Raw genomic sequence first — 57671 nt, 5'->3', positions numbered from 1 at the left:
TTTTGCCTTGATGACTCCTGACGGCCGGATGGTGTCGCCGGGGCGCACCGGCTTCAACCAGCGCGTCTCCAGCCGCCTGTGGATCGCCCCAGCCGGATAGGCCCAGTCGGTGAGCATGCGCGAGATCAGGCCGAAATTGTTCATGCCATGCATGATGACGCCGCCGAACTGCGTCTTGCCGAAACTGCCCTTCATATACTCGTCGTCGAGATGCAGCGGGTTGTAATCGAGCGAGGCATCGCAGAACAGGCGGATAGACTCGCGCGTCACCGCGAAGTTCGGCCCTTCGATCGTGTCGCCGGCCTCGAGGCCTTCGAACGTGACGGTCATGGCGCCCTCCCCTCAAGCCGGCCGGATGGTCCAGCCGCGGCCGGAACAGATGACGTCGCCGCTCTGGTTGAAGAAGACGTTGTCGTGCACCACGAACAGCCGCTCGCGCTTGATGAATTTGTCGAGAGCACGCGCCTGCAAAGTGATGACGTCGCCGGGGCGGGCCGGGATGTTGTAGCTCCAGGACTGTCCGGCATTGACCGTGCCGGGCGAGCGCATCCAGTCGTCGGCCGGCGTGCACGCGAACATCAGCATGATGTGGATCGAAGGGGGCGCGATCAGCCCGCCATAGCGCGTCGTCTTGGCATAGGCCTCGTCGAAATAGAGCGGATGGGTCTCGCCGACCGATTTGCAGTAGAGCTCGATCGCCTCGCGCGTCAGCGTGCAGGGGAGGGTCTTGCGGGGCTCGCCGGGGACGATCTCGTCCCACACCTTGCGCGATCTGGCGTCCTTCCAGAAATCGGTCTCAAAGGCCTGCACCTCCACCATTTTCCGCCTCCCGGTACCTCTTAGTTGCCAGGACATTAGCGCAGGGACGCTCATTCGCGAAAGCTGCCGATGAGCGCTTGCCAAACTCGTTATATCATATAATCAATTTGGCAACCCCTCGGGAGGACACCCATGCCGAAGCTGAAGCTGCCTGATATCGACAACGTCGTCGCCATCGACATCCACACCCACGCCGAGGAGCCCTGCGGCACCCATCCCGACGACGGCTATGACGATTTCCAGGCGCAGATGGCGGAATATTTCAAGTCGCCGCACAAGCATCCGCCGACGGTGCCGGAGACCGCGGCCTATTACCGCTCGAAAAACATCGCTGCGGTGATCTTCCCGGTCGACGCCGAGCGCGAGACCGGCTTCCGCCGTTACAAGAACGAGGAGATGCTGGAGATCGCCTCCGACCATCTCGACGTCCTCATCCCCTTCGTCTCGATCGACCCGCACAAGGGCAAGCTGGGCGTGCGAGAGGCGCGCAAGCTGATCGAGGAGTACGGTGTGCGCGGCTTCAAATTCCATCCGACCATGCAGGGCTTCTACGCCAACGACCGCATGGCCTATCCGCTCTATGAAGAGATCAACAATGGCGGCGCGATCGCGCTGTTCCACACCGGCCAGACCGGCGTCGGCTCCGGCATGCCCGGCGGCATGGGGATGCGGCTGAAATATTCCAACCCGATGTACATGGACGACGTCGCGGCCGATTTCCCCGACCTCAAGATTATCCTCGCCCACCCCTCCTTCCCCTGGCAGGAGGAGGCCCTGTCGGTCGCGACCCACAAGCCGAACGTTTACATCGATCTCTCCGGCTGGTCGCCGAAATACTTCCCGCCGATCCTGGTGCGCTACATCAACTCGATCCTGCAGGACAAGATGCTGTTCGGCTCGGACTGGCCGGTGATCACGCCGGACCGCTGGCTGTCGGATTTCGCCAAGATCGACATCCGCGACGAGATCCGGCCGAAGGTGTTGAAGGCGAACGCGCGGAAGATTCTGGGGATTTAGGCGCGTCCACATGGACTAGCGGAGTCTGCTTGGTCCTTATGGCGCCTAGAGCGCAGCGACCCCATCAACCGTCTTGCCGTTGTCCGGGAGATGATGGGCTTCGCTCGTCCGACCAAATCTTCCTGGCTACCCGTTGCGTTCAAGATGCCACCAAGAGGCTCTGCCCCTTCGATGGCGAATAATCCGTCGGCGTCAGCAAACGGTCCTCGATCTGGCCTACCATCAGGCCGTGCTCGGAATGTGTAACCCGCTTTATCTCTGACCATTCGGCGTCGGCCATGAAGGCTGACCATGCCGCGGTCTTCACCGCCTCGTCCGGCCATTCCAAAAGGTAGGCGAATTCGGTTCTGTCGCCGAACCTTGTTTCCCACATCGCGACGATTTGAAAACCGTATCTCGTTCGCATGATACGTGCGGCATGTTCGCGAAAGCGCGCGTGGAACGCTGCCTTGTTGTTTTCGAAGATTTCATAGATGCGCAGTTGCTGGATCATCGCCCATCTCCACTTCGATCCGAAGATGTAATCGGAACAAATTGCTGTCAACGGCGCGGTACGTAGGATGATTGAAGGGCCGCTCTGGACATGGTCCGCCGCGCTGGAGTGGCCCCAAGCAAGATGTCTTTTCAATGCCTCCGAAAGGCTTTCATCGCCCGCGGGACAATGTCCGATGTCTGCAATGGGCCAAAACCGCCGGTTGAGGACTACGGCAGACGAAGCCGATTTACCTGCTAACGGATCGCTCCAAGGGTGCGCGCGATAGCAGCAATAGCATTCGCGGTTTCGGCAGGACGGAGGGTTGGATCGAGATGGGTCCCTGCCCAGTCGATAACTGGCCAGCCGCGGCGGCGCGCTTCCACTGTTGCGTGGTCGTAGAGCCTTGAAGTTTGGATGAATCCGGCTGGAACATGATCCCATCTGGCGAGGTCGATAGTCTCGTCGAACCAACTGATGTGCATCTTTGGCAGACCATTTTCGAACTGAGCGAACGCGCTGCGATCACTTTTCAAGATGTCGATGCCCACCAAAGAGGCGCGGTGTCCGTCACCGTCGAACCATTTTGACCACACCGGAAGGGATCCATCTGCTCCTGCAAGATTTCGAATGAAGGCGTGCAGAGCTGGCCTGACCGGGTACGCCGCGCCTTCTATCGGCGGGATGTCGCCATCGACAATGATCACGCCTTCGCGGGCAACTTGGTCGCCAGATCGGCGGCTAGAGCGCTGGCGGAGCTGTGGCCAATCAACACCAGTTCATTTGCAGGAGCAATGTGATTGACAAGACTGCGGCTCCACGCACTCCATGCCGGCGGGGAGATTAGATGCGCTAAAATGTCCGGCACTTGTACGTGCCATCCCGAGTCGCGCAGCTTTTCGGCTGTAGGCTCCCAGCTTGAGGCCCGAACTAAGGGTCCCGCTATGAGGACGGCATCTGTATTCATGGATGTATTCATGGGCCCTCATGCGACCAAACGTGCAGATTTATAGCGCCCGAGTTTCCTTTTGGGTCAATCTCGCGCGCCGGGTATAGTACTGACGCCCGCAACGAGCCTGCAGGAGCGCCAATTGCCCATCAAAGCCGTCGTGTTCGACGCCTACGGAACGCTCTACGACATCCAGTCGGTCGCCGACATCACCGAGGATGCGTTTCCGGGCTATGGCGAGATCATCACGCAGGTCTGGCGGATCAAGCAGCTCGAATATTCCTGGCTGCGCTCGCTGATGCGGCGCTACCAGGATTTTAGCGCCGTCACGCGCGACTCGCTTGCCTATACGCTGCGCCTGCTCGGGCTCGCCTACGAGAACGACGCGTTCGAGCGGGTGATCGAGAAATATCTGCATCTCGATCTCTATCCGGATGCGGCGGCGGCGCTCACAGCATTGAAGCCGCGCAAGCTCGCCATCCTCTCCAATGGCAGTCCGGACATGCTCAATGCGCTGGTGCGCAATTCCGGGCTCGATCGCCTGCTCGATGCCACCATCAGCGTCGATGCGAAGAAGGTCTTCAAGCCGAGCCCGCAGGCCTATGAGCTGATCGGCGAGGTGCTCGGCACCGCACCGGACGAGGTGCTGTTCGTCTCCTCAAATCCCTGGGACGTCGCCGGCGCCAAGTCGTTTGGATTGAACGTCGCCTGGATCGAGCGCGTCACGCCCGAGGCGATGGCGCTGGCTTGCGTCGAGAACGAATTCGTGGCACCGCTGACGATGTTTAGGGCGATCCGCACCCAAATGGACGAGCTTGGCTTCGCGCCGGACCACCGCGTCCGCTCGCTATCTGAACTCCCCGGAATCGTCTAGAGATCGCCGGCCGCCCGTGAGTTGTGAATGAGCCTGGAATCCGTTCGCGCCTTCTTCGCCGAGAATGCCTCCGATATCACCGTCATCGAATCCCCGATCAGCTCGGCCACGGTGCCGCTCGCTGCGGAGGCCTATGGCGTCGAGCCCGGCCGGATCGCCAAGACGCTGTCCTTGCGGATCGGCGAGCGCGTCATCCTGATCGTCGCGAGCGGTACCTCGCGGATGGACAACAAGAAGGTCAAGGCGCAGTTCGGCGGCAAGCCGAAGATGCTTGGGCTGAAAGAGGTCGCCGAGATCACCGGCCACGAGGTCGGCGGCGTCTGCCCGTTCGGGCTGAAGTCGCCGCTGCCGATTTATTGCGACGTGTCGCTGAAAGCGTTCGACATCGTCGTTCCTGCCGCGGGCTCGACCCACAGCGGGGTGCGCATTGCGCCGGAACGGATGGCTGAACTCGTCGGCGCCGAATGGATCGACGTCTGCGAAGTCAGGCCCTAGGGACTAATCGTCATCATCATAGGGCCGGGGTGCCGGTGCGGCCGCCGGCGGAGGCGGCGCGGCATTGTAACGTGGCGCGGGCGCGGCGCGTCCCCGCGGCCCCTGCTGCTGCGGCTGCACCTGGTTGTTGGACCGGAACACCGCGCGGCAGCCGCTGGAGAGCTGCGGCGTGTTCTGTTGCAGGCAGGCCACGATACGGTTCACGTCCGGAATCTGATCGCTGCACAGCCGCCACACATCCGGCGTGCACGCCATCTGCTGCTCCATGGTTCCGCGATACTCTTCGGCGGATGCAGCGCCTTGCGCCACCATGCCGCCGATCGCGAGCACGACACCCAGCGCAATCCGCTCTGTTCGCATATCCCGATCCTTCTCGAATCCCTCGAATTCTCACCAATCAATGAGGCCGGAGCCGGTTCTGGACCAACAACAAAATGTGAAAGTGCGGCCGGAACTTACTCCACCTTGCCGATCTTCTTCACCGCCGCGATCAGCCGCGCGCTGTCGACTGCCACGAATTCGGAGAAGGCCGGCGCGTCCTGATAGGCGACGAGGCTGCCCGAAGCCTCGAAGGATTTGAGCACGTCGGGGCTCCTCATCACCTGCGCCATCGCCTCGCGCAGGCGCATCGCAATCGGCGCGGGCAACGTGCTTTGCGCGAACAAGCCGGCCCAGATGTACATCTCGACGTCCTTGTAGCCGAGTTCCTGGAACGTCGGCACGTCAGGGAAGCTCGCGATGCGCTGCGCGCCGCAATTGCCGAGCACGCGCAGCTTGCCGTCGTCGACCTGCGGCTTCAGCGTCCCCGGCGCCGCGGCGATCGCCTGCACGGTGCCGCTGAGCAGCGCGGTCAGCGCCGGGCCTGCGCCGCGGAACGGCACGTGCAGCAATTTGATATCGGCGCTGCTTGCGAACATCTCCATCGCGACGTGCAGCGTGCCGTACGGGCCGGACGAGCCATAAGTGATCTGGCCGGGCCGCTTCCTGGCGTCCTCGACGAATTCCTGCGCCGTCTTCCACGGTGCCGAGGCCGGCACCGCAAGCAGAGTGGGATCGGCGAGCACGCGCGCGATCGGCATGAATTGCGAGACCTCGTAGGCGACCGGGCGCTCGAACAGCCGGTCGGCCTCGGGCAGCACCGCGAGCGAGGACAGCGTCATCAGCAGCGTGTAGCCGTCGGGCTCGGCGCGCGCTGCTGCGGCATTGCCGACCGATCCGCCCCCGCCGCCGGCGCGGTTGTCGACGATCACAGCCTTGCCGAGAATGCGCTCCAGCGCCATAGCCACGGGGCGCGCCGCAAGATCGGCCTGCCCGCCGGCGGGAAACGGCACGATCAGGGTGATGTTGCGCACCGGATAGGCTTGCGCGAAAGCTTCGTCCGGTGCTGCGAGCCGCAATAGCGGCAATGCGGCAACCGCGCGCAAGAGATCGCGTCGATCCATGACAGGTCCCCTCCCCCGATTTTTCTTGTTTCCACCGTAACCTAGCGCGGCAATCGGCAAGAACAAGACGTTTACGAAGCGTTAGCCATGTTCAGCCCGGTCAGGAACGCATCCCGGAGGCCATTGTTGCCCTCGCAGGGAGTGGTGCCATGGGAAGACTCGCGACCATCGACGTTGCGCTGGACGAAATGCTGGTGAATCTCGCCGCGATCGTCCTGCGACTTTCGAAGCCCGACGTGACGCGAACGCCGGAAGCGCGGCGCGCTTTGGCGCAATCGGTCCATCAATACGCGGTTTGCGCGGCCCGCTCGAGCGACCCACGTGTGCACGAATTGAAGTCGCAGCTGGAAGAGACGCTGAAGCCGAGCTTGCGCATTGCCGTGATCGACGGGGTGAAGGTGTCGTAATAAGAACACCGTCATTGCGAGGAGCTCTTGCGACGAAGCAATCCAGAGTGGCTCCGCGGAGGGATTCTGGATTGCTTCGCTGCGCTCGCAATGACGAGATCGTTGAGAGCGCTCGCTACAATGTCTTCACCTTCCCGCGCGGCCGGCGCTTGCACGTGCCCGGCAGCTTCGCCGCGAGGAAATCGCCGAGCGCCTCGACGCGGGCGGGGCGCGGGCCGCCGGGCGGGGTCACGAGGTGCACGGCGCCTTCGGCCTGTTTCCAGTCTTTCAGGATCACTTCGATGGCGCCGGAGGAGATGGCGTCGCCGACGATGAATTCAGGCAAGTCGGCGATGCCGAGGCCCGCGATCAGCGCCGGCATCACGGCTTCGCCATTGTTGACGCGAAGCTGTCCGCCCGGCCGCACGCTGGCCTGCTCGCCGGCCGAATTGGTGTAGTGCCAGATATTGGGCGTGGAGAGATAGGCGTAGCTGAAGCATTTGTGCTCGGCCAGATGCATCGGATGCGTCGGCCGGCCATGCTTCCTAAGATAGGACGGCGCGGCCACGGTGAAGCGCGGCATGGTGAAGAGCCGCCGTGCGATCAGCGAAGAGTCCGGCAGCCGTGCAATCCGCACCGCCATGTCAAAACCCTCGCCGATCAGGTCGACGGTCGCATCGCTCAAGTGAAGATCGACGGAGACCTCGGGATAGGTCGCGAAGAATTCCGGCAGCAGCGGAGCCACCGCCTTGACGCCGAAGGTCATGGGCACGGCGAGCCGCACCAGGCCACGCGGCGCGACCGATTGTGCCAGCGCCTCGTTCTCAGCCGCCTCGCCGTCGACGAGCAAACGTGTCGCCCGCTCCGCAAGCTTGTGGCCGGCGTCGGTCAGCGCCAGCCGGCGCGAGGTGCGGTTGAACAGACGGGCGCCGAGCCGCTCTTCCAGCCGCGTCACCGCCTTGGACACCGTCGCCTTGGACATTGCGAGTTCGCTCGCGGCCCCCGCAAACGAACGTAATTCCACGACTTTTGCGAAAATCGCGAGCGCCTCGAAATCGGGAAGCTTGGCCATGTGAGCGCCCTCGACAGGTCTAATTGAGAAACAATGCGTTTCAACAGTTTCTATTTCTATACCACAAACGGAAGCTTATCCAAGGGTCATCGGAAATTCAGGACTGGAGCGGCGCCTGATCAAGGCGCCTCCCACTCAAACGAGGATCAAGCAAATGATCGAACTCAGACCTTTCGCAAAGCTCGGTGGCGCCGATCACGGCTGGCTCAAGGCCAAGCATCACTTCTCCTTCGCTGGCCACTACGATCCGAACAACATGGGTCACGGCGCATTGCGGGTGTGGAATGATGACGAGATCGCGCCGAATACCGGCTTTCCAGCCCATCCCCACGCCAACATGGAAATCATCACCTATGTGCGCGAGGGCGCGATCACCCATCAGGACAGTCTCGGCAACGAGGGCCGCACCGAAGCGGGCGACGTGCAGGTGATGAGCGCCGGCAGCGGCATCCGTCACTCCGAATACAATCTGGAGCCGACCAAAACGCGGATTTTCCAGATCTGGATCGAGCCTGCGACACGCGGCGGACAGCCGACCTGGGGCTCAAAGCCGTTCCCGAAGGCTGATCGCTCCGGCAAGCTCGTCACCATCGCGAGCGGCGACGGCAACGACACCGACGCGCTGCCGATCCGCGCCGATGCGCGGGTGCTCGCCACCACGCTGAAAGCCGGCGAGAGCGCGGAGTACACCCCGCAGAAGTCGCGGCACCTCTATCTCGTGCCGGCGGCAGGTTCAGTCGAGATCAACGGTATCCGCGTCAACGCCCGCGACGGCGCCGCAATCCGCGACGAGGACAGGCTGAAGATCACGGCCCTCGAAGATGCCGAGCTTGTGCTCGTCGACGCGGCGTAAGTCCGACGAACGACATCATCGGCCGTCATTCCGGGATGGCGCGAAGCGCCAGACCGGAATCTCGAGGTTCTCCGGTGCGCAATCGCGCCGTAGTTCCTTGCTTCGCATCGCCCCGGAACGACGGAATCACGAACACCAACTGCCCTACCACCCAACGGAGACCACCATGACCAAAGTTCTCGTCCTCTATTATTCCGCCTATGGCCACATCGAAGCGATGGCCAACGCCGTCGCCGAAGGCGCGCGCGAAGCCGGCGCCACCGTCGACATCAAGCGCGTGCCCGAGCTGGTGCCGGCCGAAGTCGCCAAGGCGTCCTATTACAAGGTCGACCAGGCCGCGCCGGTCGCCAAGATCGAGGACCTCGCCAATTACGACGCGATCATCGTCGGCACCGGCACCCGCTTCGGCCGGATGGCCTCGCAGATGGCGAACTTTTTGGACCAAGCCGGCGGGCTCTGGGCCAAGGGCGCGCTGCACGGCAAGGTCGGCGGCGCCTTCACCGCGAGCGCGACCCAGCATGGCGGCCAGGAGACCACGCTGTTCTCGATCATCACCAACCTCCTGCATTTCGGGATGACCATCGTCGGGTTGAACTACGGCTTCGCGGGCCAGATGAAGCTCGACGAGGTCACCGGCGGCGCGCCGTATGGCGCCACCACGATCACCGGCGGCGACGGCAGCCGCCAGCCCAGCGCTAACGAGCTCGCCGGCGCGCGCTATCAGGGCCGCCAGATCGCGGAGACCGCCAAGAAGCTGCTCGGCTGAGCTTCTCGCCTTAAGCTTCACGACCGGTTGCATGGCTGATGCAAGGCGGACGGCATTCTCTTCGTAGAATGCCGCCCGTCACACGGAACACTACGCTTGCGTGAGGTCCGCACGCGGTGGAATGCCGACCACCGGCGCAGGTGCCGGCGCAGTCGACAGCCACCAGCCGTTGCCGGCGAACCAGCAGGTTGCGTCGGGTGTCGCGCCTCTGCGCAGCGACTGCACGCTGTCCCAACCTTTTGCGAACGCCTCGGCCAGCCGGCGGCCGGCATCGGCATCCTGGAGTCCCGCACAGCCGATGAACTGGGCGCGGCTCAGGAATTTGGCGGGCCAGATTGCGCCCTGCGCCGGGCGCGTGATCATCAACATGCCGCCGTGCACCCCCTCGGGCGCCAATGGGAACACCAGCCGGCCGCCGGGCCGCAGCGCCTCCAGCCATTCCGTGGCCGGCTGCGCGGCTCCCGCGCAGACATAGATCACGTCCGCGTCCGGCAAGTCCGACGCTATGCCCGAGTGCCCGCGCAGCTCGACTGTGGCGATATCCTTCAAGTTCTCGCGCGCGCGTGCGGCAAGGCCTTCGTCGATCTCATAGGCATAGACGCGGCCGGAGGGCCCTGCGAGTTCGGCGAGAATTGCGGTGTAGTAGCCGGTGCCCGCGCCGATCTGGAGCACGGTCTCGCCTTCCTTCACTGCGCAGCCGTTCAGCCAATAAGCGTGTCCGCCGGGCATGCCGATGTTGAGACCGCGTGCCGGATCGAGCGCCAGCAGCGTGTTTTGATAGAGGAAGGCCGGGTCATCGTCGGGTGTCACGACATAGGGGTGACCGCCGCATGCGATCGACCACGGCCCGGGGCCGGCGAAGGACTCGCGCCTGACGGTCCGGAATGCTTGTTCGATTCGAGGGTCTGTAACCTTGGCCGCGGCGCACATCAACTGTGCATAGAACGCGCGATATTTCTCTGAACGGTCTTCCATGTCGCCTCCCTGGAGCGGATGCGACCGTACCACAACGACTGCGATATGCGAGTGGCCACCGCAACCGGCGGCACCGCACACTCAGCGTGCGGTCCTTCCCATGGCGCGCGCGGCAAAGGCGGCAAGCCTGGGATAACGGCGCAGGCCCTGCGCGGCATGGTCGCGCAAGGCGTAAGGCACGCCGCGCCAGGACAGCGCGACGCTGACGTCGGTCAGCGGCACCCTCTCGGCGCCGAAGCGGCGCTTGTAGTCGTGATTGCCGATGCTGAGATCGAAGCGGCGCACGCCCTCTCCATGCAGCGCCGCCATGGTGCGCTCGGTGACGAGCAGACCCGGCGAGCAGTTCGCCCATGAATCGCCGGCGTGGCTGATGCGCAGGAGGAAATAGGTCGCGCCATGCCTGAGGCCGAGCGTGGTGGCGACGATGGCCTCGTCGCAGACCAGCGCCGAGACGACGGCATAACCGTCCGCAACGCCGTGGCGGGCGACTTCGCGATAGAACCGTGCATGAGCGTCGTCGTTGAGGACGAAGCGCGAGCCGAGCTTCTTCATGCGCGCCTGCTGCTGGAGATCCATCACGTCCAGCAGCTCATGCGCGCGCGTGACATCTGTGGCGATCTCGAACCGCGCGCCTTGGTGCCGGCTGAACACGCGCCAGCAGCGCGGCATCTGCATGCGCTTGATCGAGGCCTGGTAGGCGTCATAGTCGTCGCCGGTCAGCACGAGATTGCCGTTGAGCGAGCTCGACCCGATGCGGCCGAGCGACACCAGCGGGTTCGGCTTGCCGCCGATCTGGGCCGGCATCTTCTTCAGGCGCAGCAGATCGAAGCCGTCGGGCAGCGCGCACAATGCGCCGACCAGCGCCTGCCCGATCGCGTCCATCGCCGCCGCATCCAGCGCGGCATCGGACGCCAGGATCGGCGCGTTGTTATCGGAGACGCCAAAATCGGCGAACTCGAGGATGCGGATGCCGCGCCTCACATGGCTGACCAGCGGCACCACCGCGATATCCCTACCGGTCGCGGCATCGGAGATCAATGCAATCAGCGGCGCCACGCCGCCGAAGGCCCGGTACCAGGCGCCGAGCCAGTAACCATGCTGGAACGCGGTGCGGTGGCCCGCGTTCAGGCGCGAGGCGGCCAGCCGCCAGTCGCGCACGAAATCGACCGCGAGTCCCGATGCGCTGGACACCTGATCGCTGAGCTGCTCGACGCTGAGAAACGTCATCCGCGGGACACATGATTACTGAATCTTTCCAGATAGATTATGTTTTGCCGCGGACCACAAGCAACGTCGCTGCTTATCGTTAAGCCGGTCCCACCAAAACCGCACCGGCTGCGACAGACTGTCAGCGTCCGGATTTCATCGGCGCGACGCATTGGAACCTGGCCAGGAAATGCAGGCCGGCCGCCGCGAGCGCGAACATGAACCAGACCGGATTCTGTCGCTCGAGCAGGAAGGTCTCGGTGGTTCCGTAGTAGAGGCCGAACAGCCATACCGCCAGAAACAGCTTGGCCAGCGCGCCACTGCGGCTGTGGGCCTGGGCGGACTGGAAATTGACCAGCGGCGCCAGCACGAACACGAGAATGACGAGCAGCAGGCCCGGCAGGCCGATGGTGACCGCGAGGTCGAGATAGCTGTTGTGGCTGTGCGCGGCCGAGGTCGCCCATTCGGCGCCCTGAGCGGTCTGCCGTTCGGTCACGTCGTCCCAGAAGGCCGCGTAGCCGTGGCCAATGACCGGCTTCTCGGCCACGGCAGCAAGCGCGAACTGCCAGATATCGGAACGGCCGGTGAAGGTGGGATCGAGCGGAAGCAGCCGCGTCATGGTCCCGAGCGCCGGGCTGAGGACACTGCCGACCGTGAGCAGGTTCATCGCGATCAATGGCACGAAGCAGATGATCCGCTTTACCCATAGGCTCCGCGTCACGTAGACCAGCGATGCCAGCGCGTAGATCGCAAGGCACAGCACCGAGGAGGTCTTGCCGCCGGTGAAGATCAGAAAGATGCCGGCGAGCGCCGCGATTGCCGGCCCCATGACAAATGAGCCAGCGGAAGCCAGGTAGATGCCGACATAGACCAGGATGGTCATCACGGGCGAAGCGACGTTCTTGTGGCCAAAACTGCCGCGCCAGTCGCCGGCGAGCTGCGGCTCGGTGATATCGAGCGCGGTATGCATCGAATACTCCGGCGCCAGGAAGACGCCGAGATAGCAGAGCGTGAGCAGCACGAGCGCGGCGGCACCGAGGCACAGATTGAAACTGCGCTGCGTCGGCGGCAACAGCGGCAAGAGCACGGCGAGCGAAGTCGCGCTGGCGGCGAGCACGAAGCGCTGGGCCGACACGCCGCGGCTCTCGGAGAAAACGATGTTGATCAGCAGCCAGCCGACCAGGCAGAGATGCAGCGGCTTCACCAGCGTCTTCAGCGCGGGTGCATCCGTCACCGCGACGAACAGTACCGCGACCGCGGCGAGCAGGCCGAAACAGATGTAGGCTACCGCCATTCGTCCGCCGACGACGGTGGTCACGTCGGGATTGCGCAGGTCGGGGAACGGATCGAGCGTTACCAGCGCGAGAAGCAAGGCGGCAATCGCGACGAGGCAGCGCGCTGTCTGCACGGCACTCAGCCCCGCAAGCCCTTCGCGAAGGGCGCGGCCGAACGATCGGGCCTCAAGGTCGGTCATGTCGGCGGCGTTGCGGCTCATGGCTTGAATCGTGTGATGAAGCCGGGAGAGCTTCAGGTTTTAAGCCATCCCCGTTAACCTTCCGTCAACCAGCACTCTCTGCGGCTGGCCGCGTTCGTGCAGATTGGTGCACGCTCGATCCGGCGGCTTAACGCTAATCTGCGAAACCGGCAGCGCCGCAGGCATTCGCGGCAACGCTTTGGCACTAATGCGGATATCTTCCGCCGCGGTCGAGACTGCACTCGCCGGCATCTCCGGCTGCGCCCTGGTTAACAGATCCTTGAAAGACGAGCCGTAGCTTGATCACCGCCGAAGACGTTCTCGATTTGCCGGCCACCACACGCATCGTTCCGGCCGTGCGTCTGCCGCTGCCGGCGAGCTCGACCACGCCGGTGTCGGTCGTTATTCCCGCCAAGAACGCTGCGGCCTATGTCGGCGAAACCCTCGCCAGTGCGCTGGCGCAGAGCGAGGTGGGCGAGGTGATCGTCGTGGACGACGGCTCGTCCGACAACACGATTGCGATCGTTCGCGCCATTCGCGACCCGCGGCTGCGCCTGATGACCAACGATTCCGCCGGCGTGTCGGCCGCCCGCAATCTTGGCGCGCGCCATGCGCGCGGCGAGTGGCTTCTCTTTCTCGACGCCGACGACCGCCTGCGTCCCGGCGCCGCGGCGGCGCTGCTGGCGGCGGCGCGCGGCGCTCCGCGCGCGGTTCTCGTTTACGGCGACTACAACACGATCGACAGCGAGGGACGGCAGATCGGCCGGCGCGGGCTGCTGAAAGGCCGCCGCAAGCCTTCCGGCGACGTGCTGGCGCGGCTCGCGAGCGGCAACTTTATCGTCAACGGTGGCATCGCGCTCGCGCGTGCGGAAGCCTTCCGCGCCATCGGCGGCTTCGACGTCTCGCTCCGATATTGCGAGGACTGGCATTGCTGGTGCCGTCTCGCCGCGATCGGCGAGTTCGAGTTCGCGCCAAAGCTGCTGCTCGACTATCGCCTGCACACCGCCAACACCATGAACGCGGCGGTGCGGACGCCGCAGGATTTCTTTCCCGCGATCGCGCGGGTGTTCGACGACGGCCTGATCCTGGCGCGGCTGCCCGAGAGCACCGCAGCCGGACTGCGCCAGGCCGCCGAGATCCATCTCGTCACCTATGCGGCGATGCAGGCGGTCCGCTTCGGCCGCTATCGCCAGGCCCTCGGCTATCTGGGGATGATCGGCCGGCGCTCGCTCAGGGCGCTGCCGCGCGCGGTGGCCAGGACGGCCCTCGCCCGCTTCGGCATCTAACCTGACACAGTGGTGTCAGGATACGATCTTCGAGGCCTCATAGGGCTTCGGCTCGCTGCCGAACGCCGCGAGCACGGCACCGAGCGCGACCATGACCGGGTGTATCGCGATGATCGCTTTCGACGACGTCAGCAGGCTGGCCGCGCGAACCAACGACAGCGGCAGCCGTCCCAGCATCTGCGCAAACACCCACGCCCGCGCGCCGGCGCTTTGCGCGGCCTTGGACTGCACGCGGTAATTGATCGCACCGATGCGCAGGCCGCGCCTGGCGATCCAGCCGAAGCTGGAGCGGTTCTGCGGCACGGTCTCGGTGATAACCGCCTCCGCAGTCCAGTGGAACGTCATGCCGGCATCGCGGCAGCGCACGAAGAAATCGCAATCGCCGCCACCGAGGAAATTGAAGCGCAGGTCGAACGCGGGACGCTCGAACCGCTCGAACGCGGCCCGCGTGATCAGACAATTGCCGCAGCCATAGATCAGCGGCACCGCGCCGGTGTAGTCGTAGGCGGGACAGAAGGCGGGATGATGCGCAAGCCACGGCTTACTGTCATCGTCGAAGTCAGGCAGCACCGGTCCGCCGACCACATCGGCGCCGGTCGCCTCCGCGGTGCGGACCATGAGTTCGAGCCAATCGGGCGAGGCGATCTCGTCGTCGTCGATCATCAGGAAGCGGGTCGCGGCGGGAAACAGCGCCTGCGCCGTCTCGAACGCGGCGTTGATCGCCTGGCAATTGCCCTGCCGCTTCTCCACGAGACAAACGCCCTGCAGCCTGCCGTCGGCGAGATACTCGGCGGCAACGGGCGCGCTTTCGCGCCGTGCGGCATCGTTCTCGACCATGACGACGGCAAAGGCGCGTGGGGTGCGCTGGCTCACGAGCGAGTCCAGCGTCAGCCGCAGATGCTGCGGTCGGCGGAAGCAAGGAATGCAGACCACGATGCCGACCGACAGGTCGATGACGCGCGAACTCGCCGCGATCTCCCGGTTGGGATCGCACACGGCATCATGGATACGCGCGGCGGACAGGTCTGTCGGGATCAATGTCATGACGTTCTAGATGTCCGAGATAGATTGAAAAAGCCCTGCTTCGATCGCGCTGGATGGGGCATCGTCCCGCGATGACACATTGTCGCGGCACGGATGGGTCCCAAAATGAACGGCCGCCGCGGAGCGCAACAGTGCAGATCTCTCCCCACCAATGCACTTAACCGCTTTCGCCTGTTTCTGCCGCGAAATCCTATGCGCGTGGTACTGCAATTCGCGGTCCATGGCGGCGAGGATGGCCTGACATGAGCAATGCCGTAGTTAACGGCAGTGCGCATTAACCCGACCGTAAGCACCGCGACCGGTGAAGCGATGCGGCATCGGATTTGCACTTCGGGCACGCGAGCTTTTTCCTGTAAATTTGAATAGAACAAGCGCGGTCCAAAAAAATGAACAAGCCAGCGACGATCGACTTCACGACAGTCACCCACCTCCCCATCGCCGCCGCACAGGCCCCGGCGCTGCACGACCTCGTGCCCGGCGAAGCCCGTGACAGCCTGCTTGCCGTGCAGGACGCGCTACGCCGCGAGCTGCCGCTGGGCCCGCTCGCCATTTATGAAGCCGGCGGCGGCTCGTGCAGCGTCGTGCCGCCGGATTTGCTGAGCCGCAGCAAGATTACCGTCGTCGACATCGACGAGGACCAGGTCCGCAACAACACCTACGCCCACGAGGCGATTCTCGGCGACGTGCAGGCCTACCGCTTCGGCCAGGAGACCTTCGATCTCGTGATCTGCTACAACGTGATCGAGCATTTGCCCCATGTGGACGCGGCGCTGTTGAATTTCCGCGACGCGCTCAAGCGCGGCGGCATGATCCTGATCGGGGCGCCCAATCCGCGCTCGCTGTCCGGCGTCGTCACCAAATATTCGCCGCACTGGTTTCACGTCTGGTTCTATCGAAACATCCGCGGCATCAAGGAAGCCGGGCTGCCCGGCGAGCCGCCGTTTCCGACCTTCTTCCATCCCCTGGTCACGCTGCCGCGGCTCGAAGCGTTCGCCGCCGCCAGCGGCCTCGAGATGATCTACCGCCGCGAGGTCGAGAGCCCGCGCTATCCCGAGATGCGCCGGCGCAAGCCGCTGCTCGCCGCTCTGGTCGATGCCGGTGCCGCCGTGCTGAATGCCGTGTTCCCCCGCGGGACCGACGTCCGCCGCGGCGACTATCACGTCATCCTGCGGAAGCGCTGACGGCCATGCGCGCGCCGGCCATCGCAGGAGAAGCGAAGCTTCGCGGCGATATTGCGCGCGGTAACGAAGCGTTAATGTCCGAGGGACTGCGGCGCGGTCACGCGTCGACCGGCAGCGTGCGCTTAAACGCTTTGTTTGCCATTTCGGTGAATAGTCCCTCAATGCGTATGGTTAATTTTCCCTGTTGCGTAGATTGGGCACCTATATCCCGGGTGCGTGGCGTAAAGCGAAGAGTGGCCCCTCAGCCCGCGGCCGTTGGAATGAAAGCTGGGGATCATGCTTGACTATAACCAGCCGATAGATCGCGCCAGATCGGAGGCCGCACAGCAGAAGCCTGAGGCCAGCTTCAACGTGCTGGAGCTCGCCAATCTGCTCTGGCGCCGCAAGGTCGCGATTGCCGCCGCCGCCCTGCTCGGCGCCACGCTTGCCGTCGCCGTCGGCAAGGGCCTGGCGCCGCGCTACACCGCCACCGCCCAGCTCTATGTCGATCCGCGTGAGCTTCAGCTCGTCGATCGCGAGCTCACGCCGCGCGCGCAGGATGTCTCCGGCATGTCCATGGTGGTGGAGAGCCAGGCGCGCCTGATCACATCCAACAGTGTGCTGCTCCAGGTGATCCAGCAAGCCGGTCTCGACAAGGATCCGGAATTCGGCGGCAGTGACGGCAGGGGCCTGATGTCGTCGTTGGTTGGCCTGATCGGCCTCCAGTCTCGCGCGCCCTCGGCCGCGGACAGCAGGGAAGTGCAGCTCGGCGCGCTCGAGGCACTGAACAAGCACATCACCATCCGCAAGACCGAGAAGAGTTTCATCGTCGACATCGAGGTCTGGTCGTCCGATCCGGCGAAGGCGGCGATGCTCGCCAACACGCTGACAAACGCCTACCTCGCCGAATCCCGCAACTCGCAGGCTTCGGCCGCGCGTCGCGCCACCGCCGACCTCTCCGGCCGCCTGAAGGAATTGCGTGAGCGCCTGCGTAATGCCGAGACCGCGCTGGCGACCTACAAGGCCCAGAATAATTTCGTCGGCACCCAGGACGCGTTGATCAGCGACCAGCAGCTCTCCGCCAGCAACCAGCGGCTTTCCGCGGCCCGCGCGGCGACGATGGATGCGCAGGCGCGGCTCGACCAGATCGAGGCGAGCCGGCGCACGGCGGCGGACGCGGGTGCAATCCCCGAGGCGCTGCAATCGCCGACCATCGCGAATTTGCGCGCCCAATACGCCGACGCGCGCAAGAAATATGCGGAGCAGGCCGGTGAACTCGGCCCGCGCCATCCGGCGCTGCGCCAGACCGAGAAGCAGGTCGAAGACCTCAAGCGCACCATCAGCGAAGAGATCGACCGCTTCGCCCAGTCCGCCAAGAACGATCTCACGCGCGCCCGCGACTACGAAGCCTCGCTAAATCGGGCGCTGGAGGCGCAGAAGCGGCAGAGCGTCCAGCTCAGCCAGGCCGCCGTGCGCCTGCGCGAGCTCGAGCGCGAGGCCGATGCCAGCCGCGACGTCTATCAATCCTTCCTCAAGCGCTCGCGCGAGACCGAGGAGCAGGAGACCCTGAATACCTCGGCGGCCCGCATCATCGGCGAAGCGACGGTCCCGCAGCGGCGCTCGTTCCCGCCGGGGATGACGCTGTTTGCGATGATCGGCTTCATCTTCGGCGCGATCGCCGCGTCAGGCTGGTTCGCCGCCGCCGAATTTCTGCGCACGGGCGCGGCCGCACCGGCGCCCACTCCCGCCCGCCCCCAGCGCACGCCGGCGCCGGACACCGCGCGCACACCGCAGGTCGCACCAACACCGGAACCCGCTCCGCCGCAGCAGGTCCCGCGGGCTCCGGAAGTCGCGCACGTCCTGCCGGAACTTGCCGCGCCACCGCTGCAGCCTGCGATGGCCGAAAAGCCGCCGATCGAAAAGCCCTGGATCGAAAAGCCGCTGATCGCGCGGCTCCGGGAAGCCGACGTCATCCATACGCTCGGCGCCATCCTCGCCACGGGCGGCGGCGTGGACCTGACCCGGCTGGGCTGGCCGACGCTGCGGCCCGGCTTTCCGCTGACGAGCCTGCTCAACGCCTGGCGCGACATGCGCGCGGCCGCGGCCCGTCGCGCCGACGGCAAGGCGATGCCGGTCATCGCGCTGGTCGGCGCCGGTGAGACCACCGGACGCAGCGTGACCGCGCTGAATTTCGCTCTCGCGGCTGCGCGCGACGGTGCCCGCGTGCTGATGATCGATGCCGACCATCTGGCACATTCGCTCTCGAACAAGGTCAACCGCACCGGCAAGAGCGAGCCGAGCAGGCTCGGCTGGCTCTCGAACGGCAGCAAGGCCGCGCGCGAGATCAAGACTGTCAACGGCATCTCGGTGCTGCCGGCCGCCGAAGGCGATGCCGACAAGGCGGCTGAGGCCATCCGCAAGGCGATTGCGCAGGCGCGCTCGGCCGGCGGCTATGACCTCGTGATCCTCGACGGCCCCGTGACGCCGCTCACCGCCGGCAGCCGCAAGCTGCTCGACGACACCGATGCGCTGGTCGCGGTGCTGCCGACCAGCCTCGACATCAACGACGGCCTGGAGGAGATTTTGAGCACGCTCGGCCGCGCCGAGCGCAAGCTGGTCGGCGTCGTGCTCGACGAGCTCACCCCCATGGCCCAAGCACGCCAGCGAGGCAGACAATATGCTTGAGCGCCGCGTCAATCTGGATGGCCGGGCCGCGACCGCCGACGTGCCGCGGATCACCGTCGGCGGCCTGCGCATGGCCGCACTCGATCTGGAAGCGACCGCCGATTTCATGATCGAGGCCACCGATCCCGACAATCGCATCGGCCGTCCGCTGTTCCTGACCTCGGCCAACGGCGAAGTGCTGGCGCGCTGCTCAACCGAGCCGCAGACCGAGCGCCTGTTCCGCGCCGCCGACCTGATCAATGCCGACGGCCAGCCGCTGGTGGCCGCCTCGAAGCTGCAATCCTGGTTTCCGCTGCCCGAGCGCGTCGCGACCACAGACCTATTCCATGTCGTCGCGCGCAAGGCCGAAGCGGCGGGCCGCACCTTCTATATGTTCGGCGCCAGCGAGGACGAGAACCTCGCCGCCGTCGAGAACGTCCAGAAGATGTATCCGGATCTCAAGATCGTCGGCCGTAGCCACGGCTACCTGCGAGGCGAGGCGCTCCGCGCCAAAGTCGACGAGATCAACGCGCTCGCGCCGGATTATCTGTGGGTTGCGCTCGGCGTGCCCAACGAGCAGGCATTCGTCGAGGAATTCTCGTCGCACCTCACCAATGTTGGCGTTATCAAGACATCCGGCGGCCTGTTCAACTTTTTGTCGGGCAGCCGGGCACGCGCGCCGCTCTGGATGCAGAAGATCGGGCTCGAATGGGCCTGGCGGACCTTGCTCGAGCCACGCCGGCTGTTCTGGCGCTATTTGACCACCAACCCCCGCGCACTCTATCTTCTCTTCAGCCGCAACCGGCCGTTCAATCGCTGAGAGAAGAGTAGAAGACGACATGACCGACCGACCGACCGTCCTCGTCACAGGCGGCGCGGGCTATATTGGCTCGCACGCCTGCCGCGCTCTGGCCGCCGCCGGCTATCAGCCCGTCGTTTATGACAATCTCTCGACAGGTCATCGCAATTTCGTGGCCGGGCCCCTGGTGACGGGGGATCTGCTCGACGGCGCGGCACTGGCGCGCGCCTTTGCCGATCACAAGGTCACGGCGGTGATGCATTTCGCGGCCGCCAGCCTCGTCGGCGAGTCCATGACCGATCCGCAGAAATATTACATCAACAACGTCCAGGGCACGCTATCGCTGCTCCAGGCGATGCGCAACGCGGGCTGCCATCGCATCGTGTTCTCCTCCACCGGCGCCGTCTACGGCAACGCCGATTCCAAGGAATTGCCGGAAGACTTTCCCTGCGCACCGATCAATCCCTACGGCGCATCGAAATGGATGATCGAGCGCATGCTCGCCGATTATCGCGCCGCCTACGGTTTCGGCGCGTTCTGCCTGCGCTATTTCAACGCCAGCGGCGCCGATCCGGCCGGCGGCATCGGCGAATTGCGTGACAACGAGACGCACCTCATCCCGCGCGCCATGATGGCGCTGCAGGGCCATGTCGAATTCGCCGTATTCGGCGACGATTACGAGACGCCCGACGGCACCGCTATCCGCGACTACATCCATGTCACGGACCTTGCGGCAGCGCATGTCGCCGCGCTGAAACTGCTTGAACAGGGACACGCCGGCGGCAGCTTCAATCTCGGCACCGGCTCAGGCTTTTCGGTGCGCGAGATCCTCAACGCCATCAGGCAAGAGACCGGCCGCGAGGTGCCGCACACCGTCAAGCCGCGCCGCGCCGGCGATCCCACCTACTTGGTCGCCGACCCCTCCGCGGCGCGAAAGGTGCTGAACTTCGTGCCGCGTCACTCCGACCTTGCCACGGTGATCCGCACCGCCTGGGCCTGGCACCAGACGGCGCATCCGCTCAGGTCGCGTTAAGCGCGGCGGCTTCGTCCGAAGCCGGCTCCGGCTGGAGCGGCGGCGCGACAGGCAGGAGCGTCGGCCGCAGCAGTTCGGCCATCTGCTGCGCCGGTACCGGCTTCGAAATCAGAAAGCCCTGCATCTCGTCGCAGCCATGCGTGCGCAGGAACGCCTCCTGCCCGGCGTTCTCGACGCCTTCGGCAACCACGGTCATGCCGAGCGCCTTGCCCATGCTGATGATCGCCTGCGCGATCGCCTGGTCTTCCGAATCCTGCGGCAGGTCGCGCACGAAAGAGCGGTCGATCTTGATGGTGTCGATCGGGAAATGCTTCATCAGCGACATCGACGAATAGCCGGTGCCGAAATCGTCGATGGCAAGGCGAATGCCGCGGCTCTGGATGGCGTCGAGCACCTTGAGCGCGCGCCCGACATTGCGCATCATCATGCTCTCGGTGACCTCGAGCTGGAGCAACACCGGCGACATCCCGCTCGCCGCCAACGCCTCGTCGACGTCCTGCAACAGATGCTCGTCGGCGAACTGCCGCGGCGACAAGTTGACGGCCATCGACACCGGCAGCAAGCCCTGGCGCTGCCAGGCCATGGCCTGCGCGCAGGCCTCGTTCAGCACCCAGCGGCCGATCGGCACGATCAGGCCGGTCTCCTCCGCAAGCGGAATGAACTGTGCCGGCGAAACGTTGCCGAGCTCGGGATGGGTCCATCGCAGCAGCGCTTCGACGCCGGTGATCTGGCCGGTTTCAATATCCACCTTGGGTTGGTAGTTCAGCGAGAACTGTGCGCGCTCCAGCGCCCGGCGCAGCGCGCTCTCCAGCGACAGCCGCTCGATCGACTGCGTCTTCACTTCCTTCGAGAAGAAGCGATAGCCGTTCTTGCCGTCCTCCTTGGCGAGATACATCGCCATGTCGGCATTCTTGGTCAGCATCTGCGCGTCGGAGCCGTTGGCCGGGTACATCGCGATGCCGATCGAGGCCGTGGTGTGGCACTCGTGGCCGGCGAGCTCCATGGGCTCTGCGAGCGCCGTGAGCAGCCCGGTCGCAATGCGCTGGACGTCGTCGATCTCGCCGCACTGGTCGAGGATCACCACGAACTCGTCGCCGCCGAGGCGCGCCACCACGTCGCTCTCCCGCAGCGCGCCGCGCAGGCGGCTCGCGACCTCGAGCAGGAGAAGGTCACCGGCTTCGTGACCCAGCGAATCGTTGATGACCTTGAAGCGGTCGAGATCGATGAACAGCACCGCGAAGCGGTGATCGTGGCGCTGCGCTTGATCGATCGCCTTGCGCAGCAGCCCGTTGAAGGTCTCGCGGTTCGGCAGATCGGTCAGGCTATCATGCGAGGCAAGATACTCGATCCGCTCGTCCGCCTCGTTCTTCTCGTCGGCGCGGTCGAAATTTTCCATCGCGAAGGAGACGTTGTCGGCAAGACGCTGCAGCAGCTCGACGAACTCGGCCGTGAACGTCTCCTGCTCGGTCGACATGTAGATCATGACGCCGACGGGCTTGTCGTGCGTGATCAGCGGGAAGGCCGCACCGGAACGCGCGCCATCGCCGCGGACGACGGGGTGGAAGACGCGGACGCGATCGTCGTTGAGATAGTCGTTGCTGATGCACGGCTGGCGCGTGCGGAACGCCGTGCCGCTCATCCCGCGCCCCTCGGGACGCTCGGGATCGATGGAGAGGCGGACGCTGCGTGTGGTGCCGGCGGACGGCCCGGCCGCAGCCACGATCTCGAGCTGGTCGCTGCCGGCCTTCGCCAGCGCAATCGTCGTGGAGGTGAACTTGGCACCGTTCGATGCGGCGAGGCAGACGAGGTCGAACAGCTCGGCGCGCGATTTCGCCCGCATGATGGCCTCGTTGGTGGCGCTCAGTGCCGCGAACATGCGCGCCAAGCGTTCTTTCTGCGCCTCGGTGCGTGCCTTCTCCTCGGCGCGGTCGAAATTGTCGAGCGCGAAGGAGACGTTTTCCGCAAGCCGAGCAAGCAGCTCGACCAGGTCGGGCGTGAACGTGTCTTTCTCCGGTGCCAGGAACAGCAGGATGCCGATGGATTCGCGCCCGGCGCGCAGCAGCGGGAAGCTTGCCGCGGCATGTGTGCCATCCTCGGTCGCCTTCGTGCGCCAATATTCGGATCGCGGGTCGTTCAGATAGTCGTTCATCACACACGGCCGCCGCGTGCGCAACGACGTCCCAATCAGGCTCTGGCTTTCGGGGTGGTCGGCGGAGACGACGCAGGTCCGGCCCACCATCCGCTCCTGCATGCGTCCTTTCGCGGCCACGACCCGGACGAGTTCGCGGCCCGGATCCATGATCCCAATGGTCGCGGAAGTGAACATTCCGCCCAGCACGGCCGCCTGGCAGGCGACCTCAAACAGCTCGTCGCGGGTCTTGGCGCGCATGATGGCTTCGTTGGTGGCGCTGAGCGCCTGGAACATGCCGCTCAGCCGATCCTTCTGCTTCTCGGCCCGGGCTTTCTGCTCGGCCCGATCAAGGCTCTCCAGCGCGAAGGACACATTCTTGGCCAGTCGCTCCAGCAGTTCGAGAAGTTCGGGCGTGAATGTATCCACTTCAAGCGAGTTGAAAATGAACACGCCCTCCGCCCGGTCGCCATTGACCAGCGGCAACACTGCCGAGGACTTGATGCCCGTGCGAAGGGTGCGCTCCTGCCAGGGCTTGCTCCGCTCCTCGACCCAGAGGTCGTTGCTGACGCAAGGCTGCCTGGTTCGGAATGCCGTGCCCGTCAGGCCCCTCCCCTCGGCGGCCTCCTCCATGGTCGGGAATACAAGGCTGCGCATTTCCTCGGCGTTCGGACCGGCACAGGCGGCCACCCGGAGCAGTTCGTTCCCGTCGTCGGCGAGCGCAATCGTGGTCGAGCCGAACTTGGCGCCGTGCACCGAAGCCTCGCAGACCAGGTCGAACAGCTCGGCGCGCGACCGCGCGCGCATGATGGCCTCGTTGGTCTCGCTGAGCGCGGCATACATCCGCGCCAAGCGCTCCTCTTCCGCGGCGATTAACGCCTTCTCCTCGTCGCGGTCGAAGTTCTCGGCCGCGACCGAAACGTTCTCCGTGATGCGCAGCAGCAGCGCGACGACCTCTTCGTCCTTCGCCCACGACTTGCTGACAAAGAAGAAGATCACTCCGACACTGGCTCCGCGCTTGACCAGTGGTGTCGCCACGCAAGCGACGGCCCCGGCGTTGACGTTGGCCTTCTCCCACCGCGTTCCCTTGATGCGACCGGCGAGATCGTCCTCGACCATCGGCCTTTGCGTTCGGAAGACCTGACCGGAAATGCCCTTGCCATAGGGGTTATCCGGATCGATCGAATAGCGCCCTTGTCTTATCAGATCGAGGTTTTTCCCGGTTGCGGCGGCCGGCGTCAACCAATGGGAATTCGGCTCACGCAGCAGAACGAAAGTGGCAAGCGACTTGCCGCTATGGACGGCCGCATCGCAGACGCGCTGGTACAAGTCCAGTTCAGTTTTTGCGTGCAGGATCGCTTCGTTGGTGGCGCTGAGCGCGCCGAACATGCGGTTGAGACGTCGCGTCGCCCGGTCGCTGGTCTGCCGCGCGGTCTCGCGTGCGAAATTGTCCAGCGCATAGGAAATGTTGGCCGACATGCGCTCGAACAGCGACACCATCTGCTCGTTGAGCGAGTAGGCTTCACGGCGGGTCACATAGAGCACGCCGGCGCTCTTGCCGTTGCAGAGCAGCGGCAGCGCCGCCGCGGCGCCGATGTGAGCTTTCGCGGCCCCATCGCGCCACGCCAGCGAGCGCGGATCGTTTAGATAGTCGTTGCTGATGCACAGCTTCTGTTCGCGAAAAGCCTCGCCGCCGACGCCCGATCCTTCGGGCGTGTCGGCCTCCGTGGTGATCACCAGCGAGCGCAGCCGCGGAATGTCGTCGCCGCAACCGGCCGCGAAACGCAGCTGCTGCCCGTCCGGGTCCACCAGGAACACTGCGACAGCCAAAAAGTCCCCGCTCGAAAACCCGGCGTCGCAGACCTTCTGGTACAGCTCGTCCGGCGATTTCGCGTAGAGAATCGCTTCATTGATGGCGCTCAACGCTGCAAAGGTGCGCGCGAGGGTCGTCTGCACGATCTTAGCTCCCGGGCATTTCTGCCTATTTCTCCCGGTGCCTTTATGAACGGCCATCGCTAAGTGGTCGTTATTTCGCGCCGCAATCCCTCCATCAAAGTGAACGAGCTGCGAACGCGCAGCGCAAAACCGAGGAAAATACCGCCGCACGGGACGATCTTCGACCAAAGGCGCGTTCTCTTTACGAATTTGCAGCCCTGTATTGGTTTATGGGACATTGATATCGCTCCCGCGCTTTGAGACGATGGCGGCCAACAAGCAGCCCGTTAAGGGCACAATGCCGAGGGAACGCCATGCCGATCGTCAAGGCCGACCGCCTCACGCGCGTCAGCGCCGCGCTGCTCCGCGCCGCCGGAGCGTCCGAGGAAGAGGCCGACGCGGTCGCCACCGGCTGCGTCAACGCCAATCTCGCCGGCCACGATTCCCACGGCGTGATTGCCGTTCCCACCTATATCGATCGGATCAAGGCCGGCCATATCGTGCCCGGCGCGCCATGGACCATCGTCCAGGAATCGCCGACCACGACCGTGATCGACGGCCATTGGGGATTTGGCTTCCATGTCAACGCCAAGGCCATGGCGCTGACGATCGAGAAGGCAAGGACGGCGAATGTCGCCGCCTGCACCGTGTTTCGCCAGAGCCATGTCGGCCGCCTCGCCGCCTATCCGCTGATGGCGATGCGCGAGGGCATGATCGGGATCGCCACGGCAGATTCCGGCCGCTCGCCGAAACACGTGGCGCCGTTCGGGGGCAAGGAGGCGCGGCTCGGCACCAACCCGATCTCGATCGCGGTGCCGTCTGATCTCGATGCGCCGTTCTATCTGGACATGGCGACCTCGGCGGTCGCGGCCGGAAAAATCCAGCTCGCCGTCGCGCGCGGCGAGGAGATTCCGACGGGATGGATCATCGATGCGGAGGGACGGCACACCACCGATCCCAGGCAATATCGCAAGGGCGGCGCGCTGCTGCCGCTGGGCGGCACCGAGGGCTATAAGGGCAGCGGCCTTGCCGCCATGGTCGAGGTGCTCTGCGGCCTCCTCACCGGCCTCGGCTTCGGCGTCGAGCCGACGGGACGGCACAATGACGGATGCTTCATGGCAGTGTTCAATGTCGCCGCGTTTCGCCCGCTGAAGGAGTTCAAGCGCGAGGTGGCTGAATTCGCGCGCTACCTGAAATCGACCCCGCCCTCCGAAGGCAGCAAGGGCGTCTACTATCCCGGCGAGATCGAGGGAATCCGCGAGCGGCAGCGCCTGCGCGACGGCATCGAGGTCGAGGATGCCACCTGGGAGAAGATGCGCGCGCTGGCGCGCGAGTACCGGCTCGACACATTGCTCGATCTGGCCTGAGCGAATTTGGAGAACAGCAGCATGAATCGGCAGATGGTCCTGGTCGGCTTCCTTCAGGCGCAGAACTGCACGAACCTGCCGAGCTCGTGGCGGCATCCGGACTCGCGCGACGATTCGATGTCGGCGGACTACTATCAGGAGATCGCCAAAATCCTCGAGGGCGGCAAGTTCCACATGGCGTTCTTCGACGATCGGCTGGCGATGCCGGACCGCTACGGCAACGACCACGCCCACACCGTCGAATACGGCATTCGCTGCGTGAAGATGGACCCGCTGATCGTGCTGACCACGATGGGCATGGTCACCGACAAGCTCGGCCTGGGCGCAACCTGCTCGACGACCTACTACGAGCCGTTCGACGTCGCCCGCCGCTTCGCAACGCTCGATCTGATGTCCGGCGGGCGCGCAGGGTGGAACGTCGTCACCTCGCTCAACGACGGCGAAGCGCTCAATATGGGGCGCGACTCCCATCCCGAACACGATTCCCGCTACGACAAGGCTGACGAGTTCATGGAGGTCGTGCTCGGTCATTGGGACACCTGGGAGGACGGCGCGATCATCATGGACAAGCAGAGCGGCCGTTTTGCCGATCCCACCAAGGTGAAGCGGCTCGATCACAAGGGAGCAGCCTTCAAGTCGCGCGGCCCGTTCACGGTGCCGCGCTCGCAACAAGGCCATCCCGTCATTATCCAGGCCGGCGCATCGGGCCGCGGCCAGCGCTTTGCGGGGCGCTGGGGCGAGGTGATCTTTACCGCCGCGCGCAACCTCGCCGCCGCGAAGGAAGGCTATGCCGCCGTGCGCAACGAGGCGGCCAAGGCCGGCCGCGATCCCGACCAGATGTTCCTCTGCAATCTGACGACGCCGGTCTGCGCCGCGACCAAGGCCGAAGCGGAGGACAAGATGGCGCTGATCAACAAGCTGCCGCTCCAGATCGACGCGCTGTCGTTGCTCGCCGAAGCACTCAACTACGATTTCGCCTCCAAGGATCTCGACGAGCCGCTGACGACGGACGATCTGAAGAGCATGCAGGGTATTCTCGGCATCCGCGACGGCGTGCTGAAGACATCAGGCAAGAGCAATCCGAGCGCGCGCGACTTCGTCACCTTCTCCGGCCGCGGCCAGGTGCAGGACGCCATGGTCGGCGGTCCCAAAGAAATTGCCGACAAGCTGGAAGAGATGTTCGTCGCACGCGGCTGCGACGGTTTCGTCATCGCGGCGACCTATGTACCCGGCTCCTATGCCGATTTCGTGCAGCATATCGTGCCGGAATTGCAGCGGCGCGGCCTGTTCCAGAAGGAGTATCGCGGCAAGACGCTGCGGGAAAATCTCGGGCTCAAACGGCCTGCCGCTGGCGGCTGGAAAGTGCAGCCGCGCGACGCCGCGGAATAACAGCAAGGACACGCCATGCGCTGGCTGAAATTCACCGCCTCCGGCAAAACCTCCTGGGGCTTCATCGAAGACGACCAGGTGATCGCGGTCGATGGCGATCCGCTCGGTGAATGCCAGCGCACCTCACGCACGTATCCGCTCAGCAACGTCAAGATCGAGCTGCCGCTGATCCCGCGCACCTTCTATTGCGTCGGCCTGAACTATCTGAAGCACCTCAAGGAGGCGGCCGACAAGCGCGGCGAGATTCCGGCGGTGCCTGACCGGCCCGAGATCGGCTATCGCGCGCAGAACGCGCTGATCGCACATGACGAGGATGTCGTGATCCCGTCCTTCGCGACCGAGAAGATCCACTATGAGGGCGAGCTCGTCGTTGTCATCGGCAAGAAGGTGAAGCACCTTAACCCTGATAACGCGATGGACTGCGTGTTCGGCTACACCATCGGCAACGACGTCAGCGAGCGCTCCTGGCAGAAGGCCGATCGCGGCCTGTGGCGCGCGAAGAACGCCGACACGTTCAAGCCGATGGGCCCGTGGATCGAGACCGAGGCGGATCTCGACAAAATGGAAACGGTCGTCCGGGTCAACGGCCGGGAGACCAACCGCTTCGCGACCGGCGACATGATTTTTGGTGTGGTGCCGTTCCTGGTCGAGCTGACGAAGTATTTTACGCTGTGGCCCGGCGATGTGATCTGGATGGGCACGGATGGTGCCTCGCCTGATATTAAGCACGGCGATGTCGTGGAGATCGACATCACCGGCATCGGAACGTTGCGAAACAGGTTCGTGCGGGAAGGGCGGTAGATCAACTCGCGGCCCCTGAGCGGCCCTTCACATGGTCGATGAAGGCCCGCAGCTTCGGCATGATCTGCCGGTGACCGGGATAGTAGAGGAACACACCCGGCGTCATCGGCGAGAACTGCTCCAGCACGTGGACCAGCTTTCCTGCCGTGACAGCGCCGGTGGCCAGCGGCGCGGGCACCTGCGCAAGACCCACGCCTTCGATGGCGGCTCCGAGCATCGTCGGAAAGTCGTTGGCGATGAAAGGTCCCGAAACGACAATCTCGATCGGATGGCCTTTGTCGTCGAGCGACCATGATGCAAACGCACCGTTCGATCGTCGCAATCTCAAGCATGCATGCTCGCGCAGATCGTCCGGGCGCTCGGGCCGGCCGCGGCGGGCGAGGTAAGCCGGGCTGCCGACGATGACGAGAGGCAACGGCTTGGTCAGGCGCACCGCGACCATATCAGGAGCGATGAACTGGCCCAGCCTGATGCCGGCATCAAAACCTTCGGCTGCAAGGTCGACCAGCTCTTCGCTTGCGGCAAGCTCCACCTCGATCTCGGGAAACGCTTGGCAGAACGAGGCCACCAGCGGCTCCAGCAGGATCGGCACGACCGAGCGCGGTACGGTGAGGCGTAGCAGCCCGGCCGGCCGCTGGCCGAGCTCTCGCGCTGCCCCGCTTGCCGCGATAAGCTCCTCGAAGGCAGGTCGTGCACGGGCAAGGAATCTTTCGCCGGCTTCAGTGAGACCGACGCTGCGCGTGGTGCGGATGAAGAGCGCGGCGCCGAGGCGCGCCTCGAGGGCACGTACCGCCTGGCTGATGGCCGATGGCGTGACGCCGAGCGCAGTTGCCGCCCGGCGGAAACTGCGGTGCTGGGCGACGCTGAGGAACGCCTCCACGCCGTCGAGCGCGCCCTGCCTGACTGTGAAGTTTTGCTTCATAGCCTGTCAACATTATCGCGAATAGTCGCGCGCGGAAAGCGGTCTTAAATCCGAATTGCTGATAAGCCGTACCGCTCGCTGCGGCGGCACCGGCGACATCAAGGCGACCGCCGTGACCGGAGACATGAAGCCGATGAAGACAATCCGCGACGTCGCCTCGAACGTCATCTTGGCCCTCACCCTCACACTGACAGGTGCTACTTCCATGGCTGATTCATCCCATGCCCAAGCGCAACCGCAAGCACAAGCGACATCGCCGACGACTGGCGTCATGGTCATCCTGACCGTCAAGCCGGGCATCACCCGCGAACAGGTGACGGCCGTCATGCCCGACGAAGTCAGGCAGACAGTTCAGCTCTACCTCAATGGGATGGTTCGAGAATGGTATTCGCGGTCCGATGGGCGCGGCGCCTTGTTCCTGCTGAACGTCAAGGACGTTGCCGAGGGACACGCGATCATGGATGGCCTGCCGCTGGCCAAGCAGGATCTCGTGGACCACGAATACATCGCAATCGGCCCGCTGATGCCGCTCCGCCTGCTCATGATGAAACCCTGAGCGTCCGCGGCCTCGAGCCGTTTCGATATCTCCCGATCAGACAGATGGCAAGGAGATCCCAAAGTGCCACCGAGCTTCAATCTTCCATTCGTGCTGAGCGTCGCCGGTGCCTTCCTGACAAGCGCGGTGGTGGCCGCCATCTACGTCTGGCCGGCACTCCGCGCGATGCCGCGCTATGACGCCTTGAGGCTTCTCGCAGCCTTCAACGCGTTCAGATTCCTGGGCATGAACTTCATGGTGGCCGGCTTCGTATCTGCACAGTTGAGCCCCGATTTCGCCGCCGAGGTCGGCTGGGGCGATCTCATCGCAGCCACCCTCGCGCTCGCCTCAATGGCAGCGCTCTCCTGGCGCTGGTCGGTCGCCGTTCCGATCGTCTGGATCTTCAACGTCTGGGGGACGCTGGATCTGCTGAATGCGTACTACATGGGCGTGACGAAAATCCAGGATCCAGGCCTGTTCGGCGCCGGCATCTATCTTCCGGCCCTTTATGTGCCGCTGTTGCTCGTCAGCCATGTTCTTGTCTTCACGATTCTGCTGAGGACCGGATCCGAAGCAAAAGCAGTATGATGCGCGCGAGGATCGCAATCCGCCACGCGGTGACGAGAACGCCAATCGCTTCGTCAGAATCCCTTTTCGCAGCAATTGCGACCGCATCATGCTGCCTCAAAACGGCAGCGCCACGCCGGTCTTGATCTCCTTCAGCACCACGTTGCTGCGGACGTAGCGGATGCCGGGGATGCGGAACATGAACTCGTCGAGGAAGCGGTTGTAGGCCGCCATGTCCCGCACGACCACGCGCAGATGGTAGTCTGCATCGCCCGTGGTCGCAAAGCACTCCAGCACCTCGCGGCGCCGGGTCACCCGGGTCACGAACTCATCCACGAATTTGGCATCGTGCCGCTCCAGCGAAACGTGGAGGATGGCCGACATCGCAAACCCCGCCCGCTCGCGCGCGACCAGCGCCGCATACCCGCGGATGACGCCGCTCTCCTCCAGCGCGCGCACCCGGCGCCAGCAGGCCGAGGTGGACATGCCGACCTGATCGGCGAGCTGCTGATTGGTGGCACGGCCGTCCTTCTGGAGATGGGCGAGGATCAAGGCGTCATGGTCTTCGATCATGGGGTTCACCGGTCTGGTATATTCTACCGAAACTTGCGCTGTATCGGGCAAAGTTACCAGAATAGTCACCGCTTGGGGGAAAATAGGTAGAACCTGCCAGCCGCCCGGGCCTAACCTCCGCTGATCGGCAGGGATGCCGCGGGAGGTCCGCATGGACGCCATTCCGTCACTCGACACCTATGAACTCTCCGACCGCTACGACCGCGAGGCGGGCCGCGTCTTCCTCACGGGCACGCAGGCGATCGTCCGCATCGCGCTCGACCAGATCAGGCGCGACCGCGCGAGCGGCCTCAACACCGCGGGCTTCATCTCGGGCTATCGCGGCTCACCGCTCGGCGGCATCGATCTCGAATTGTGGCGCATCCAGGAGCGATTGAAGCGAGACCGCATCGAATTTCTCCCCGCAGTGAACGAGGACCTCGCGGCAACGGCCGTGCTCGGCTCGCAGCAGGTGGAAACACAGGCGGATCGCGAGGTCGATGGCGTGTTCGGACTCTGGTATGGCAAGGGCCCCGGCGTCGACCGGTCAGGCGATGCACTCAAGCACGGCAACGCCTACGGCTCCTCGCCACATGGCGGCGTGCTGGTGGTCGCCGGCGACGACCATGGCTGCGTCTCCTCCTCGATGCCGCACCAGTCCGATGTTGCCTTCATGAGCTGGTTCATGCCGACGCTGCATCCGGCCAGCGTCGGCGAATATCTCGAATTCGGCGAATATGGCTATGCGCTGAGCCGCTTCTCCGGCATGTGGGTCGGCTTCAAGGCAATCTCGGAAATCGTCGAGTCCGGCGCCTCCGTCGCGCTGCGTCCGCCGCGCCTCTTCCGCACGCCGGATTTCATGCCGCCACTGGGCGGCCTGCACTATCGCTGGCCCGATTTGCCGGGGCCGCAGATCGAGGAGCGGCTGGAGGCGAAGAAGCACGCGGTCTACGCCTTTGCCAAGGCCAATCCGATCGATCGCCACATCTACGACATCCCCCATGCCAGCTACGGCATCGTCACGACCGGCAAGGCGCATCTCGACCTGATGGAGGCGTTGCGGCTGATGGGCCTCGATGAGGCCGCCTGCCGCAGCATCGGCATCGACATCTACAAAGTCGGCATGGTCTGGCCGCTGGCATTGCACGACGCCATGGAATTCGTGAAAGGCAAGCGCGAGATCCTCGTGGTCGAGGAAAAGCGCGGCATCATCGAAAGCCAGTTCAAGGAGTATTTCTACGATTATCCGGGTGCGAAGCCCGAGCGCATGGTCGGCAAGCACGACGAGCGCGGGGCACGGCTGATCTCCTGGATCGGCGAATTGTCGCCGCGCGCGGTGGCCGGCGTGCTCGCGCGCCGGCTCGATCCGATGTTTCCGGGTCTCAATCTCGCCGCGCGCGCGGCCGCCTTGATGCCGGAGGCCGCGCCCACGATCAATGTCGCCGGTGCGACACGCACGCCGTATTTCTGCTCGGGATGCCCACACAACATTTCGACCAAGGTGCCCGAAGGCTCGAAGGCGCTGGCCGGCATCGGCTGCCATTTCATGGCGAGCTGGATGGACCGCGAGACCTCCTCGCTGATCCAGATGGGCGGCGAGGGCGTGAACTGGGCGGCATCGTCGCGATTTACCGGCAACAAGCACGTCTTCCAGAATCTCGGCGAAGGTACTTATTATCACTCGGGCTCGATGGCAATTCGCCAGGCGATCGCAGCCAAAACCAACATCACTTACAAAATCTTGTTCAATGACGCCGTGGCGATGACCGGAGGCCAACCGGTCGATGGCCCTGTCAGCGTCCATGCCATCGCGCACAGCGTCCGGGCCGAAGGTGTCGCGCGCATCGCGCTGGTCTCGGACGATCCCGCGCAGTTCTCTCCGGCAGACCTGCCGATCGGCGTCACGGTCCACCCACGCGAAGACATGGACGCGGTGCAGCGCGAGCTCCGTGAGGTCCCCGGCGTCTCGGTGCTGATCTACCAGCAGACCTGCGCCACCGAGAAGCGGCGCCGCCGCAAGCGCGGCCAGATGGCCGACCCCAGGCGGTTTGCCTATATCAACGATCTCGTCTGCGAAGGCTGCGGCGATTGCTCGGTGGAGTCCAATTGCCTCAGCGTCGAGCCGAAGGAGACGCCGTTCGGCCGCAAGCGCCGGATCAATCTGTCGGCCTGCAACAAGGATTTCTCCTGCCTCAACGGCTTCTGCCCGAGTTTTGTGACCGTCGAAGGCGCCACGCGCCGGAGGAAAAGCGCCAGTGAGATCGACGCAATCGGCCGCGCTGCCGATCTTCCCCTGCCCGCCTCTGCAACGCTCGACCGTCCCTACGATTTGCTCGTGACCGGCGTCGGCGGCACCGGCGTGATCACGGTCGGCGCGCTGATCGGCATGGCCGCGCACCTCGAACGAAGCGGCGTTTCCGTGCTCGACTTCACCGGCTTTGCCCAGAAGTTCGGTCCGGTGCTGAGCTATATCCGGCTCGCGGCATCCCCGGACGCGCTGCATCAGGTCCGTATCGATCAGGGCGCAGCCGATGCGCTGATCGGCTGCGATCTCGTCGTCAGCTCTTCGCCCAAGGCGTCCGGCACCTACCGCCGCGGCACCCGCGCTGCCGTGAATACCGCGGAGATGCCGACCGGCGACGTCGTCCGTTTCCGCGATGCCGATCTGGCTGCGCCCGCCCGCCTGCGCGCGATCAGCCAAGTCGTCGGTGAGAACAATCTCGACACCATCAACGCCAATGCGCTGGCCGAGCGGCTGCTCGGCGACGCCGTCTATGCCAACATCATCATGCTGGGCTTTGCCTGGCAGCACGGATTGGTGCCGGTGTCGCTGTCCGCGCTCCTGCGCGCGATCGAGCTCAACGGCGTCGCGGTCGAGCGCAACAAGCAGGCTTTTGCCTGGGGCCGGATTGCCGCCGCCGATCCTGACTTTTTGCCGAAGACGGACGAGGCGCCCAAGGCCGAGACGCTCGACCGGCTCATCGACCGCCGCGCCGATTTCCTCACCGCCTATCAGGACGAAGCTTATGCGGCGCGCTATCGGACGATCGTCACGAAGGTCCGCAACGCCGAAACGGCCCTGAATAGCACGGCGCTGACCGAGGCGGTTGCGCGCGCCCTGTTCAAGCTGATGGCTTACAAGGACGAGTACGAGGTGGCGCGCCTGCACATGCAGAGCGGCTTCCGCGAGGAACTGAAGCGCGAGTTCGAGGACGGCTTCAGCGTCCAGTATCACCTCGCCCCGCCGTTCCTGTCCTCCCAACGCGACGCCCGCGGCCGCCCGCGCAAGCGCGCCTTCGGCCAGTGGATCCAGACACCGCTCGCCGTACTGGCGCGGTTGAAGGGATTGCGCGGAACGCCGTTCGACCCGTTCGGTTACAGCGCCGAGCGGCGCGCAGAGCGCGGGCTGATCACCTGGTATGAAGGGTTGATCGAGACGATGCTCGCCCGCCTCGATGCCGATAGATTGCCGGACATCGTCGCAATCGCCAAGGCCCCAATGGACATCCGCGGCTACGGCCCGGTGAAGGATGCCGCGATTGCAAAGGTCAAGGCCGACATCGGCTCGCGACTGGCGCAGCCGCCGTGGGCCCGGGCGGCCTGAGCGCTCCCGAGAACCGGCGCCCGCGTCCCCAAAAATGAGGACAGGCGCCACCCCGCCGGCGGGGTAAGCTTCTGTCCTGACCCTTTCACGATGGGGAGCCTCATGGAACGCAGACCTTTCTCGCTGAATTCAGCCATCGCAAGCCTTATCCTGTCTGCTGCCACGTTGCCGGCACCCGCCTTGGCGCAGCCGGCGATCGATCTCGACCAGCTGACGATGACCCAGGCCGCCGGCGAGCTGTGTGCCGGCAAGATCACCAGCAAGGCGCTGACATCGGCGGCGCTCGCGCGCGCCAAGGCCAGCGCCAATCTCAACGCCTTCATCACGCTCGATGAGGCCGGCGCCATGAAGGCCGCCGAAACCTTCGATGCCAAGCGCAAGAAGGGTGCGTGCAAGCCCCTTGGCGGCGTGCCGATCGTGATCAAGGACAACATCGAAGTCGCGGGACTGCCTTCCAGCGCCGGCACGCCGGCACTCAAGAGCTTCGTGCCGAAGACGGACGCACCGGTCGCGGCAAGGCTGCGCGCGGCAGGCGCGATCATCATCGGCAAGACCAACATGCACGAGCTGGCCTTCGGTATCTCCGGCTACAATGCCGGCTTCAAGACCGGCAGCGAGCCCGGTGTCCGCAACGCCTATGACACCGGCAAGATCGCCGGCGGCTCCTCTTCCGGAACGGCCGCGGCGATCGGCGCCAGGATCGTGACTGCGGGCCTCGGCACCGATACCGGCGGATCGGTCCGGATTCCTTGCGCACTCAACGGCTGTGCCTCGCTGCGGCCGACTGTCGGCCGCTATCCGCAACAGGGCATCGCGCCGATCTCCCACACCCGCGACACCGCAGGCCCGATGGCCGCCACCATGACGGACGTCGCGGCGCTCGACCGCGTCATCGCAGGTGGCGGGGCGATCGCACCCGCCGATCTGAGGCAGGTGCGCATCGGCGTGGTGAAGTCCATGCTGGCCAATCTCGATGGCGATACCGACGCCGCCTTCCGCGCGGCGATCGACAAGCTCAAGGCTCAGGGCGCGACCGTGGTCGATATCGAGATGCCTGAGCTCGACGACCTCAACGGGAAGGTCAGCTTTCCCGTGGCGATCTACGAGGCCAACGACGACATGGTCGCCTATCTCAAGCACACCGGCACCGGTCTCACCATCGAGGCGCTGGCCAAGGAGATTGCGAGCCCTGACGTGAAGGGCACCTATGACGGCCTGGTGATCCCGCGCAAATTGCCTGGCCCCGACAATAGCGTGGTGGATGGCAAGCCCGCTTATGACGCTGCGATCAAGACCGCGCGTCCTGCGCTGCAGGCGCTCTATCGGGACACCTTTGCCAGGAACAAGCTCGACGCCATCGCCTTCCCGACCACACCGAAGGTCGCGATCGCCTCGAATCCCGATTCCAGCAGCTTGCCGAACTTCCTACTCTTCATCAAGAACACCGATCCCGGCAGCAATGCCGGCGTTCCCGGCATCCAGATTCCGGTCGCGCTGGGCGCCTCCAGCAAACTGCCCGTCGGTCTCGAGCTCGATGGACCGGCCGGAAGCGACCGCCGGCTGCTCGCGATCGGAATGGCGGTGGAGAAGGTGTTTGGCCGGCTACCGCCGCCGACGCGCTAAAGCGCGATGCTATTAGGATGCATCGCCATCGCGCTTTAGCTCTTTGCTTAAGCATGATCTTTTCGGAAAACCGCTGCGCACTTTTCCGGATCATGCTAATGCCGCGACAGCAAGCCGGCGACGCCACTGCGGCGGCGGACGCCGAGCTTGTCGAAAATGCGCTTCAGGTAGGTGCGCACGGTTGACACCTCGACCTGGAGCCTGCGCGCGATCTCCTTGTCGCTGAGATCGTCGGCGATCATGCGCGCGATCTCGAACTCGCGAACCGACAGCCTGAGCACCGGCGACTCGTCGGCCCCGGCAGCACCGCCGTCGGCACGTGTAAGCGCGCCGGTGAATGCCGGCTCGATCAGGCGCAGCAACTCCAGCGCATGAGCGTCGAAATTCTCCCGCCGGCGGCCGCGCCAGATCCTGACATCGCCGATGTTGCGATTGCCGACGAAGCTGTAGGCGTTGACGCCCCAGTGAAGTCCGTCGCGGGCGAGGAAATCATTGAAGAACTCGGTCCGCATGAGGTCGCGCTGCGGCATCACCTGCGTCACCAGGGTCGCTTCGCGCCGCGCCTGGAGCTTGAAGGTGATGGGATCGTGATACTGGAAATAGGCGTCGTAGTTCGCGACGTTGCGCGGGTCCATGTTCAGGATCACCGCCTTGCCAAACGTCTTCGATGCCTCCTGCCAGACGAAGGAGGCATAATAATCGGCCTGCAGCAGTTCGAGCAGATGATCTGCGATCGCCTCGCGCACCTCGTGCTCGGCCATATCTTCGGACAACAGCCCGAAGATGCGACCAAGGACCCGGCTCTCGGCGGCGGTGACATACATGTCAGGGTACTCTATCGGGCAAACCTGGCCAGGGGAACCGGTGTCCGGGCGCTCACCTCAGGAGTAGGGATTGATCAGCTTCTGCTGCTCGGCGCTGTGATGCACGAGCATGTCGATGAAGGTCCTCACCTTTGCCGACAGATGATGGCGATGCGGATAGACCGCGTTCATCGAAATTTCGACCGTTCGATATTCGGGCAGCAGGCGGACGAGCCGGCCGGCTTCGAGATCGTCCCGGACCAGAAATCCCGCCATCAGGCAGATGCCGGCGCCGTCGAGCGCCATCCTCCGCAGCGCTTCGCCGCTGTTGGTGACGAGGCTGCCGGAAATGCGCACTGACGCCGGCGTGCCTTTGCGATCGACGAAGCGCCACTCGTCCCCGAAAGGATAGTTCAGATGGCGGCCGCAATTGTGCGCGGCGAGTTCGTCGAGCCGCTGCACCCGGCCGTGCGTCTCGATATAGCCGTGTGAACAGCACAGCACATGGCGCCACGTGGCGAGGCTGCGCACGATCAGGCTCGAATCCGGCGGCGGGGTCATGCGCAGGGCGACGTCATATCCCTCCTCGATCAGGTCGATATCGCCTTCTCCCATGCGCAGATCGACCTTGACCTCCGGATAGGTCGACAGAAGCTTCGCCACGACGGTCGCGACGAAGGGCACCATGTGCGTGGCGACATGGATACGCAACGTGCCGCGCGGCACCGATTGCAGTTCGCTCGCGATGTCGTCGGCCTGCTCGAGATCGGCGAGGATCTGGACGCAGCGCTCGTAATAGGCCTTGCCGATCTCGGTGAGGTTGACCTTGCGGGTGGTGCGCTGGAGCAGCCTCACCCCGAGCCGGTCTTCCAGCGCCTGAACGTGATTGCTCACCATGGTTGTCGACATGTTGAGCTTGCGGGCTGCTGCAGAAAAGCCGCCGGTCTCGACCACCCGGCTGAAGACTTCGAGGCTAGTCAATCGGTCCATGCGCCTGATTATCCAGCTCCGATCGATAATCTCAAGGAATTTGCCCCGATTATCCATCAAACCAGCTCGCACGGCGCATGCTTGGCAGCAATCGCTCGACAGGCGCGGCAAACGGTCTGGGCAGTCGCGTGTCTGTCGCGGTAGACCACGCCCACACCAGGGCCAGACCCAACTATCCGCTCCTAATGGACAATCCTTCCAGTATTTCGCTGATTATCGCTCAAGCCGGAAAGACCCATACTCCCTGCCAAGCCGACAGGAGTCCGCCATGACTGAGATGCCTCGCACCGAAACCTTTCAGCAAGCAACTGAAATCACTCGTGATTACCTAGATCCGCCGCTGCGTGTTCCGGCGCGGAATATGGTTCGGCGCGCGGCATTGATGCTCGCGCTTCTCGCGGGTACGGCAGCGATTGCCTATTATGGCCACGACTACTGGACCAACGGCCGCTATCTCGAGACGACTGATGACGCCTACGTGAAGGCCGACTCCACGATGGTCGCGCCGAAGGTGTCCGGCTACATCGCCAAGGTGCTGGTCGGCGACAACGAGAAGGTCAAGGCCGGCCAAACGCTGGCGAAGATCGACGACCGCGATTTCAAGGCGGCGCTCGACCAGGCCAGCGCCGACGTCGCCGCCGGCGAAGCTTCGGTGCGCAATATCGATGCGCAGCTCGAACTGCAGCAGCCGATCATCGAGCAGAGCACGGCTGATGTCGCCGCTGCCGACGCCAATCTGAAGTTCGCGCAGGAAGAGCGCGCCCGCTACGACGACCTGATGAAATCGGGCTCCGGCACGATCCAGCGCGCACAGCAGACCGATGCGGCGCTGCGCGCCAGCAACGCGCAATTGCAGCACGCCAAATCGGGCCTCGTCGCCGCGCAGCGCAAGGTCGACGTGCTCACCACCCAGCGCGCCCAGGCCGCGGCGCAGCTCGAGCGCGCCCGCGCGGTCGCGCAGCAGGCCGCCTTGAATCTGTCCTATACCGAGATCACCGCGCCGGTCGACGGCACCGTCGGCGCCCGCAGCTTGCGCGCCGGTCAGTTCGTGCAGGCCGGCACGCAATTGATGGCGGTGGTGCCGCTCGATGCGGTCTATGTGGTCGCGAACTTCAAGGAGACGCAGCTCACGCATGTGCGTTCGGGCCAGCCGGTCGAACTGCGCATCGACAGTTTCCGCAGCCAGACCCTGCACGGTCATGTCGACAGCCTGTCGCCGGCGAGCGGTCTGGAATTCGCGCTGCTGCCGCCTGACAACGCCACCGGCAATTTCACCAAGATCGTGCAGCGCGTGCCGGTGAAGATCGTGCTCGACGACCGCAGCCTGACCGGCCTGCTGCGACCCGGCATGTCGGCGGTGCCGACCGTCGACACCAAAGCGACGGTCCTCGCCGAGCGAGACACCGTCAAGCGCCTCGCCGACAATGCAGCCCGTCCAAACGGCAGCTGAGTCCGTCGCATCCGGCAGGAATTGACAACTCCTGCCGGATGATCCTTCCAGAACTTCATCGATTATCGAAACCATTCGCCTGATGCATCCTGTCTCAGACCGAGACGAGGCTTCCATGAGCACGCTTCAACCGACCGTCAACGCCGCTTCTTCCGCCAACTTTCCCGCTCCGGCCGCGGCGCCCGCAACGCCAGCCGTCTCCGTCAAAACCTGGATCGCGGTGATCGGCGCCACGCTCGGCGCCTTCATGGCGGTGCTGAACATCCAGATCGTCAATGCCTCGCTCGCCGACATCCAGGGCGCAATCGGCGCCGGCATCGACGACGGCGGCTGGATCTCGACCTCGTATCTGATCGCGGAGATCGTGGTGATCCCGCTGTCCGGCTGGCTTGCGCAGGTGTTCTCCATCCGCATCTACCTGCTCACCAACGCGATCCTGTTCCTGGCTCTGTCGGCGGCCTGCGCGCTGGCGCAGGACCTGCCGCAGATGATCGTGCTGCGCGCGGTGCAGGGCTTTACCGGCGGCGTGCTGATCCCGATGGCGTTCACACTCATCATCACGCTGCTGCCGCGTGGAAAACAGCCGATCGGCCTTGCGCTGTTCGCGCTGTCGGCGACGTTCGCCCCCGCGATCGGCCCGACCATCGGCGGCTATCTCACCGAGAATTTCGGCTGGCAGTACATCTTCTACGTTAACCTCGTGCCCGGCGCGATCATGGTCGGCATGCTCTGGTACGCGCTCGACGCCAGGCCGATGAAGCTCGCACTGCTCCGCGAGGGCGATTGGGCCGGCATCATCGCCATGGCGATCGGCCTGTCAGCGCTTCAGACCGTGCTGGAGGAAGGCAACAAGGACGACTGGTTCGGCTCGCCCTTCATCGTCAAGCTATCGGTCATCGCAGCCGTGGCATTGGCCGCCTTCCTGATCATCGAGCTCACGGTGAAGAAGCCGCTGCTCAATCTGCGCCTGCTGGTCCGCCGCAATTTTGGCTTCGGGATACTTGCAAACGTCCTGCTCGGCGTCGCCTTGTATGGTTCGGTGTTCATCCTGCCGCAATATCTGTCGCGAATTCAGGGTTACAATTCCGAGCAGATCGGCATGGTGCTGGCATGGACCGGACTGCCGCAGTTGCTCCTGATCCCGCTCGTACCACGCCTGATGCAGCGCTTCGATGCGCGGATCATCATCGGTGTCGGCTTCGTCCTGTTCGCGGCTTCCAACTTCATGAACATCTATATGACGAACGACTACGGTTCCGACCAACTGTTGTGGCCCAATATCGTCCGTGCCATCGGGCAAGCGCTGGTGCTGGCGCCGCTGTCGGCGGTGGCAACCGCCGGCATCGAGGCTGAGAATGCGGGCTCTGCGTCCGGCCTGTTCAACATGATGCGCAACCTCGGCGGCGCCGTCGGCATCGCGCTGCTGCAGACCGTGCTGACCAAGCGCGAGCAATATCACTCCAACGTGCTGATGCAGTCCGTCTCGGTGTTCGAACAGGCCACCCGCACGCGGCTGGAACAGCTCACGCAGTATTTCATTAATCACGGCGTGCTCGACCGTGCGGATGCCTCGCATCGAGCCTATGTCGCGATCGGTCATACCGTCCAGAAGCAAGCCTATATCCTCGCCTTCAGCGACACCTTCTATCTGCTCGGCGTGGCGCTGATCGTGGCCCTGATTGTCGTCCTCTTCCTGAAGAAAGCCGGCCATGCCTCGGCCGGCGGCGCCCACTGACCTCAACTAGACCAAAGGAGAACGACCATGAAACCGCGCATGAATTTCTACCAGGCCGCCCCCGACACGATGAAGGCGCTGATGGCGCTCGAAGAGCAGATCCAGTCGACAGGATTGGAAAAATCGCTGATCGAGCTCGTCAAGATCCGCGCCTCGCAGATCAACGGCTGCGCCTTCTGCATCAACATGCACGCCGAGGACGCGCGCAAGCGTGGCGAGACCGAGCAGCGCATCTATCTGCTCAACGCGTGGCGCGAATCCCCGCTCTATACCGACCGCGAGCGCGCCGCGCTGGCCTGGACCGAAGCCGTGACGCTGATCTCCGAGACGCATGCGCCGGACGATGTCTATGAGCAGGTCCGTGCGCAATTCTCCGAGGCGGAGACGGTGAACCTGACCATGCTGATCGGCGCCATCAATGCCTGGAACAGGCTGGCGATTGCGTTCCGCGCGGTGCATCCGGTGAAGGTGAAGACGTCGGTGGCGTGAGCTGGCCACGATAGGCAGTTCCTCCGCGGCAGCAGCCCCTCACCCCGCCCTCTCCCCGTAAGAACGGGGCGAGGGAGTGAGAGAGCGGTGCATCCCTCACAGCAGCAATTCAGGTTCGAAGTCCATCGGGACGCGCTTAACCTCTACCCGCTCTTCTGCGGGGAGAGGTCGGATCGCTCCCGGCGATGCGAAGCATCGTCCGGCGCGATCCGGGTGAGGGGCATGGCAATATGTGGCCGACCAAAAGTCCATCCGGCTCGCAAGGCTTCCTAAACCGCCGTCGCCTTGGCGAACTCCACGTAGATCTCGCGCAGCCGCGTCGCCACCGGCCCGGGCTTACCGTCGCCGACCGCCTTGCCGTCGATGGCGACCACCGGCTGCACGAACAATGAGGCCGAGGTGGCGAAAGCCTCCTTGGCGGCGAGCGCCTCGGCAACCGTGAAGGACCGCTCCTCGACGCGGAGCTGGCGCTCCTCAGCGAGTGCGACCACCGCCTTGCGAGTGCAGCCGGGCAGGATCGCGTTGGAGTTCTTGCGGGTGACGATGACGTCATCTTTCGTCAGGATGAATGCCGAGGACGAGCCGCCCTCGGTGACGTAGCCGTCTTGCAGCATCCAGGCCTCGCCCGCGCCGGCTTCGGCCGCGGCCTGCTTCGCCAGCACCTGCGCGAGCAGCGCCACGCTCTTGATGTCGCGCCGCTCCCAGCGGATGTCGGGCACGGTGATCACGTTGATGCCGGTCTTGGCCGAGGCGGCGTTGACGATGTCCTTTTCGGAGGTGAACATCACCAGGCTCGGCCTGACGTCGCCCTTCGGGAAGGCGAAGTCGCGTCCCTTGTCGGCACCGCGCGTGACCTGGAGATAGACCAGGCCGTTCACGACCTCATTGCGCGCGATCAGCTCTTTCTGCAGCTCGGTGATGCGCTCGACTGTTTCAGGTAGCTTCAGCTTGATCTCGCCGACCGAGCGCTCCAGCCGCGCCAGATGCGAGGCGTTGTCGACCAGCTTGCCGTCGAGCACGGCTGAGACCTCGTAGATCCCGTCGGCAAACAGGAAGCCGCGATCGAGGACCGAGACCTTGGCGTCCGAAAGCGGGACGAATGAACCGTTGACATAGGCGATCGAGTCCAAGGCGGGTCTCCTGGCGGGGAAAGGGGAATTTGACCACCTGTATAGGAGATTTGGTGCGCCCGATAAACCCTCGATCCGTCATTCCGGGGCATTCGCAAAGCGAATGAGCCCGGAATCCATTTCGCCCCGCCTACGCCGCCTGATGGATCCCGGGCTCGCCCTACGCGCGCCCCGGGATGACGACCGGTTAGTGGGAGAGAATCTTCGACAAGAATTTCTGCGCGCGATCGCTGCGCGGCTTGCCGAAGAAGTCGTCCTTCGGGGCGTCCTCGACGATCTCGCCGCGGTCCATGAAGATGACGCGGTTGGCGACCTTGCGGGCAAAGCCCATCTCGTGGGTCACGACCATCATGGTCATGCCTTCGCGGGCGAGGTCGACCATGACGTCGAGCACTTCGCTGACCATCTCAGGATCGAGCGCCGAGGTGGGCTCGTCGAACAGCATCACGATCGGATCCATTGCGAGCGCGCGGGCAATGGCGACGCGCTGCTGCTGGCCACCGGACAGCTGCGCCGGAAACTTTTGCGCCTGCTCCTTCAACCCGACCCGCTCCAACAGCTGCATGCCCTTTGCCACTGCCTTGTCGTGGGAGCGGCCGAGCACCTTCTCCTGCGAGAGGCAGAGATTGTCGATGATCTTGAGGTGCGGGAACAATTCGAAGTGCTGGAACACCATGCCGACGCGCGAGCGCAGCTTTGGCAGATTGGTCTTGGGATCGTTGACCTTGGTGCCGTCGACCAGGATGTCGCCGCTCTGGAACGGCTCCAGCGCGTTGACGCATTTGATCAGCGTCGACTTGCCTGAGCCCGAGGGGCCGCAGACCACCACGACCTCACCCTTGGTGACGCTGGTGGTGCAATCCGTCAGCACCTGGAAGCTCGGAGTGTACCATTTGTTGACGTGGCTGATTTCGATCATGGGCGGCAAGACCTAGCGAATGATGGCGATGCGCGCCTGGAGGCGACGCACGCCGAAGGACGCGACACAGGAAATGGTGAAATAGACGACCGCGGCGAACAGATACATCTCGACCAGACGGCCGTCGCGCTGCGCGACCTTGCTCGCCGCGCCCAAGAAGTCGGTGATTGACAGAACGTAGACCAGCGAGGTGTCCTGGAACAGCACGATGGTCTGCGTGATCAGCACCGGCAGCATGTTGCGGAAGGCCTGCGGCAACACGACGTAACGCATGGTCTGGGCGTAAGTCAGGCCCAGCGCATTGGCGGCGGCGGGCTGGCCACGCGAGATCGACTGAATGCCGGCGCGCATGATCTCGGAGAAGTAGGCCGCCTCGAACATGATGAAGGTGATGAGCGAGGATGCAAATGCGCCAACGCTGATCGGGCGCGAGGCACCGGTCAGCCACTGCCCGATATAGGGCACCAGAAAGTAGAACCAGAAGATCACCAGCACCAGCGGCAGCGAGCGCATGAAGTCGACATAGATGCCGGCGATGCGGCCAAGGATCTTGAAGCCGGACAGCCGCATCAGAGCAATCGCCGTGCCGAAGATCAGACCGCCGAGCGCGGCGAGCGCCGTCAGCATCAGCGTGAACGTCATGCCCTCGTAGAACAGATAGGGCAGCGCGCGGCGGATAACGTCGAAATCGAGATTGCCGAACATGGCGCTATTTCCCCGTGATGTAGCCGGGGATCGCGACCCAGCGCTCGAGGAAGCGCATTGCGGTCACGACGACGGCGTTGACGAGGAGATAGAGGACGGTCGCGGCCGTGAAGGCTTCGAACACCTGGAACGAGAATTCCTGCATCGAGCGGGCCTGGCCGGTCAGCTCGAGCAGGCCGATGGTGATGGCGACCGCCGTGTTCTTGATGGTGTTGAGAAACTCGGACGTCAACGGCGGCAGGATGATGCGGAACGCCATCGGCAGCAGCACGTAGCGATAACCCTGCACGGTCGTCAGCCCCAGCGCGGTTGCGGCCATCTTTTGCCCACGCGGCAGCGATCCGATGCCAGCCTGCAACTGCACGGCGACACGGGCCGACATGAAGAACCCGATGCCGATCGCCGCCGTCCAGAACGGCGCGTTTGGCAGCTGCTTCAGCCAGGTGCCGGCGGCTTTCGGCAGCAGTTCCGGCAATACGAAGAACCACAGAAAGAGCTGCACGAGCAGCGGCATGTTGCGGAAAAATTCGACATAGGCAAAGCCGAACCAGTTTGCGCCCTTCGACGGCAGCGTCCGCATCACGCCGACGATCGAACCCGTGATCAGCGCGATGATCCAAGCCAGCGCCCCGGTCTTGAGGGTCAGCACCAGTCCCGACAGCAACATGTCGAGATAGGTGCCGGTCCCCATCGGGTTCGGCTGGAAAAAGATTCCCCAGTTCCAGTTGTAGTTCACGTGTCCCCCGCGCGAACGCGCCAGCTATGGATGTCCCGGCGCCTATGCAAATGTCCGGCCACCCTGGTGTCAAGAGTGGCCGGACATGATCCCGATCGAAAGATCGAGGTTATAGCCTACTTATAGTCGTCCGGGTTCGGCGAGTCCGAAGGTTTTGCGAACTCGTGCTTCAATTCGGGCGAGATCGGCGTGTTGAGGTTGAGGCCCTTCGGTGGGATCTTCTGTGTGAACCACTTGTTGTAGATCTTCTCGCCCTCGCCGGAGGTGTAGAGTGCGGCGGTCGCCGCATCGACCACCTTCTTGAACGGCGCGTCGTCCTTGCGCAGCATGATGCCGTAGGGCTCGGGCTTGGAGAACGCATCCTTGGAGATGACGTAGTCATCCGGCGACTTCGAACCGGCGACGAGGCTCGCGAGCAGAACGTCGTCCATGACGAAGGCCACTGCGCGGTCGGTCTCGACCATCAGGAAGGCTTCGGCGTGGTCCTTGGCCGGAATGATGTTGGCGCCAAGGCCTTTGGCGACATTGGCTTCGGTAAGCTGCTTGATGTTGGTGGTGCCGGCGGTGGAGACCACCGTCTTACCCTTGAGGTCATCGATCGACTTCAGTCCGCTCGATTTCTTGAAGACGTAGCGGCTGGCCGTCAGGTAGTGAGTGTTGGTGAAGGCGACCTGCTTCTGGCGCTCGGCGTTGTTGGTGGTCGAGCCGCATTCGAGGTCGATGGTGCCGTTGGCCATCAGCGGGATGCGGGTCGCCGACGTCACCGGGTTGAGCTTGACCTCGAGCTTGTCGAGCTTGAGCTCCTTCTTCACCGCGTCGACGATCTTGTAGCAGATGTCCATCGCGAACCCGATGGGCTTCTGGTTGTCGTCGAGATAGGAGAACGGAATCGAGGAGTCGCGGAAGCCGAGCGTGATGGCGCCGGTGTCCTTGATGTTCTTCAGCGTGCCGGTCAGCTCCTGGGCCCCGGCCTGGCTGACGGCGAAGGTCGCGGCGAGCGCGAGCCCAATGCTACGGAAATGTCTCACTTTTTATCCCCTTTCAGGATGATGCGGGCGGGATGCAAGCACAAATCGCGCCGGATTTGAATGTGACTTTTGGCTGGACCGGAGGCTCAGGTTAACCGCTCAGCTCAGCGGTCCTGGCAATTCCCCGAGATCCCAGAACAGCCCGGCCATCACCGTCAAGGCCTCTTCGGTCAACGGCAGCAGGATGTGCTCATTGGGCGCATGCTGGGAGCAGCCGGGATAGGAGTGCGGGACCCAGATCGTCGGCAGGCCGAGAATCTCGGAAAACACGTCATTGGGCAGCGAGCCGCCGAAATTCGGCAGCACCGCCGGCGCCTTGCCGGTGGTCTCTTGCACCGAATCCGCCGCCCATTTGATCCAGGGGCTGTCAAAATCGGTGCGCGAGGCGGCAAAGCTCTGCGCCGCCCGCACCTCGACCATCGGAAAGCCCTTCTGAACCAGATGAGCGCGGACGGCCTCGATCAGGCCATCAATCTTCGTGCCCACCACGAAACGCAGCTGCAGTACGGCACTGGCATGGCCGGGAATGGCGTTGGCAGGCTTCTCGATATTGCCCGACGACATCGCCAGCACTTCGAGCGTGTTCCAAGCGTAGAGCCGCTCGGCCGCCGACAGACCCTCCTCACCCCAGTTTTCCGCCAGCGCCGGCTCGTCCTCTGTCGGGATCACCTGCACGTCGGCGAGATAGGAGCGGATCTGGTTGGTGAGCCGTGGCGGCTTCAGGGCGTCGAGCTGGAGACGGCCGTGGCCGTCGACCAGCGAGGAGATCGCGTTGACCAGGATGGTCGCGGGGTTGGCGAGCACACCGCCCCAATTGCCGGAATGATGCCCGCCGTCGCGCAAATTCACGTCGAGATGAATGCGGATGCCGCCGCGGCATCCCAGGAACAGCGTGGGGCGGTCGGCCGACAGGCGCGGCCCGTCGGAGGCCATGAACAGGTCGGCCTTGAGCGTCTCGCGGTTGAGGTCGCAGACTTTGCCTAAATCAGGCGAGCCGATCTCCTCGCCCATCTCGACGATGAATTTGGCGTTGAAGCCGAGCTTGCCGCCGCGAGCCTCGCGCACTGCGCGCAGCGCCGCCATGTTGATGCTGTGTTGGCCCTTGTTGTCGGCGGTGCCGCGGCCGTAGAGCCGCGCACCCGCAACCGTCGTGCGCCAGGGATCGCGCCCCTCGCGCCACTCGCCTTCCATGCCGTCGACGACGTCGCCGTGGCCGTAGATCAGCACGGTCGGCGCCGTTGCGCTCTCGTGATGCTCGGCGAACAGGAACGGCGCTTTGCCGCTCGGAGATTCGACCAGGCGGCTCGTAAAGTCGAGCGCGGCGAAAGAAGGCATCATCTCCTGTTCCAGATAGGCGCGCAGTTCGGGGCCACGCGAGGCATTCTGGCTCTCGGTCTTGAAGCCGACGCGGCGGTCGAGCTCGGCGAGGAAGGCGCCGGATTTGAAGTCGTCCCGGGCGCGGGCGATGGCGTCGGCTCTGGTCATTGCTTTCGTTTTCAAGGTTTCGACGAGGCGAACCTGGCGGGCTACACTGGCCGTCGAAGAGGCGGGGATTTGGTTAGCTCTTGGTGGATTTCGTTCTTGCTCTCTTGAGATTGCCTTGCCAAGCGAGGCTGCGCCGCTGATTTTGGCCTTGCCAACATCGAAGCATATGCAAGAACTTCGCCAGGTTGGGGCGCACATCTATCATTCGAAGAGCGCTCAGTACAGAGCGCCGGGGACGATCATGGCCAAACAGATCAGGCTCAACGCCTTTGCGATGAACTGCGTCGCACACCAATCACCGGGCCTGTGGACCCATCCGCGCGACCGCACCGCTGACTATAACCGCCTGCCCTACTGGATCGACCTCGCCAAAACGCTCGAGCGCGGCCGTTTCGACGGGCTGTTCCTCGCCGACGTGCTCGGCGTCTATGACGTCTATGGCAACAGTCCTGACGCAGCCTTGCGCAATGCAGCACAAACGCCGTCGAACGAGCCGCTGCTGCTGCTCTCGGCGATGGCGGCGGTGACGCAAAATCTCGGTTTCGGCGTCACCAGCAATCTGTCGTTCGAGCCGCCCTACCCGTTCGCGCGGCGGATGTCGACGCTCGATCATCTCACCGAGGGCCGGATCGGTTGGAACGTCGTCACCGGCTATCTCGACAGCGCCGCGCGCGGCGCCGGCAAGGACAGGCAGACCGGGCACGACGACCGCTACGACATTGCGGATGAATATATGGAGGTCGTCTACAAACTCTGGGAGGGAAGCTGGGAGGACGACGCCGTGCTGCGGGACCGCAAGCGCGGCATCTTCACCGATCCCTCAAAAGTGCATCGCATCAACCACGAAAGCGCGAACTACCGCATCAACAATACCATTCATCTCAGCGAGCCGTCGCCGCAGCGCACGCCCGTGCTCTACCAGGCCGGCACCTCGCCGCGCGGCCGGCAATTCGCGGCCAAGCACGCCGAATGCGTGTTCATGTCGGGGCCATCGGCCAAGATCATCGCGCCGCGCGTTGCCGCGATCCGGCAAGAGGCCGCTGCGCTCGGCCGCAACCCTGCCGAGATCCTGATGTTCTCGATGATGACAATCATCCTCGGCAATACCGAGACTGAAGCGAAAGAGAAATACGCCGACTATCGGTCGCACATCAACCCGGAAGGCGCGCTGGCCCTGATGTCGGGATGGACCGGCATCGACTTCTCCGGCTATGAACTCGACCAGCAGGTCCGCCACGTCCAGAACGATGCCGGCCGCAGCGCGCTCGACAACGTCACGCGCGGCGACCCCGATCGCGTCTGGACCGTGCGCGACGTCATCGAGCATGTCGGCATCGGCGGCGCCGGCCCGGTCGTGGTCGGCACGCCGGAAAGCGTCGCAGACAAGATCGAGGATTGGTTCGAGAAGACGGATGTCGACGGCCTCAACATTGCGTTTGCGATCTCGCCCGGCGATTTCGAGGACATCGCCGATATGCTGGTGCCGCAGCTGACCAAGCGCGGGCGGTACAAGGCGGAATACGCACAGGGCTCGCTGCGGGAGAAGCTGTTTGGCACGGGTCGCGCTCGGCTCGACGCGCCACATCCGGCGGCGGGATATCGGGTGGGGAAGAAGGGGTAGCGCTCCTTAGCGCTCGCTGTCATTCCCCGCGAAGCGGGGAATCCAGTACGCCGCGGCTTTCCCGTAGATAGCAGCCGTCTCTGGATACTGGATCGCCCGGTCGAAGCCGGGGGATGACACCGCGCGTGCGGAGACTCGATCGCGTCTCAGACTCTCCCGTCCACCATCACCTCGATCAGCTTCGTCCCCGGCCGGCCGAACGCCGACGACAGCGCCGCTTTCAGCTCGCGGGGATCGCTGAGCTCGATCGCCTCGCAGCCGAGCGCTTTTGCCACGCCCGCAAAATCCACCGGTGGATCGACAAAATCCATGCCGACATAATTGTCATCGCCGTGAAACGCGAGCAGGCGCTGCTTGATGATGCGGTAGCCGCCATTGTTGGCGATGACGACGTTGAGCGGGAGCTTGTGGTGAGCCGCCGTCCACAGCGACTGGATCGAATACATCGCGCTGCCGTCGCCGGAGAAGCACACGACCGGGCTATCCGGATTGGCGATGCTGGCGCCGACCGACGCCGGCAGCCCCCAGCCGATACCGCCCGAGGCAAGGCCGTGATAGCCATAGCGGTGGCGGTGCGGACGCAGCGCCGTGATCTGGCGGCTGGAGGTGAGGCCTTCGTCGACGAGGATCGCGTGGTCGGGCATCGCCTCGACCATTTGCAACACCAGGAAATCTGGATCGATCGGCATACGGCCGGCGCTCTTACCGATCTGCTCGACCAAAGCGGCGCGGCGGGCGCTCCAGTTCTTCGGCGCAAGCTCGGCAAGGCGCTGCTTGGAGCGGCTTGCGAGCGCCGCGCCGCCCATCTCCTTCAGCACCGGGATCACCGCGCGCAGCGTCTCCTTCACGTCCGCCTTCAGCGCGATCTCGGCGCCGTAATTCTTGGCCATTTCCCAGTCGGCCAGGCCGATCTGTACGATCGCAAGGCCGTCCGGCAGCGCATCGACCTCGCTGTAGACGGACATCCGCAAGGGATCGCCGCCGAGCGCGATCAGCAGATCGTAGGACGCCAATGTATCGCGCGCGGCCTTCTGCACCCGCGCCAGCGTGCCCATGAAGCTTGGGCTCTCCGAGAGGAAATGCGCGCCATAGGGCGTCGAGGACTGGTAGGCCGCGGCGCCGAGCAGCTCGGCGAGTTCGGCGGCTTCCTTCAGCGCATCGCTCTTGACCACCTCATCCATGGTGACGACGACAGGACGTTCGGCCTTCAGTAGGCGCGCGGCAAAAGCCCTGAGTGCTTCATCCGACGGTCTTGTGCGCGCATCGATACGCGTGGAGCGGCCTAGATCGATGCCCGCTTCGCTGTTGAGAATGTCGCCGGGCAGTGAGATGAACACCGGCCCGGTCGGCGGCGTCATCGCCACCTTGGCGGCGCGGCGCACGATGCGCGGCAGATCCTCTAGCCGCGTCACCTCGACCGCCCATTTCACCAGCGGCTCGGCCATGCGCACCAGCGGGCCATAGAGCACCGGCTCCATCAGGCCGTGGCCCTGCTCCTGCTGGCCGGCGGTCAGGATCATCGGCGTGCCCGTGAACTGGGCGTTGTAGAGCGAGCCCATGGCGTTGCCGAGGCCGGGCGCGACATGGACATTGCAGGCGACCAGTTTTCCCGAGGCGCGGCTGTAGCCGTCGGCGATCGCCACCACCAGGCTCTCCTGCATCGCCATCACATAAGTGAGGTCAGGATGGTCCTTCAGCGCATGCATGATCGGCAGCTCGGTGGTGCCGGGATTGCCGAACAAATGCGTGATGCCCTCGTCCTTGAGCAGCGCGAGAAAGGCGGAACGGCCGGTGATCTTGTTCTTCATGTTTCCTCCAGGAGCGGACATTGCCGCAAGGACAGGGACATGATGGCCGAAGTCACGGGATGCGCGCAAGGAAGCGCGGTCATGGCTGCGTTGCGCGGGAGCGCAGCGCTACATCTCCTCCCGACCCAATTCGAACGGATCTTCACCGCCCGCGCGCTTCTTCTTTTTCGAGCGCTGCCAGACGACGCCTGGAAAACCCTTCAGCGGCACCAGCGGCTCGCCTGTATAGGCCCATTCCTGCAGCTCCTCGATGGCGATGTGATAGAGCGGCTGGCGGCCGGTGCGCTCTTTGAACAGCGCGCGGGGGATGTTGACCATGTGCGGCCCGCGCGGGCGCTCATAGGCGATCGGCGTGCCGCAATGCGAGCAGAAGCTGCGCGCGGTTTTCGTCGCCTTGTGCTCGTAGCGGGTGAGCGCGGTCTTGCCGGAAGTGATGCGAAAACGCTTCTTCCAGCTGCCGACATAGGTCGCGTAGGCGGCGCCATGCGCGCGGCGGCTGCTGACGGAGTGATCGTGCCAAGCCCACCGTGCTGGCACGTCGATCTCGAAGGTGACCTTGCCGCACAGGCATTGGCCGGTGGCGATCCCTGCGGCGGCTGCGGCTTTGGTCATGGTGCTTCCTCATCGTCATTGCGAGCGCAGCGAAGCAATCCAGACTGCTTCTGCGGAAAGACTCTGGATAGCTTCGCTGCGCTCGCAATGACGGAAATTGTGTTGGCAGTCGCGCAACAAATCAAGCCGGTCATTCCGGGGCGCGACTAAGTCGCGAGCCCGGAGTCCATCTAGCCGCATACCAGGAGGCGGAATGGATTCCGGGATCGATGCTTCGCATCGCCCTGGAATGACGGAGGAGGAGCTTACGCCGGCGTCAGCTCGTCATAAGTCGGGTAGTCGGTATACCCCTTCTCCTCGCCACCATAGAACGTCGCGCGATTGTAGGGGGTGATCGGGTAACCGCGCTCCAGGCGCCGCGGCAGATCGGGGTTGGAGATGAAGATGCGGCCGAAGGCGATGATGTCGGCATGTCCCTCGGCGATCGCCGCATTCGCGGTCTCGCCGGTGAAGCCGCCGGCCGACATCAGCACGCCGCCGTAGTGCGGGCGGAACAGCACCATCGCGGAGGGCACGTTCTCCCAGTGGACGTCGGCGCGGCCGGCGCCGCTGGAGCGCGGCTCGATGAAATGGAGATAGGCCAGGCCGAGCTTGTCGAGCGCCTTCACGACGTGGGTGTAGAGCGGCATCGGATCTGGCTCGCCGGAATCGTTGGCGATACCGTGCGGCGACAGCCGCACGCCGACGCGGTTCCCACCCCAGACGTCGATCGCGGCTTGCGTCACTTCGAGCAGAAGCCTTGCGCGATTCTCGATCGAGCCGCCATATTGATCAGTGCGCTGGTTGCTGCGCGACTGCAAAAACTGCTCGAGCAGATAACCGTTGGCGCCGTGAATCTCGACGCCATCGAAACCGGCGGCGAGCGCGTTCTTCGCGCCCTGCCGGAACGCCTCGACGATGCCCTTGACCTCCTCGGTCTCCAGCGCGCGCGGCGTCTCGTAATCGGCGATCTTGCCGTCGGCCGTCATCGCCTTCATGCCTTCGGCCTTGATCGCGATCGCCGAGGCCGACACCGGCAGCTGGCCGCCATGATAGGACGAATGCGAGACGCGGCCGACATGCCAGAGCTGGAGGAAGATGATGCCGCCCTTGGCATGCACGGCATCGGTCACCTTGCGCCAGCCAGCCACTTGCGCCTCTGAATAGATGCCGGGCGTCGCCGGGTTGCCGCGGCCGTGCGAGAGCACGGGAGAAGCCTCGGCGATGATCAGGCCGCCTGGCGTGGCGCGCTGGCCGTAATATTCGGCGTTGAGCGGCCGCGGCGAAAAGCTTTCGCGCTCGGCGCGCATGCGCGTCAGCGGCGCCATCGCGACGCGATGCGCAAGCTTGTACGGACCGACCTGCAACGGTCTAAACAACGCCTCGAATTTCATGTGGGCCCCGAATGGCTATGAAGGATGCGGATCATATAAGGGAGAATGACGAGATGAAAGGTGCTGCCTAATCTCCCTCTCCCCATCCTTACGGGGAGAGGGTTGGAGGAGGGGCCGCCTCGGCAATCACGGTGAGAGACGGACTCGCGGAGAGCCCCCTCCCCCTCATCCGCCGCGCTCCGGACGATGCTTCGCATCGCTCGGCGCGCGTCGGCCTCTCCCCGCGTGCGGGGAGAGGCGAACGACCTAGCCCGTCTTGATCCAGACAGCCTTAACGTTGAGATACTCCTCGACGTGCTGCTTGCCGGACTCGCGGCCGTAGCCGCTCATCTTGTAGCCGCCGAACGGTACGGCCGGGTCCATCGCCTGGTAGCAGTTCACCCACACCGAGCCGGCGCGCAGGCGCTTCGCAACCGCATGCGCCTTGCTGACGTCGCGCGTCCACAGGCCGGAGCCGAGACCGAACGTGGTGTTGTTGGCGCGCTTGACCAGCTCGTCCATATCCTTGAACGCGATCGCGGAGATGACCGGACCAAAAATCTCCTCCTGCGCGATGCGCATGTTGTCCTGGACGCCCGCGAACACCGTCGGCGACACGAAGAAGCCTTTCGACAGCGCGCCTTCGGTGACGCGGCCGCCGCCGGCGAGCGCCCGCGCGCCTTCCTTTTGGCCGATATCGAGATAACCGGTGACGCGCTCGAGCTGCTGCTCGGAGACCAGCGGGCCGATCTGGGTGTTCGGATCGAGGCCGTTGCCGACCTGGAGATTCTTGCCGAACTCGGCGACGCGGCCGACGAACTCTTCGTAGATCGATTGCTCGACGAACAGGCGCGTGCCGGCGCTGCAGATCTGGCCCGAATTGGCGAACACCGCCATCGCCGCGCCCGGCACGGCGGCATCGAGATCGGCATCCGCGAACACGATGTCCGGCGACTTGCCGCCGAGCTCGAGCGAGACGCGTTTGAGGTTGCCGGCGGAGGCGCGGATGATCGACTGTCCCGTGACGTGCGAGCCGGTGAAGGCGACCTTGTCGACGTCATGATGCGAGGCGAGCGCAGCACCTGCGGTGTCGCCATAGCCGGGCACGACGTTGACGACGCCTGGCGGAATGCCCGCCTCCATCGCCAGCTCGGCGATGCGGAGCGAGGTCAGCGGCGCCTCTTCGGCAGGCTTGAGGACGACGGTGCAGCCGGTCGCGATCGCCGGACCGATCTTCCAGATCGTCGCGGTCAACGGGCCGTTCCAGGGAATGATCGCGCCGACGACGCCGATCGGCTCCTTCAACGTATAGGAGAAGATCTCGCCGGGCAGCGAGTTCTCGATGGTCTCGCCATGAATCGCGGTGGTCTGGCCGGCGTAATAGCGCAGCATGCCGACGGCACGCAGACGATAGGCGCGGGTGCGGCTGAGCGGCGCCCCCATGTCGAGCGTATCGAGCTGCGACAATTCGTCGAAATTCTTCTCGACGAGGTCGGCAAGCCTGAGCAGGAGATTCTGCCGCTCGAACGGCTTGACCTTGCTCCAGGGCCCCTCGAAGGCGCGCCGGGCGGCGGCGACCGCACGATCGATGTCTTCCTTGTCGCCCTCGGCGACGGTTGCGAGCAGTTCGCCGGTGGCGGGGTTGTGGGTCTCGAAGCGCTTGCCCGATGCGGCATCGACCCACTTCCCATCGATCAGCATCTGCTTGTAGGACCCGTTAGCGAACGGATGGCGCGTGATCGGAATAGCCTGCGACACAGCCATGGCTGCACTCCCTGTCCTGTGATTGATTGGGTTCGATCTGGGCGGGATCGTTAGTCAGAGAAGATACAGCGGCGCCGGAGAGGCGTAAAGGCGGCGTGGGCCGAAGCCCTGCCATGCCGACTTGTGCAGGGTCGAATTGCATTATGCTATAGCTCGGTCCAGCCCCTGCTGCGGAGACCAACCATGCCCTATTCAGTCATCGTGAAGGACAACGTTGCCGTGATCACGGGCGGTGCATCCGGCATCGGACTGGCTGCCGCAGAAGCCTTTGCGCGCGGCGGCATGAAGGTGTGCATCGCTGACGTGGATCAGGCTCGGCTGGCGGAATCCGCAACAAAACTGTCATCCGTCGCATCCGCCACACATGTGATGACCTTCGCCGTCGACGTCAGCAAGGCCGAGAGCGTGATGGAACTGGAGCGTGCCGTGCGCGAGCGCTTTGGCGGCACCGACATCCTCATGAACAATGCCGGCATCCAGCCCGGCAGCACGTTGTTTGATGAACCCGACAATTGGCAGCGCGTCATCGGCGTCAACATGTGGGGCATCATCAACGGCTCGCGCATCTTCGCGCCCAACATGATCGCGCGCGGCAAAGCCGGGCTCATCATCAACACCGGCTCCAAACAAGGCATCACCACGCCGCCCGGCGATCCCGCCTACAATGTCTCGAAAGCCGGCGTGAAGGCCTTTACGGAAGCGCTCCAGCACGAGCTGCGCAATACGAAAGACTGCAAGATCAGCGCGCATCTCCTGATCCCCGGCTTCGTCTTCACGGGGCTGACCGCAAAGGGCCGCACCGAAAAGCCGGCCGGCGCCTGGACGCCCGAGCAGACCGTGGATTTCATGCTGACGCGGCTGGAGGCCGGTGACTTCTACATCCTGTGCCCGGACAATGACGTGCCGCGCGCGCTCGACGAGAAGCGCATGCTGTGGGCAGCGGGAGACATCGTCGAGAACCGCCCGCCATTGTCGCGCTGGCATCCGGATTATGCGGATGCGTTCGCGAGCTTCGTGAAGGGGGAGTAGGCGGAATCTCTCCCGCAAGGGAGAGGGTGAAGTGCCTACAGCGTCTCCTGCTTGTGTCCGCAATTCTTGCAGGCGAACTTGACGCGGCTCTGGCCTTTTTCCGCCTGGACCCGGTTTGGCGCGCCGCACTTGCCGCAGGCGGCCTCGATGCGGGTCGTGCCCTGCTTGACGACGATGGCCTTCTTTTCCATCGATTCGCGGATCAGGCGCTCGGCCTCCTCACGCAGGGATTGTTTCGACAAAGCTCATCTCCACCTCTGGAAAGCGCGAGAGCCATATCGCACCTAGATTGGAATCTCAATCGGCAATGCCGATTCAAACCTCGACAATCACGTAACTGTCTTCGACGTGCACCGGGAACGTCTCGGCCACATACGGGCCCTTCTCCAATTCGTCGCCACGCTCCACCGCGACCGGATATGACCGGATCTTGACGCGTTTCGGATCGAACCACGATTGGCCGTTGCGCATGTCGAACTCCCAGCCATGCCAGGGACAGCGCAGCATCTCGCCGACCCGCGAGCGCTCATAGACACCGGGCTCGGGCGATGTCAGGCGTGCGACGCAGGCCGCCTTCTCCAGCGGCGCGCCCTCGTGCGGGCACCGGTTCAAGAGCGCAAAGAACTCACCGTTGACGTGGAACACGACGATGTCGCGACCGGCGACATCAACGACCTTGTTGCCGCCAGGCGGGATCTCCGAGGTGGACGCGACAATGTGACGGGCCATATCCGTTCAAAACCCTCAGAACTTGTAGACCGCGCGGGCATTGGTGCTGAAGATCTTCCTCCGCTCAGCTTCGGTGAGCGGCGTCTTGAAGGCGAAGCGCGGATCGTCGAAATCCCAGTGCGGATAGTCCGACGAGAACAACAGGCGGTCGATACCGACCCATTCGATCAGCGCGCGCAGATGCCGCGCCTCGTCCGGCTCGTCGATCGGCTGCGTCGTGAACCAGAAGTTTTCGCGGACATATTCCGACGGCTTGCGCTTGAGATGCGGCACCTCGCTGCGGAAGCGCTCGAAATGCTGGTCCATCCGCCACACTGCCGACGGTATCCAGCCGAACCCGCCTTCGATGAAGACGATCTTCAGCCTTGGAAACCGCTCCGGCACGCCCTCGATGACGAGGCTGGCAAGCTGCGCCGCAATCGTGTGCGCGTTCGACTGATGCTCCTCGACGTAATAGGACGGCCAGCCGCCGCCGGTCGGCGGATGCCCGCCATAGCCGCCGACGTGGATGCCGAGCGGCAGGTCCAGCTCCTGCGCCCGCTCGTAGATAGGCCAATAGCGGCGGCGGCCAAGCGGCTCATTCGCGCGCGGCGAGACGTTGATCTGGATGTATTCCCCGATTTTCGCGCAGCGCTCGATCTCGGCAATGGCAAGGTCCACCCCGTCCTGCCCGACCAGGATCGAGGCCTTCAGCCGCGGATCGCGGTGCGACCAGAACGCCAGCTGCCAATCGTTGATGGCGCGCTGGATCGCGGCGCCGAATTCCAGATTCTGCTGCGAGAAGATGAAGAGATCGAGTACCTGCAGGATGCCGAACTCGACGTCCAGCGGATCGAGATGCTGCTTCTGCATGAAGGCGAGATCGGACCCCGGCACCCCACCCGTCGGCGGCCAGGCGTCACGCCGCGCGATCAGCGGAGATGAGCGTGGATAGGGTGTCGTGAACAGATACGGCGTGCGCAGATGGCTGCCATACTCCCTCAAGTGCTGCTGCCAGCGTTTCGGCAGGAACTCGTTGAGATCGTCCGTCGATCTCAGGCTCGGATGCACGTCGCAATCGACGATGCGCAGCCGCGT

52 protein-coding genes (2 of these 52 cut by a window edge) are annotated in these 57671 nt (G+C 64.3%); 23 read left to right on the top strand and 29 right to left on the bottom strand.

The genetic code is table 11. The features are described 5' to 3' along the window. A protein-coding gene (locus JJB99_RS06325; protein ID WP_200497963.1) for a MaoC family dehydratase crosses the window boundary here: on the bottom strand, positions 1–330 show its 5' portion. 105 nt of this gene lie to the left of the window's left edge; only the first 330 of its 435 coding nucleotides appear in the window; its start codon is at positions 328–330; the stop codon falls past the left edge of the window. A 12-nt stretch (positions 331–342) separates the two neighbouring features. Further along, positions 343–819, bottom strand: a complete 477-nt coding sequence (locus tag JJB99_RS06320; protein WP_200497962.1) for a MaoC family dehydratase — start codon at positions 817–819, stop codon at positions 343–345. A 132-nt stretch (positions 820–951) separates the two neighbouring features. Between JJB99_RS06320 and JJB99_RS06315 the strand changes: the two genes are divergently transcribed. Next, positions 952–1836, top strand: a complete 885-nt coding sequence (locus JJB99_RS06315; protein ID WP_200497961.1) for an amidohydrolase family protein — start codon at positions 952–954, stop codon at positions 1834–1836. A gap of 139 nt (positions 1837–1975) precedes the next feature. Here the strand turns inward: JJB99_RS06315 and JJB99_RS06310 are convergent, their stop codons facing one another. Continuing rightward, the gene (locus tag JJB99_RS06310; protein ID WP_200497960.1) at positions 1976–2329 is read right to left on the bottom strand and encodes an NIPSNAP family protein; all 354 of its coding nucleotides are present in this window, start codon (positions 2327–2329) and stop codon (positions 1976–1978) included. 236 nt (positions 2330–2565) lie between these two features. Beyond that, entirely contained in the window at positions 2566–3015 is a 450-nt protein-coding gene (locus JJB99_RS06305; RefSeq protein ID WP_200497959.1) for a hypothetical protein, read from the bottom strand. A gap of 384 nt (positions 3016–3399) precedes the next feature. On the opposite strand from JJB99_RS06305, the gene JJB99_RS06300 reads away from it, so the two are divergent. Then, positions 3400–4131 carry a haloacid dehalogenase type II gene (locus tag JJB99_RS06300; protein ID WP_200497958.1) on the top strand — a complete coding sequence of 244 codons (732 nt, stop codon included), beginning with the start codon at positions 3400–3402 and terminating at the stop codon, positions 4129–4131. Positions 4132–4158: 27 nt separating this feature from the next. Beyond that, on the top strand, positions 4159–4626 hold the full coding sequence (locus JJB99_RS06295; RefSeq protein ID WP_200497957.1) for a YbaK/EbsC family protein: 468 nt from the start codon (positions 4159–4161) through the stop codon (positions 4624–4626). A 3-nt stretch (positions 4627–4629) separates the two neighbouring features. On the opposite strand, the gene JJB99_RS06290 is transcribed toward JJB99_RS06295, so the two are convergent. Together JJB99_RS06290 and JJB99_RS06285 are read right to left on the bottom strand one after the other, a co-directional pair. Beyond that, positions 4630–4986, bottom strand: coding sequence for a hypothetical protein (locus JJB99_RS06290; RefSeq protein WP_200497956.1), 357 nt, complete (start codon positions 4984–4986; stop codon positions 4630–4632). A gap of 95 nt (positions 4987–5081) precedes the next feature. Continuing rightward, the gene (locus tag JJB99_RS06285; protein WP_200497955.1) at positions 5082–6068 is read right to left on the bottom strand and encodes a tripartite tricarboxylate transporter substrate binding protein; all 987 of its coding nucleotides are present in this window, start codon (positions 6066–6068) and stop codon (positions 5082–5084) included. Positions 6069–6217: 149 nt separating this feature from the next. On the opposite strand from JJB99_RS06285, the gene JJB99_RS06280 reads away from it, so the two are divergent. Beyond that, positions 6218–6475: a hypothetical protein gene (locus tag JJB99_RS06280; RefSeq protein WP_200497954.1), complete on the top strand. Its 258-nt coding sequence runs from the start codon at positions 6218–6220 to the stop codon at positions 6473–6475. A gap of 115 nt (positions 6476–6590) precedes the next feature. Here the strand turns inward: JJB99_RS06280 and JJB99_RS06275 are convergent, their stop codons facing one another. Further along, entirely contained in the window at positions 6591–7526 is a 936-nt protein-coding gene (locus tag JJB99_RS06275; RefSeq protein WP_200497953.1) for a LysR family transcriptional regulator, read from the bottom strand. Positions 7527–7680: 154 nt separating this feature from the next. On the opposite strand from JJB99_RS06275, the gene JJB99_RS06270 reads away from it, so the two are divergent. Beyond that, complete coding sequence (locus tag JJB99_RS06270) at positions 7681–8379, top strand: pirin family protein (protein ID WP_200497952.1); 699 nt, start codon at positions 7681–7683, stop codon at positions 8377–8379. Between the two features lie 166 nt (positions 8380–8545). Further along, entirely contained in the window at positions 8546–9145 is a 600-nt protein-coding gene (wrbA, locus tag JJB99_RS06265; RefSeq protein ID WP_200497951.1) for an NAD(P)H:quinone oxidoreductase, read from the top strand. Between the two features lie 90 nt (positions 9146–9235). On the opposite strand, the gene JJB99_RS06260 is transcribed toward wrbA, so the two are convergent. The 3 genes from JJB99_RS06260 to JJB99_RS06250 form a co-directional block, all read right to left on the bottom strand. Further along, complete coding sequence (locus tag JJB99_RS06260) at positions 9236–10120, bottom strand: protein-L-isoaspartate O-methyltransferase family protein (RefSeq protein ID WP_200497950.1); 885 nt, start codon at positions 10118–10120, stop codon at positions 9236–9238. Positions 10121–10201: 81 nt separating this feature from the next. Next, positions 10202–11347 (bottom strand): GNAT family N-acetyltransferase, encoded by a 1146-nt coding sequence (locus JJB99_RS06255; protein ID WP_200497949.1) that lies wholly within the window; start codon positions 11345–11347, stop codon positions 10202–10204. A 121-nt stretch (positions 11348–11468) separates the two neighbouring features. Next, positions 11469–12821 (bottom strand): O-antigen ligase family protein, encoded by a 1353-nt coding sequence (locus JJB99_RS06250; RefSeq protein WP_200497948.1) that lies wholly within the window; start codon positions 12819–12821, stop codon positions 11469–11471. A gap of 278 nt (positions 12822–13099) precedes the next feature. On the opposite strand from JJB99_RS06250, the gene JJB99_RS06245 reads away from it, so the two are divergent. Then, a complete protein-coding gene (locus JJB99_RS06245) occupies positions 13100–14086 on the top strand; it encodes a glycosyltransferase (protein ID WP_200497947.1) in 987 nt (328 codons plus the stop codon). A gap of 15 nt (positions 14087–14101) precedes the next feature. Here JJB99_RS06245 and JJB99_RS06240 read toward each other — a convergent pair whose 3' ends face one another. Next, a complete protein-coding gene (locus JJB99_RS06240) occupies positions 14102–15130 on the bottom strand; it encodes a glycosyltransferase family 2 protein (protein WP_200497946.1) in 1029 nt (342 codons plus the stop codon). A gap of 386 nt (positions 15131–15516) precedes the next feature. Between JJB99_RS06240 and JJB99_RS06235 the strand changes: the two genes are divergently transcribed. The 4 genes from JJB99_RS06235 to galE all read left to right on the top strand — a co-directional run bounded on the left by JJB99_RS06235 (position 15517) and on the right by galE (position 20786). Further along, positions 15517–16311, top strand: coding sequence for a class I SAM-dependent methyltransferase (locus JJB99_RS06235; RefSeq protein ID WP_200497945.1), 795 nt, complete (start codon positions 15517–15519; stop codon positions 16309–16311). Between the two features lie 276 nt (positions 16312–16587). Beyond that, positions 16588–18975 carry an exopolysaccharide transport family protein gene (locus JJB99_RS06230; protein WP_200497944.1) on the top strand — a complete coding sequence of 796 codons (2388 nt, stop codon included), beginning with the start codon at positions 16588–16590 and terminating at the stop codon, positions 18973–18975. Next, a complete protein-coding gene (locus JJB99_RS06225) occupies positions 18968–19774 on the top strand; it encodes a WecB/TagA/CpsF family glycosyltransferase (RefSeq protein ID WP_200497943.1) in 807 nt (268 codons plus the stop codon). Before JJB99_RS06230 ends, JJB99_RS06225 begins: the two co-directional genes overlap by 8 nt. A 19-nt stretch (positions 19775–19793) precedes the next feature. After that, entirely contained in the window at positions 19794–20786 is a 993-nt protein-coding gene (galE, locus tag JJB99_RS06220) for a UDP-glucose 4-epimerase GalE (RefSeq protein ID WP_200497942.1), read from the top strand. On the opposite strand, the gene JJB99_RS06215 is transcribed toward galE, so the two are convergent. Then, a complete protein-coding gene (locus JJB99_RS06215; RefSeq protein ID WP_200497941.1) occupies positions 20773–24870 on the bottom strand; it encodes a bifunctional diguanylate cyclase/phosphodiesterase in 4098 nt (1365 codons plus the stop codon). The genes galE and JJB99_RS06215 overlap by 14 nt on opposite strands. Positions 24871–25163: 293 nt before the next feature. On the opposite strand from JJB99_RS06215, the gene JJB99_RS06210 reads away from it, so the two are divergent. The 3 genes from JJB99_RS06210 to JJB99_RS06200 are packed head-to-tail and all read left to right on the top strand — an operon-like array spanning position 25164 to position 28406. After that, the gene (locus JJB99_RS06210) at positions 25164–26216 is read left to right on the top strand and encodes an Ldh family oxidoreductase (RefSeq protein ID WP_200497940.1); all 1053 of its coding nucleotides are present in this window, start codon (positions 25164–25166) and stop codon (positions 26214–26216) included. Positions 26217–26237: 21 nt separating this feature from the next. Then, a complete protein-coding gene (locus JJB99_RS06205) occupies positions 26238–27605 on the top strand; it encodes an LLM class flavin-dependent oxidoreductase (RefSeq protein WP_200497939.1) in 1368 nt (455 codons plus the stop codon). 15 nt (positions 27606–27620) lie between these two features. Then, positions 27621–28406 (top strand): fumarylacetoacetate hydrolase family protein, encoded by a 786-nt coding sequence (locus JJB99_RS06200; RefSeq protein WP_200497938.1) that lies wholly within the window; start codon positions 27621–27623, stop codon positions 28404–28406. A gap of 1 nt (position 28407) precedes the next feature. Here JJB99_RS06200 and JJB99_RS06195 read toward each other — a convergent pair whose 3' ends face one another. Next, entirely contained in the window at positions 28408–29328 is a 921-nt protein-coding gene (locus JJB99_RS06195; protein ID WP_200497937.1) for a LysR family transcriptional regulator, read from the bottom strand. 112 nt (positions 29329–29440) lie between these two features. Between JJB99_RS06195 and JJB99_RS36075 the strand changes: the two genes are divergently transcribed. Beyond that, positions 29441–29884, top strand: a complete 444-nt coding sequence (locus tag JJB99_RS36075; RefSeq protein WP_246775151.1) for a hypothetical protein — start codon at positions 29441–29443, stop codon at positions 29882–29884. Between the two features lie 63 nt (positions 29885–29947). Next, on the top strand, positions 29948–30451 hold the full coding sequence (locus JJB99_RS06185; protein ID WP_200497936.1) for a hypothetical protein: 504 nt from the start codon (positions 29948–29950) through the stop codon (positions 30449–30451). Positions 30452–30547: 96 nt separating this feature from the next. Here JJB99_RS06185 and JJB99_RS06180 read toward each other — a convergent pair whose 3' ends face one another. Beyond that, on the bottom strand, positions 30548–31003 hold the full coding sequence (locus JJB99_RS06180) for an Lrp/AsnC family transcriptional regulator (protein WP_200497935.1): 456 nt from the start codon (positions 31001–31003) through the stop codon (positions 30548–30550). A 151-nt stretch (positions 31004–31154) separates the two neighbouring features. Between JJB99_RS06180 and JJB99_RS06175 the strand changes: the two genes are divergently transcribed. After that, positions 31155–34586, top strand: coding sequence for an indolepyruvate ferredoxin oxidoreductase family protein (locus tag JJB99_RS06175; RefSeq protein WP_200497934.1), 3432 nt, complete (start codon positions 31155–31157; stop codon positions 34584–34586). Between the two features lie 195 nt (positions 34587–34781). Beyond that, entirely contained in the window at positions 34782–36209 is a 1428-nt protein-coding gene (gene iaaH / locus JJB99_RS06170; RefSeq protein ID WP_200500061.1) for an indoleacetamide hydrolase, read from the top strand. 95 nt (positions 36210–36304) lie between these two features. Here the strand turns inward: iaaH and JJB99_RS06165 are convergent, their stop codons facing one another. Next, on the bottom strand, positions 36305–37033 hold the full coding sequence (locus JJB99_RS06165) for a helix-turn-helix transcriptional regulator (protein WP_200497933.1): 729 nt from the start codon (positions 37031–37033) through the stop codon (positions 36305–36307). Between the two features lie 57 nt (positions 37034–37090). Further along, on the bottom strand, positions 37091–38002 hold the full coding sequence (locus JJB99_RS06160; protein ID WP_200497932.1) for a LysR family transcriptional regulator: 912 nt from the start codon (positions 38000–38002) through the stop codon (positions 37091–37093). 268 nt (positions 38003–38270) lie between these two features. Between JJB99_RS06160 and JJB99_RS06155 the strand changes: the two genes are divergently transcribed. The 3 genes from JJB99_RS06155 (at position 38271) to JJB99_RS06145 (ending at position 41676) form a co-directional block, all read left to right on the top strand. Beyond that, on the top strand, positions 38271–39452 hold the full coding sequence (locus JJB99_RS06155) for an HlyD family secretion protein (RefSeq protein WP_200497931.1): 1182 nt from the start codon (positions 38271–38273) through the stop codon (positions 39450–39452). Positions 39453–39567: 115 nt separating this feature from the next. Next, on the top strand, positions 39568–41187 hold the full coding sequence (locus JJB99_RS06150; RefSeq protein ID WP_200497930.1) for an MDR family MFS transporter: 1620 nt from the start codon (positions 39568–39570) through the stop codon (positions 41185–41187). A 27-nt stretch (positions 41188–41214) separates the two neighbouring features. Beyond that, positions 41215–41676, top strand: coding sequence for a carboxymuconolactone decarboxylase family protein (locus JJB99_RS06145; protein WP_200497928.1), 462 nt, complete (start codon positions 41215–41217; stop codon positions 41674–41676). A gap of 269 nt (positions 41677–41945) precedes the next feature. On the opposite strand, the gene JJB99_RS06140 is transcribed toward JJB99_RS06145, so the two are convergent. The 6 genes from JJB99_RS06140 to JJB99_RS06115 all read right to left on the bottom strand — a co-directional run bounded on the left by JJB99_RS06140 (position 41946) and on the right by JJB99_RS06115 (position 47679). Continuing rightward, positions 41946–42806, bottom strand: a complete 861-nt coding sequence (locus tag JJB99_RS06140; RefSeq protein ID WP_200497926.1) for a D-amino-acid transaminase — start codon at positions 42804–42806, stop codon at positions 41946–41948. 187 nt (positions 42807–42993) lie between these two features. Next, positions 42994–43725: an amino acid ABC transporter ATP-binding protein gene (locus tag JJB99_RS06135; RefSeq protein ID WP_200497924.1), complete on the bottom strand. Its 732-nt coding sequence runs from the start codon at positions 43723–43725 to the stop codon at positions 42994–42996. 12 nt (positions 43726–43737) lie between these two features. Next, positions 43738–44430, bottom strand: coding sequence for an amino acid ABC transporter permease (locus JJB99_RS06130; RefSeq protein WP_200497922.1), 693 nt, complete (start codon positions 44428–44430; stop codon positions 43738–43740). Between the two features lie 4 nt (positions 44431–44434). Further along, entirely contained in the window at positions 44435–45166 is a 732-nt protein-coding gene (locus JJB99_RS06125) for an amino acid ABC transporter permease (RefSeq protein WP_200497920.1), read from the bottom strand. A gap of 116 nt (positions 45167–45282) precedes the next feature. Beyond that, entirely contained in the window at positions 45283–46194 is a 912-nt protein-coding gene (locus tag JJB99_RS06120) for an amino acid ABC transporter substrate-binding protein (RefSeq protein ID WP_200497918.1), read from the bottom strand. A gap of 99 nt (positions 46195–46293) precedes the next feature. Then, a complete protein-coding gene (locus JJB99_RS06115) occupies positions 46294–47679 on the bottom strand; it encodes a M20 family metallopeptidase (protein ID WP_200497916.1) in 1386 nt (461 codons plus the stop codon). Between the two features lie 241 nt (positions 47680–47920). On the opposite strand from JJB99_RS06115, the gene JJB99_RS06110 reads away from it, so the two are divergent. Beyond that, on the top strand, positions 47921–49300 hold the full coding sequence (locus JJB99_RS06110; protein WP_200497914.1) for an LLM class flavin-dependent oxidoreductase: 1380 nt from the start codon (positions 47921–47923) through the stop codon (positions 49298–49300). A gap of 146 nt (positions 49301–49446) precedes the next feature. Here JJB99_RS06110 and JJB99_RS06105 read toward each other — a convergent pair whose 3' ends face one another. From JJB99_RS06105 to JJB99_RS06090, 4 genes are all read right to left on the bottom strand, one after another. Beyond that, positions 49447–51108 carry a thiamine pyrophosphate-binding protein gene (locus JJB99_RS06105; protein WP_200497912.1) on the bottom strand — a complete coding sequence of 554 codons (1662 nt, stop codon included), beginning with the start codon at positions 51106–51108 and terminating at the stop codon, positions 49447–49449. 108 nt (positions 51109–51216) lie between these two features. Beyond that, positions 51217–51720 carry a GFA family protein gene (locus JJB99_RS06100; RefSeq protein WP_200497911.1) on the bottom strand — a complete coding sequence of 168 codons (504 nt, stop codon included), beginning with the start codon at positions 51718–51720 and terminating at the stop codon, positions 51217–51219. 245 nt (positions 51721–51965) lie between these two features. Beyond that, on the bottom strand, positions 51966–53093 hold the full coding sequence (locus JJB99_RS06095; protein ID WP_200497910.1) for an alkene reductase: 1128 nt from the start codon (positions 53091–53093) through the stop codon (positions 51966–51968). Between the two features lie 246 nt (positions 53094–53339). Continuing rightward, complete coding sequence (locus tag JJB99_RS06090; RefSeq protein WP_200497909.1) at positions 53340–54836, bottom strand: aldehyde dehydrogenase family protein; 1497 nt, start codon at positions 54834–54836, stop codon at positions 53340–53342. A gap of 183 nt (positions 54837–55019) precedes the next feature. On the opposite strand from JJB99_RS06090, the gene JJB99_RS06085 reads away from it, so the two are divergent. Beyond that, positions 55020–55865 carry an SDR family NAD(P)-dependent oxidoreductase gene (locus JJB99_RS06085; protein WP_200497908.1) on the top strand — a complete coding sequence of 282 codons (846 nt, stop codon included), beginning with the start codon at positions 55020–55022 and terminating at the stop codon, positions 55863–55865. A gap of 35 nt (positions 55866–55900) precedes the next feature. Here the strand turns inward: JJB99_RS06085 and JJB99_RS06080 are convergent, their stop codons facing one another. The 3 genes from JJB99_RS06080 to JJB99_RS06070 form a co-directional block, all read right to left on the bottom strand. Continuing rightward, positions 55901–56107, bottom strand: a complete 207-nt coding sequence (locus tag JJB99_RS06080; protein ID WP_200497907.1) for a hypothetical protein — start codon at positions 56105–56107, stop codon at positions 55901–55903. A 73-nt stretch (positions 56108–56180) separates the two neighbouring features. Further along, the gene (locus tag JJB99_RS06075) at positions 56181–56594 is read right to left on the bottom strand and encodes a Rieske (2Fe-2S) protein (RefSeq protein ID WP_200497906.1); all 414 of its coding nucleotides are present in this window, start codon (positions 56592–56594) and stop codon (positions 56181–56183) included. Between the two features lie 15 nt (positions 56595–56609). After that, positions 56610–57671: the 3' portion of an amidohydrolase family protein gene (locus JJB99_RS06070; protein ID WP_200497905.1), read on the bottom strand. The gene runs 51 nt beyond the window's last position; 1062 of the gene's 1113 nt are visible here — the last part of the coding sequence; its start codon lies beyond the right edge, outside the window — the gene reads right to left on this strand; its stop codon occupies positions 56610–56612.

The organism is Bradyrhizobium diazoefficiens (genome assembly GCF_016616235.1).
GTDB lineage: Bacteria > Pseudomonadota > Alphaproteobacteria > Rhizobiales > Xanthobacteraceae > Bradyrhizobium > Bradyrhizobium diazoefficiens_H.
This window is presented reverse-complemented; position numbering and strand designations above follow the sequence as displayed.

What these genes read in the sequence shown, in the direction of transcription:
- JJB99_RS06320 (WP_200497962.1), bottom strand. Translation starts at nt 819, where the DNA reads ATGGTGGAGGTGCAGGCCTTTGAGACCGATTTCTGGAAGGACGCCAGA.
- JJB99_RS06315 (WP_200497961.1), top strand. Translation starts at nt 952, where the DNA reads ATGCCGAAGCTGAAGCTGCCTGATATCGACAACGTCGTCGCCATCGAC.
- JJB99_RS06310 (WP_200497960.1), bottom strand. Translation starts at nt 2,329, where the DNA reads ATGATCCAGCAACTGCGCATCTATGAAATCTTCGAAAACAACAAGGCA.
- JJB99_RS06295 (WP_200497957.1), top strand. Translation starts at nt 4,159, where the DNA reads ATGAGCCTGGAATCCGTTCGCGCCTTCTTCGCCGAGAATGCCTCCGAT.
- JJB99_RS06290 (WP_200497956.1), bottom strand. Translation starts at nt 4,986, where the DNA reads ATGCGAACAGAGCGGATTGCGCTGGGTGTCGTGCTCGCGATCGGCGGC.
- JJB99_RS06285 (WP_200497955.1), bottom strand. Translation starts at nt 6,068, where the DNA reads ATGGATCGACGCGATCTCTTGCGCGCGGTTGCCGCATTGCCGCTATTG.
- JJB99_RS06280 (WP_200497954.1), top strand. Translation starts at nt 6,218, where the DNA reads ATGGGAAGACTCGCGACCATCGACGTTGCGCTGGACGAAATGCTGGTG.
- JJB99_RS06275 (WP_200497953.1), bottom strand. Translation starts at nt 7,526, where the DNA reads ATGGCCAAGCTTCCCGATTTCGAGGCGCTCGCGATTTTCGCAAAAGTC.
- JJB99_RS06270 (WP_200497952.1), top strand. Translation starts at nt 7,681, where the DNA reads ATGATCGAACTCAGACCTTTCGCAAAGCTCGGTGGCGCCGATCACGGC.
- wrbA (WP_200497951.1), top strand. Translation starts at nt 8,546, where the DNA reads ATGACCAAAGTTCTCGTCCTCTATTATTCCGCCTATGGCCACATCGAA.
- JJB99_RS06260 (WP_200497950.1), bottom strand. Translation starts at nt 10,120, where the DNA reads ATGGAAGACCGTTCAGAGAAATATCGCGCGTTCTATGCACAGTTGATG.
- JJB99_RS06255 (WP_200497949.1), bottom strand. Translation starts at nt 11,347, where the DNA reads ATGACGTTTCTCAGCGTCGAGCAGCTCAGCGATCAGGTGTCCAGCGCA.
- JJB99_RS06250 (WP_200497948.1), bottom strand. Translation starts at nt 12,821, where the DNA reads ATGAGCCGCAACGCCGCCGACATGACCGACCTTGAGGCCCGATCGTTC.
- JJB99_RS06240 (WP_200497946.1), bottom strand. Translation starts at nt 15,130, where the DNA reads ATGACATTGATCCCGACAGACCTGTCCGCCGCGCGTATCCATGATGCC.
- JJB99_RS06235 (WP_200497945.1), top strand. Translation starts at nt 15,517, where the DNA reads ATGAACAAGCCAGCGACGATCGACTTCACGACAGTCACCCACCTCCCC.
- JJB99_RS06230 (WP_200497944.1), top strand. Translation starts at nt 16,588, where the DNA reads ATGCTTGACTATAACCAGCCGATAGATCGCGCCAGATCGGAGGCCGCA.
- JJB99_RS06225 (WP_200497943.1), top strand. Translation starts at nt 18,968, where the DNA reads ATGCTTGAGCGCCGCGTCAATCTGGATGGCCGGGCCGCGACCGCCGAC.
- galE (WP_200497942.1), top strand. Translation starts at nt 19,794, where the DNA reads ATGACCGACCGACCGACCGTCCTCGTCACAGGCGGCGCGGGCTATATT.
- JJB99_RS06210 (WP_200497940.1), top strand. Translation starts at nt 25,164, where the DNA reads ATGCCGATCGTCAAGGCCGACCGCCTCACGCGCGTCAGCGCCGCGCTG.
- JJB99_RS06205 (WP_200497939.1), top strand. Translation starts at nt 26,238, where the DNA reads ATGAATCGGCAGATGGTCCTGGTCGGCTTCCTTCAGGCGCAGAACTGC.
- JJB99_RS06200 (WP_200497938.1), top strand. Translation starts at nt 27,621, where the DNA reads ATGCGCTGGCTGAAATTCACCGCCTCCGGCAAAACCTCCTGGGGCTTC.
- JJB99_RS06195 (WP_200497937.1), bottom strand. Translation starts at nt 29,328, where the DNA reads ATGAAGCAAAACTTCACAGTCAGGCAGGGCGCGCTCGACGGCGTGGAG.
- JJB99_RS06180 (WP_200497935.1), bottom strand. Translation starts at nt 31,003, where the DNA reads ATGATCGAAGACCATGACGCCTTGATCCTCGCCCATCTCCAGAAGGAC.
- JJB99_RS06175 (WP_200497934.1), top strand. Translation starts at nt 31,155, where the DNA reads ATGGACGCCATTCCGTCACTCGACACCTATGAACTCTCCGACCGCTAC.
- JJB99_RS06165 (WP_200497933.1), bottom strand. Translation starts at nt 37,033, where the DNA reads ATGTATGTCACCGCCGCCGAGAGCCGGGTCCTTGGTCGCATCTTCGGG.
- JJB99_RS06160 (WP_200497932.1), bottom strand. Translation starts at nt 38,002, where the DNA reads ATGGACCGATTGACTAGCCTCGAAGTCTTCAGCCGGGTGGTCGAGACC.
- JJB99_RS06155 (WP_200497931.1), top strand. Translation starts at nt 38,271, where the DNA reads ATGACTGAGATGCCTCGCACCGAAACCTTTCAGCAAGCAACTGAAATC.
- JJB99_RS06150 (WP_200497930.1), top strand. Translation starts at nt 39,568, where the DNA reads ATGAGCACGCTTCAACCGACCGTCAACGCCGCTTCTTCCGCCAACTTT.
- JJB99_RS06145 (WP_200497928.1), top strand. Translation starts at nt 41,215, where the DNA reads ATGAAACCGCGCATGAATTTCTACCAGGCCGCCCCCGACACGATGAAG.
- JJB99_RS06135 (WP_200497924.1), bottom strand. Translation starts at nt 43,725, where the DNA reads ATGATCGAAATCAGCCACGTCAACAAATGGTACACTCCGAGCTTCCAG.
- JJB99_RS06130 (WP_200497922.1), bottom strand. Translation starts at nt 44,430, where the DNA reads ATGTTCGGCAATCTCGATTTCGACGTTATCCGCCGCGCGCTGCCCTAT.
- JJB99_RS06115 (WP_200497916.1), bottom strand. Translation starts at nt 47,679, where the DNA reads ATGACCAGAGCCGACGCCATCGCCCGCGCCCGGGACGACTTCAAATCC.
- JJB99_RS06110 (WP_200497914.1), top strand. Translation starts at nt 47,921, where the DNA reads ATGGCCAAACAGATCAGGCTCAACGCCTTTGCGATGAACTGCGTCGCA.
- JJB99_RS06105 (WP_200497912.1), bottom strand. Translation starts at nt 51,108, where the DNA reads ATGAAGAACAAGATCACCGGCCGTTCCGCCTTTCTCGCGCTGCTCAAG.
- JJB99_RS06100 (WP_200497911.1), bottom strand. Translation starts at nt 51,720, where the DNA reads ATGACCAAAGCCGCAGCCGCCGCAGGGATCGCCACCGGCCAATGCCTG.
- JJB99_RS06095 (WP_200497910.1), bottom strand. Translation starts at nt 53,093, where the DNA reads ATGAAATTCGAGGCGTTGTTTAGACCGTTGCAGGTCGGTCCGTACAAG.
- JJB99_RS06090 (WP_200497909.1), bottom strand. Translation starts at nt 54,836, where the DNA reads ATGGCTGTGTCGCAGGCTATTCCGATCACGCGCCATCCGTTCGCTAAC.
- JJB99_RS06085 (WP_200497908.1), top strand. Translation starts at nt 55,020, where the DNA reads ATGCCCTATTCAGTCATCGTGAAGGACAACGTTGCCGTGATCACGGGC.
- JJB99_RS06075 (WP_200497906.1), bottom strand. Translation starts at nt 56,594, where the DNA reads ATGGCCCGTCACATTGTCGCGTCCACCTCGGAGATCCCGCCTGGCGGC.